The sequence below is a fragment of the Blautia sp. HCP3S3_H10_2 genome, from assembly GCF_052122375.1.
Lineage (GTDB): Bacteria > Bacillota > Clostridia > Lachnospirales > Lachnospiraceae > Blautia_A.
In genome coordinates this window covers 173014-230684 of the sequence record NZ_JBQKCL010000006.1, presented here as the reverse complement: position 1 = coordinate 230684, position 57671 = coordinate 173014, and the positions used below count along the sequence as shown (strand labels likewise).

Annotated in this window: 43 protein-coding genes and 2 pseudogenes (2 of these 45 only partly in view); 42 read left to right on the top strand and 3 right to left on the bottom strand. The window is 43.7% G+C overall.

Annotated features, from left to right (window positions below):
• The 9 genes from secD to aspS all read left to right on the top strand — a co-directional run.
• A protein-coding gene (gene secD, locus ACTQWB_RS08865; RefSeq protein WP_441501382.1) for a protein translocase subunit SecD crosses the window boundary here: on the top strand, positions 1 to 2013 show its 3' portion. The gene continues 408 nt to the left of window position 1, outside the view; 2013 of the gene's 2421 nt are visible here — the last part of the coding sequence; its start codon lies off the left edge, out of view; it ends in the stop codon at positions 2011 to 2013.
• Positions 2014 to 2278: 265 nt separating this feature from the next.
• Positions 2279 to 3994: a single-stranded-DNA-specific exonuclease RecJ gene (gene recJ / locus ACTQWB_RS08860; protein ID WP_441501383.1), complete on the top strand. Its 1716-nt coding sequence runs from the start codon at positions 2279 to 2281 to the stop codon at positions 3992 to 3994.
• A gap of 160 nt (positions 3995 to 4154) precedes the next feature.
• On the top strand, positions 4155 to 4679 hold the full coding sequence (locus tag ACTQWB_RS08855; protein ID WP_441501384.1) for an adenine phosphoribosyltransferase: 525 nt from the start codon (positions 4155 to 4157) through the stop codon (positions 4677 to 4679).
• Positions 4680 to 4763: 84 nt separating this feature from the next.
• Complete coding sequence (locus tag ACTQWB_RS08850; protein ID WP_441501385.1) at positions 4764 to 7094, top strand: RelA/SpoT family protein; 2331 nt, start codon at positions 4764 to 4766, stop codon at positions 7092 to 7094.
• Positions 7095 to 7175: 81 nt separating this feature from the next.
• Positions 7176 to 7805, top strand: coding sequence for an MBL fold metallo-hydrolase (locus ACTQWB_RS08845; RefSeq protein ID WP_441501386.1), 630 nt, complete (start codon positions 7176 to 7178; stop codon positions 7803 to 7805).
• Positions 7777 to 9366, top strand: coding sequence for a coproporphyrinogen dehydrogenase HemZ (gene hemZ, locus ACTQWB_RS08840; RefSeq protein WP_441501387.1), 1590 nt, complete (start codon positions 7777 to 7779; stop codon positions 9364 to 9366). Before ACTQWB_RS08845 ends, hemZ begins: the two co-directional genes overlap by 29 nt.
• A 16-nt stretch (positions 9367 to 9382) precedes the next feature.
• Positions 9383 to 9955, top strand: coding sequence for an HD-GYP domain-containing protein (locus tag ACTQWB_RS08835; RefSeq protein ID WP_441501388.1), 573 nt, complete (start codon positions 9383 to 9385; stop codon positions 9953 to 9955).
• 12 nt (positions 9956 to 9967) lie between these two features.
• Positions 9968 to 11218 (top strand): histidine--tRNA ligase, encoded by a 1251-nt coding sequence (hisS, locus tag ACTQWB_RS08830; RefSeq protein WP_441501389.1) that lies wholly within the window; start codon positions 9968 to 9970, stop codon positions 11216 to 11218.
• Positions 11219 to 11288: 70 nt separating this feature from the next.
• A complete protein-coding gene (aspS, locus tag ACTQWB_RS08825; protein WP_441501390.1) occupies positions 11289 to 13088 on the top strand; it encodes an aspartate--tRNA ligase in 1800 nt (599 codons plus the stop codon).
• Positions 13089 to 13231: 143 nt separating this feature from the next.
• On the opposite strand, the gene ACTQWB_RS08820 is transcribed toward aspS, so the two are convergent.
• Complete coding sequence (locus tag ACTQWB_RS08820; RefSeq protein WP_441501391.1) at positions 13232 to 14353, bottom strand: hypothetical protein; 1122 nt, start codon at positions 14351 to 14353, stop codon at positions 13232 to 13234.
• A 129-nt stretch (positions 14354 to 14482) separates the two neighbouring features.
• Between ACTQWB_RS08820 and ACTQWB_RS08815 the strand changes: the two genes are divergently transcribed.
• From ACTQWB_RS08815 to ACTQWB_RS08785, 7 genes are all read left to right on the top strand, one after another.
• Positions 14483 to 14638, top strand: a complete 156-nt coding sequence (locus ACTQWB_RS08815) for a hypothetical protein (RefSeq protein WP_441501392.1) — start codon at positions 14483 to 14485, stop codon at positions 14636 to 14638.
• Between the two features lie 38 nt (positions 14639 to 14676).
• Positions 14677 to 16197, top strand: coding sequence for an efflux RND transporter periplasmic adaptor subunit (locus ACTQWB_RS08810; protein ID WP_441501393.1), 1521 nt, complete (start codon positions 14677 to 14679; stop codon positions 16195 to 16197).
• Positions 16194 to 16865 (top strand): ABC transporter ATP-binding protein, encoded by a 672-nt coding sequence (locus ACTQWB_RS08805; RefSeq protein ID WP_441501394.1) that lies wholly within the window; start codon positions 16194 to 16196, stop codon positions 16863 to 16865. The genes ACTQWB_RS08810 and ACTQWB_RS08805 overlap by 4 nt, the downstream gene beginning before the upstream one ends.
• 4 nt (positions 16866 to 16869) lie before the next feature.
• Positions 16870 to 18981 carry a hypothetical protein gene (locus ACTQWB_RS08800; protein ID WP_441501395.1) on the top strand — a complete coding sequence of 704 codons (2112 nt, stop codon included), beginning with the start codon at positions 16870 to 16872 and terminating at the stop codon, positions 18979 to 18981.
• 11 nt (positions 18982 to 18992) lie between these two features.
• Positions 18993 to 20261, top strand: a complete 1269-nt coding sequence (locus tag ACTQWB_RS08795; protein ID WP_441501396.1) for an ABC transporter permease — start codon at positions 18993 to 18995, stop codon at positions 20259 to 20261.
• A 172-nt stretch (positions 20262 to 20433) separates the two neighbouring features.
• Positions 20434 to 22806: an extracellular solute-binding protein gene (locus ACTQWB_RS08790; protein ID WP_441501397.1), complete on the top strand. Its 2373-nt coding sequence runs from the start codon at positions 20434 to 20436 to the stop codon at positions 22804 to 22806.
• Between the two features lie 93 nt (positions 22807 to 22899).
• Complete coding sequence (locus ACTQWB_RS08785; protein WP_441501398.1) at positions 22900 to 24222, top strand: sensor histidine kinase; 1323 nt, start codon at positions 22900 to 22902, stop codon at positions 24220 to 24222.
• Between the two features lie 57 nt (positions 24223 to 24279).
• Here ACTQWB_RS08785 and ACTQWB_RS08780 read toward each other — a convergent pair whose 3' ends face one another.
• Positions 24280 to 24957 (bottom strand): response regulator transcription factor, encoded by a 678-nt coding sequence (locus ACTQWB_RS08780; protein WP_441501399.1) that lies wholly within the window; start codon positions 24955 to 24957, stop codon positions 24280 to 24282.
• 231 nt (positions 24958 to 25188) lie between these two features.
• On the opposite strand from ACTQWB_RS08780, the gene ACTQWB_RS08775 reads away from it, so the two are divergent.
• The 22 genes and pseudogenes from ACTQWB_RS08775 to ACTQWB_RS08670 all read left to right on the top strand — a co-directional run bounded on the left by ACTQWB_RS08775 (position 25189) and on the right by ACTQWB_RS08670 (position 52276).
• A complete protein-coding gene (locus ACTQWB_RS08775; protein WP_441501400.1) occupies positions 25189 to 26034 on the top strand; it encodes a carbohydrate ABC transporter permease in 846 nt (281 codons plus the stop codon).
• Between the two features lie 87 nt (positions 26035 to 26121).
• Complete coding sequence (locus ACTQWB_RS08770; RefSeq protein ID WP_441501401.1) at positions 26122 to 26877, top strand: carbohydrate ABC transporter permease; 756 nt, start codon at positions 26122 to 26124, stop codon at positions 26875 to 26877.
• Between the two features lie 49 nt (positions 26878 to 26926).
• Positions 26927 to 28342: a hypothetical protein gene (locus tag ACTQWB_RS08765; protein ID WP_441501402.1), complete on the top strand. Its 1416-nt coding sequence runs from the start codon at positions 26927 to 26929 to the stop codon at positions 28340 to 28342.
• 22 nt (positions 28343 to 28364) lie between these two features.
• Positions 28365 to 29180, top strand: coding sequence for a hypothetical protein (locus ACTQWB_RS08760; RefSeq protein WP_441501403.1), 816 nt, complete (start codon positions 28365 to 28367; stop codon positions 29178 to 29180).
• Positions 29181 to 29428: 248 nt separating this feature from the next.
• Positions 29429 to 30298: a DegV family protein gene (locus ACTQWB_RS08755; protein WP_441501404.1), complete on the top strand. Its 870-nt coding sequence runs from the start codon at positions 29429 to 29431 to the stop codon at positions 30296 to 30298.
• 25 nt (positions 30299 to 30323) lie between these two features.
• A complete protein-coding gene (gene argS, locus ACTQWB_RS08750) occupies positions 30324 to 32090 on the top strand; it encodes an arginine--tRNA ligase (RefSeq protein WP_441501405.1) in 1767 nt (588 codons plus the stop codon).
• Positions 32091 to 32529: 439 nt separating this feature from the next.
• Positions 32530 to 33765, top strand: coding sequence for a protein kinase domain-containing protein (locus ACTQWB_RS08745; RefSeq protein ID WP_441501406.1), 1236 nt, complete (start codon positions 32530 to 32532; stop codon positions 33763 to 33765).
• Complete coding sequence (locus ACTQWB_RS08740; protein ID WP_441501407.1) at positions 33749 to 34861, top strand: hypothetical protein; 1113 nt, start codon at positions 33749 to 33751, stop codon at positions 34859 to 34861. Before ACTQWB_RS08745 ends, ACTQWB_RS08740 begins: the two co-directional genes overlap by 17 nt.
• Before the next feature lie 125 nt (positions 34862 to 34986).
• On the top strand, positions 34987 to 35634 hold the full coding sequence (locus ACTQWB_RS08735; protein ID WP_441501408.1) for an HAD-IA family hydrolase: 648 nt from the start codon (positions 34987 to 34989) through the stop codon (positions 35632 to 35634).
• A 53-nt stretch (positions 35635 to 35687) separates the two neighbouring features.
• Positions 35688 to 36527 carry a CPBP family intramembrane glutamic endopeptidase gene (locus ACTQWB_RS08730; protein ID WP_441501409.1) on the top strand — a complete coding sequence of 280 codons (840 nt, stop codon included), beginning with the start codon at positions 35688 to 35690 and terminating at the stop codon, positions 36525 to 36527.
• 211 nt (positions 36528 to 36738) lie between these two features.
• Positions 36739 to 37110, top strand: a complete 372-nt coding sequence (locus tag ACTQWB_RS08725; protein WP_441501410.1) for a GntR family transcriptional regulator — start codon at positions 36739 to 36741, stop codon at positions 37108 to 37110.
• Positions 37107 to 38006 carry an ABC transporter ATP-binding protein gene (locus ACTQWB_RS08720; protein WP_441501411.1) on the top strand — a complete coding sequence of 300 codons (900 nt, stop codon included), beginning with the start codon at positions 37107 to 37109 and terminating at the stop codon, positions 38004 to 38006. The genes ACTQWB_RS08725 and ACTQWB_RS08720 overlap by 4 nt, the downstream gene beginning before the upstream one ends.
• Positions 37984 to 40128 carry a DUF6449 domain-containing protein gene (locus ACTQWB_RS08715; RefSeq protein WP_441501412.1) on the top strand — a complete coding sequence of 715 codons (2145 nt, stop codon included), beginning with the start codon at positions 37984 to 37986 and terminating at the stop codon, positions 40126 to 40128. The genes ACTQWB_RS08720 and ACTQWB_RS08715 overlap by 23 nt, the downstream gene beginning before the upstream one ends.
• Before the next feature lie 133 nt (positions 40129 to 40261).
• The gene (locus tag ACTQWB_RS08710) at positions 40262 to 41062 is read left to right on the top strand and encodes a pseudouridine synthase (RefSeq protein ID WP_441501413.1); all 801 of its coding nucleotides are present in this window, start codon (positions 40262 to 40264) and stop codon (positions 41060 to 41062) included.
• Between the two features lie 229 nt (positions 41063 to 41291).
• The gene (rpsB, locus tag ACTQWB_RS08705) at positions 41292 to 42032 is read left to right on the top strand and encodes a 30S ribosomal protein S2 (RefSeq protein WP_226822439.1); all 741 of its coding nucleotides are present in this window, start codon (positions 41292 to 41294) and stop codon (positions 42030 to 42032) included.
• Positions 42033 to 42143: 111 nt separating this feature from the next.
• Positions 42144 to 43082 carry a translation elongation factor Ts gene (gene tsf, locus ACTQWB_RS08700; protein WP_441501414.1) on the top strand — a complete coding sequence of 313 codons (939 nt, stop codon included), beginning with the start codon at positions 42144 to 42146 and terminating at the stop codon, positions 43080 to 43082.
• Between the two features lie 505 nt (positions 43083 to 43587).
• Complete coding sequence (locus ACTQWB_RS08695; RefSeq protein ID WP_441501415.1) at positions 43588 to 45864, top strand: glycoside hydrolase family 3 C-terminal domain-containing protein; 2277 nt, start codon at positions 43588 to 43590, stop codon at positions 45862 to 45864.
• 2 nt (positions 45865 to 45866) lie between these two features.
• Positions 45867 to 47212 (top strand): annotated as a pseudogene (locus ACTQWB_RS08690) (MFS transporter).
• A 33-nt stretch (positions 47213 to 47245) separates the two neighbouring features.
• The gene (locus ACTQWB_RS08685; RefSeq protein ID WP_441501416.1) at positions 47246 to 48064 is read left to right on the top strand and encodes a family 1 glycosylhydrolase; all 819 of its coding nucleotides are present in this window, start codon (positions 47246 to 47248) and stop codon (positions 48062 to 48064) included.
• Between the two features lie 72 nt (positions 48065 to 48136).
• Positions 48137 to 48520, top strand: coding sequence for a family 1 glycosylhydrolase (locus ACTQWB_RS08680; protein WP_441501417.1), 384 nt, complete (start codon positions 48137 to 48139; stop codon positions 48518 to 48520).
• A 19-nt stretch (positions 48521 to 48539) separates the two neighbouring features.
• Positions 48540 to 49925: a glycoside hydrolase family 3 protein gene (locus ACTQWB_RS08675; protein ID WP_441501418.1), complete on the top strand. Its 1386-nt coding sequence runs from the start codon at positions 48540 to 48542 to the stop codon at positions 49923 to 49925.
• Positions 49892 to 52276, top strand: a complete 2385-nt coding sequence (locus ACTQWB_RS08670; RefSeq protein WP_441501419.1) for a family 78 glycoside hydrolase catalytic domain — start codon at positions 49892 to 49894, stop codon at positions 52274 to 52276. The genes ACTQWB_RS08675 and ACTQWB_RS08670 overlap by 34 nt, the downstream gene beginning before the upstream one ends.
• 76 nt (positions 52277 to 52352) lie before the next feature.
• On the opposite strand, the gene ACTQWB_RS08665 is transcribed toward ACTQWB_RS08670, so the two are convergent.
• Positions 52353 to 52952: a helix-turn-helix transcriptional regulator gene (locus ACTQWB_RS08665; protein ID WP_441501420.1), complete on the bottom strand. Its 600-nt coding sequence runs from the start codon at positions 52950 to 52952 to the stop codon at positions 52353 to 52355.
• A 954-nt stretch (positions 52953 to 53906) separates the two neighbouring features.
• Here ACTQWB_RS08665 and ACTQWB_RS08660 point away from each other — a divergent pair.
• From ACTQWB_RS08660 to ACTQWB_RS08645, 4 genes and pseudogenes are all read left to right on the top strand, one after another.
• Positions 53907 to 54641: pseudogene (locus tag ACTQWB_RS08660) on the top strand (PD-(D/E)XK nuclease family transposase).
• Between the two features lie 236 nt (positions 54642 to 54877).
• Positions 54878 to 55831 carry an aldo/keto reductase gene (locus ACTQWB_RS08655; protein WP_441501421.1) on the top strand — a complete coding sequence of 318 codons (954 nt, stop codon included), beginning with the start codon at positions 54878 to 54880 and terminating at the stop codon, positions 55829 to 55831.
• Positions 55832 to 55879: 48 nt separating this feature from the next.
• On the top strand, positions 55880 to 56755 hold the full coding sequence (locus ACTQWB_RS08650) for a Gfo/Idh/MocA family protein (protein ID WP_441501422.1): 876 nt from the start codon (positions 55880 to 55882) through the stop codon (positions 56753 to 56755).
• A gap of 119 nt (positions 56756 to 56874) precedes the next feature.
• On the top strand, positions 56875 to 57671 hold the 5' portion of the coding sequence (locus ACTQWB_RS08645) for a LacI family DNA-binding transcriptional regulator (protein ID WP_441501423.1). The gene runs 229 nt beyond the window's last position; the window shows 797 of its 1026 coding nt (coding positions 1-797); the start codon lies at positions 56875 to 56877; its stop codon lies off the right edge, out of view.

Here is a 57671-nt window from a genome sequence, read left to right as displayed (position 1 = left end):
GAGACAGGATACTCCCTGGCAAGAAGCCTGGATGAGATCCGTGCAGCAGGTTCTGTAGTTCTGGAAGGTACAGATGTGGCAGATGCTACAGGTGGTGCGATTCAGCAGCAGAATTCCAGCAGCAGGGAATATGTAGTAGACCTGACGCTTACAGATGAAGGTAAGACCAAGTTTGCTGAGGCAACCCAGAATAATGTTGGAAAACAGATCGCCATCATTTACGATAACGGTGTATTAAGTGCTCCGAGAGTAAATGAAGCTATCACAGGTGGTAAGGCTCAGATCAGTGGTATGGAAAGTGTTGAAAGAGCACAGGAGCTTGCTTCTTATATCCGTATCGGTTCCCTTAGCCTTGAGCTTACAGAGCTCCGTTCCAGTGTTGTAGCTGCACAGCTTGGTGAGGAAGCTATCTCTACCAGCCTTGTAGCAGGTCTGATCGGTCTGATCATTGTTATTCTGTTCATGATCATTGCTTACCGTGTACCTGGTGTGGTTGCAGGCTTCTCCCTGATTTTCTACACAGCTACCATTCTGCTTACCTTAAATGCATTTGACATTACCCTTACGCTTCCGGGTATTGCAGGTATTATCCTTGGCATTGGTATGGCTGTGGATGCGAACGTTATTATTTATGCACGTATCCGTGAGGAGATTGGTGCCGGTTCTTCTGTGAGAAGTGCGATCAAAGCAGGTTTCTCCAAGGCCTTTTCTGCAATCTTTGATGGTAACATCACAACCCTGATCGCTGCATTCGTTCTGATGTGGCTTGGTACAGGTTCTGTTAAGGGATTTGCATATACACTGGCTCTTGGTATCGTGATCTCCATGTTCACAGCCCTGGTATTCTCCAGACTGGTGATCAACGCATTGTATGCAGTTGGAGTACGTGATGAGAAATTCTACGGTAAGACCGAAGAGAAAAAAGTTATCAATTTTGTTGGAAAGAGAAGATTCTGCTTTACCCTTTCCATTATCCTGATCCTTGCAGGACCGGTTACCATGCTGATCCACAGTGCAACAGGCGGAAAAGCCCTGAACTACAGTCTTGAGTTCTCAGGCGGTACCTCCACGAACGTTACCTTTAATGAAGATATGGATATCAAGACCATTGATTCTGAGGTTACACCTGTTGTAGAAGAGGTTACAGGAGATAAGAATGTACAGCCTACTAAGGTTGTTGGAACCAATCAGGTCATCATCAAAACACGTTCCCTGAATCTTGATGAGCGTGAAGCACTGAACCAGGCACTTGTTGATAAATTCGGTGTAGATGAATCCCTGATCCAGGCAGAGAGTATTTCCTCTACTGTCAGCAATGAGATGAGAAGAGATGCAGTAGTAGCCGTTATCGTTGCTACGATCTTCATGCTTCTGTACATCTGGTTCCGCTTTAAGGATATCCGTTTCGCGGGCAGTGCAGTACTTGCACTTCTTCATGACGTGCTGGTTGTCCTTACATTTTATGCGATTTCCAGAATTTCCGTAGGAAATACCTTTATCGCATGTATGCTTACCATTGTTGGTTATTCCATCAATGCTACGATCGTTATCTTCGACCGTATCCGTGAGAATCTCCACGGAAGCAAGCGCCTGGATGAGATCGAGGAAGTTGTTAACAGAAGTATTACACAGACACTTACAAGAAGTATTTATACTTCCCTTACCACATTTATTATGGTAGCAGTTCTGTACATCATGGGTGTATCTTCTATCCGTGAGTTTGCGGCACCTCTGATGGTTGGTATTATCTGTGGTGCTTATTCTTCTGTATGCATTACTGGTGCACTTTGGCTGGTAATGAAGAAAAAAATCGGTGGTGGACAGGCTGCAACAGCTAAGGCAACAGCAGCACCTGCACAGAAAACTACTTCCGTGGCAAAAACACAGACTGCATCATCTGCAGCAGATGGGCAGGCTCAGCCGAAGAAGAAAAACCGTAAGAGAGTCCAGGAGCGTCTGGCAGCCCAGGAAGCTGCAAAGAATGCCCAGGATGGTACTTCAGAAGAAAAATAAAATGAACCAAATATTTTAGAGGCTGGCTTTGAATAGTTACTCTGAAATATAAAAAAGCAGGCCGGGACAGGCGAAAATAACTGTCCCGGCTTGCTTTTTGCATGGATTCCTATTATTATGGTAACTGTTCAGAGCCAACCTCCAAAATGCTTCGCATTTCGTTGGTGTGGCGTATCCGCCAAATGGATTTGAACAGTTACTTATTATGAAAGAATATTTTGTTCCTGATATTATTACACGAGCAATTTACAGCAGGAGATAAAACATGGAAAAATGGGTAGTGACAGCGAAAAAAGCTGACTTTCAGGAAATCAGCCGGAAATACGGAATTGATCCGGTAATCGCAAGAATCATCCGGAACCGGGACGTTATAGGTGACGAAGCAATTGACCAGTATTTGAATGGAAAACTGGATGATATTCCATCCTGGAAATTACTGAAAGATATTGATAAAGCTATAAGCATCATTTCTGAAAAAATAGCGCAGGGATGCAGAATGAGAATCATAGGGGATTATGACATTGATGGTGTGACTGCAACATACATTCTGCTTAAAGGATTTAAACGTCTTGGTGCAAATGTGGATACCTATATTCCAGACCGTATTGCAGATGGCTATGGAATTCACGATCACTTGATCGAGAAAGCCAGGGAGGATGGAATTGATACGATCGTAACCTGCGATAATGGTATTTCAGCGGCAGACCAGATCGCATTTGCCAAGAGCCTTGGTATGACGGTAGTGGTGACGGATCATCATGAGATTCCTTTTGAGGATACAGATACAGGACGGATGTATAAGCTTCCGCCAGCGGATGCGATCGTAAATCCCAAACAGCCAGACTGTGCATATCCGAATAAAAATATATGTGGTGCAGTAGTGGCGATGAAACTTGTTTTTGCATTATATGAGAGATATGGAATACCGGAAAGTGAAAAAGAAGACTATCTGGAGCCGGCAGCCATTGCGACAGTTGGCGATATTATGGATCTTAAGGGGGAAAACCGCATTCTGGTAAAAGAAGGCCTTGTACGTCTTCCACATACGAAAAATAAGGGATTAAAAGCATTGATACGAGCAATCGGTCTGGAGGATCAGAAAATCACTTCTTACGATATTGGATTCCGCCTTGGTCCCTGTATAAATGCAAGCGGAAGACTGGATACTGCCATGCGTTCACTGGCTCTTTTACAGTGCACAGATGAAGAGAAGGCTGCGAAGCTTGCAGATGATCTGAAGGCTTTAAATGACAGCCGTAAAGCTTTGACAGAGCAGGGAACAGAGGCTGCTTATAAGCTGATCGAGGGCAGTGATCTGAAAAATGACAAAGTCATGGTGGTTTTTCTGCCAGATTGTCACGAGAGCCTGGCAGGAATTATTGCAGGAAGAATCCGGGAAAAATATCATAAACCTGCCTTTGTCCTTACAAGAGGAGAGAAATCCGTGAAAGGCAGCGGCAGATCCACAGAGAATTATTCCATGTACGAAGAACTGGTGAAATGTGATAAGCTGCTGATACAGTATGGAGGCCATCCTATGGCAGCTGGTTTGTCCATAGAGGAGAAAAATGTAGAAGATTTCCGTCATCAGTTGAATGAAAACTGTACTCTTACAGAAGAAGATATGATTCCGAAAATCGTGATCGACGTGCCAATGCCTGTTTCTTACATAAATGAAGCGTTGATCCGGCAGTTGGCGGTTCTGGAGCCCTTTGGAAAGGGAAACACAAAACCTCTTTTTGCACAGAAAAATCTCCGGATTTTAAAAGTGGGAATATATGGAAAGAATCAGAATACAGTGAAGCTTCAGCTGCAGGATCCGTCTGGTGTAGTGATGGATGGAATCTACTGGGGAGAAGCAAAAGAATTTGCGGAATTTGCAAGAACACATGAGACCATTTCCGTGACCTATTACCCTAAAATAAATACTTATATGGGAAGGGAATCTTTGCAAATTGTCATACAAAATTACTGCGCATAAGGGAATAATCATGTAAAACCACGAAAAATGCAGTATTTCCAGTGCTGCTGTCGGTTTTACGTTGATTCCAGGTACAAAAAGTGTTATACTAAAAAATAATTATGATGCCAGGGGTAGCTGCTGCTTCCCCCGTAACATCCATTAATCTGAGGAGGCTATTATGAAAAAAATAGAAGAATATGTAAGAAGCATACCGGATTTTCCAGAACCCGGAATTATTTTCAGAGATGTTACAAGTATTCTCCAGGACGCAGACGGACTGAAGCTTGCAATCGATTCCATGCAGGAGTGCCTGAAGGATGTAGATGTGGATGTTATTGCGGGGGCTGAATCCCGTGGATTTATTTTTGGTATGCCGATCGCTTATAATCTTCATAAGCCTTTTGTACCTATCCGTAAGAAAGGCAAGCTTCCATGTGAGACTGTTTCTGCAAGCTATGACCTGGAGTATGGTAAGGCTGAGATTGAGATTCATAAGGATGCGATCAAACCAGGACAGAAGGTTGTGATCATTGATGACCTGATCGCTACAGGTGGTACTGTTGAAGCGGCTGCGAAGCTGGTGGAACAGCTTGGCGGTGAAGTAGTAAAGATCGTGTTCCTTATGGAACTGGCAGGACTTGAAGGTCGTAAGAAGCTTGAGAAGTATGATGTTGCTTCCGTGATCCGTTACGATGGCAAATAAGGAATATGACTGTTTCGCCAGATACCCGTGGTCGAAAAGGGTAGATGCTGATTCAGATAGTACTAAAACAGGCAGGTGAAAATTATGGCTGATATCATCAACGAGCAGGGCAAGGAGCCTGAAGTGTCAAAAGAAGATCTGGAAAAGCTGGAGTCTGTGAAGAAGGCAGATGCAGCTGTTAAATCCATGCACGACTTCACAAGCCCTGAAGTATTATATAATGAGCTGATCGCCAGCATAAAGAAATATCACCCTTCTACGGATATTACCATGATTCAGAAGGCATATGAGACAGCAAGGGAAGCCCATAAGGATCAGAAGAGGAAGTCTGGAGAGCCTTATATCATCCATCCTTTATGCGTTGCCATTATCCTGGCAGACCTGGAGCTGGATAAAGAGACCATTGTTGCCGGACTTCTTCACGATGCAGTAGAAGATACCTGGATGACCTGCGATGAGATCACGAAGGAATTTGGTCCGGAGGTTGCCCTTCTGGTAGATGGCGTAACCAAGATCGGACAGCTGTCCTATTCAAAGGATAAAGTGGAAATGCAGGCAGAGAGTCTTCGTAAGATGTTTCTTGCTATGGCGAAGGATATCCGCGTTATCCTGATCAAGCTTGCGGACCGCCTTCATAATATGCGCACGCTTCAGTATATGACTCCTGCGAAACAGAAGGAAAAAGCAAGGGAGACCATGGACATCTATGCACCAATTGCACAGCGTCTTGGTATTTCCAAGATTAAGGTAGAGCTGGATGACCTATCCCTTAAGTATCTGAAGCCGGATGTATATTATGATCTGGTAGAGAAGGTGGCTCTTCGTAAGAGTGTCCGCGAAGAATTTGTTGGAAATATTGTAAAAACTGTAAAGCAGCATATGGTAGAGGCTGGGATCAAGGCACAGGTTGACGGCCGTGTGAAGCATTTCTTCAGTATTTATAAGAAGATGGTGAACCAGAATAAGACCATCGACCAGATCTATGACCTGTTTGCAGTCCGTATCCTGGTAGATACAGTGAAGGACTGTTATGCGGCCCTGGGTGTCATACATGAGATGTATAAGCCTATTCCAGGCCGTTTCAAGGACTATATTGCGATGCCGAAGCCGAATATGTACCAGTCTTTGCACACTACCCTGATCGGTCCAAATGGCCAGCCTTTTGAGATACAGATCAGAACCTTTGAGATGCATAAGACAGCAGAGTATGGTATTGCTGCACATTGGAAATATAAAGAAGCTTCCGACGGTAAAACTTCTACAGGTAACCGTGAAGAAGAGAAGCTGAACTGGCTGCGCCAGATCCTGGAATGGCAGAGGGATATGTCCGATAATAAGGAATTTATGAGCCTTCTGAAAAATGACCTTGATCTTTTTGCAGACAGTGTCTATTGTTTTACCCCACAGGGAGATGTAAAGACTCTTCCAAATGGCTCAACTCCTATTGATTTTGCCTACAGTGTACATAGTGCTGTGGGAAATAAGATGGTGGGAGCACGTGTAAATGGCAAGCTGGTGCCTATTGAGTACCGGATCCAGAATGGTGACCGTATCGAGATCATCACTTCTCAGAATTCCCAGGGACCAAGCCGTGACTGGCTGAAGGTAGTTAAGAGCACACAGGCCAAGAATAAGATCAACCAGTGGTTTAAGAAAGAACTGAAGGAAGACAATATTCTAAAAGGCAAGGAAATGCTTTCCCAGTATGCGAAGAGTAAAGGCTTTAAATTCGCTAACTACACCAAGCCCCAGTATCTGGAGGCGGTTCTCCGCAAATATGGTTTCCGGGACTGGGATTCTGTACTTGCTGCGATCGGACATGGCGGCCTTAAAGAAGGCCAGGTGTTCAATAAGCTGGTGGAAGCCTATGATAAAGAGAATAAGAAGAACCTGACAGACGAAGAGGTTCTGGAAGCAGCAGCTGAGAGCCAGGATAAAAAGCATCATATTAAGAGCAAGAGCGGCATTGTGGTGCGGGGAATTCATGATGTTGCAGTACGTTTTTCCAAGTGCTGTAATCCAATCCCAGGTGACGAGATCGTAGGATATGTCACAAGGGGACGTGGTGTTACGATTCACCGTACAGATTGTGTGAATGTGATGAATATGTCGGAGATGGACAGAAGCCGTCTTCTTGAAGCTGAATGGCAGCAACCGGAAGCCAAGCAGGATGAGCATTACATGGCAGAAATCAATGTATATGCAAATAATCGTACAGGTCTTCTTGTGGATATTTCCAAAATCTTTACAGAACGTAAGATTGATATCCGGAACATTAACTGCCGTACCAATAAGCAGGAGAAGGCAACGATCTCTGTAAGCTTCAATGTCAGCTGTAAGGAAGAGCTTAATTCTCTCATCGAGAAGATCCGCCAGCTGGAAAGCGTTATGGATGTGGAGAGAACTACCGGCTGATGCCGTTGCAGAAAATTAAACTGAAAGTAAAGCTTCAGCAGATACGTTGAAATCAGCCTATCTGCCATGAAAGGATAACATATGGGAAAACTTGAATTGCAGCAGCTGGTTCTTGGCCCTGTATATACCAATTGCTATTTTCTGAAAAATAAAGAGACAAGTGAATTGTTGATCGTTGACCCGGCAGACCAGCCAGGGAAAATTTTCCAAAAGGTAGAGGTCATGGGGGCAAAACCGATGGCAATTCTTCTTACCCATGGTCATTTTGATCATATTATGGCAGTGCAGGCCGTGAGGGATGAGTATAAGATTCCGGTTTACGCCTGTCGGCAGGAAGAAGAAATGTTACGGGAGCCTTCTGTGAATATGACCGATCGTATGAGAAAGCCATGTTCTGTCTGTCCGGATGTATTTCTGGATGATCTGCAGGTTTTCGAGATCGCAGGATTTTCCATTCAGATGCTTCATACTCCGGGACATACCAAAGGAAGCTGCTGTTATTATCTGAAAGACGAGGGTGTATTGTTCAGCGGAGATACCTTATTCTGTGGCTCTGTGGGAAGAACGGATTTTCCAGGCGGCAGTGCCGGTGAGATCCGGGAAAGTCTTCATAAGCTTCTGAATGCTCTTCCGGATGATACAGATGTCTATCCGGGACATGATACATCTACAACAATCGGCTATGAAAAGAGGTACAATCCATTTGTGTAAAATAGGAATCCTGCTGCTTGACAGGGATTTCGAGCATGATGTCTATGAATTGATAAAGGCATTTTATCCGGAAGGAGATATCCACAGCCTCTACGAGAAAGACGAAGAGGAATACGACATCTTCTTTACTGTGAAAAAAGAAAATGATAATTTTGTTATAAAATATGAGACTAAGGATCATAAAGGGATAGCCAGCGCTGAAGTGATACGAGGAGCAGATGGAGATCCAGGAGAAAATCAGGAAGCTATCAACCAGGAGAACAAGACAGAAGCTGGTGCTGTCAATCTCGTTTGCGGATCACAGAAGAAAGTCCTGGATGCCCACGAACTTAGAAAGGCAAATAAGGACAATTTAAAATATGCGTTGTACAATGTTCTTGTAAAGCTTACAGGAAGAAACCTTCCATGGGGAAATCTTACAGGCATCCGCCCGGCCAAGCTTGCCATGGGGATGATCGAGAGTGGTATGAAAAATACTGAGGTTGCACAGGAAATGCGTGACCGTTATCTGGTAAGTGCGAAGAAAACAGCTCTTGCCATCACCATAGCAAACAGGGAACGGGCCATTCTTCAGGATATTGATTATGAGCATGGTTACAGTCTATATGTAGGTATTCCTTTTTGCCCGAGTATCTGTCTGTACTGTTCTTTCAGCTCCTACCCCCTAAAAATCTGGCAGAAGCGGGTAGATGAGTATCTGGATGCACTTTGTCTTGAAATCCGTGAGACTGCTAAGATGATGAAGAACTATAAGCTTGATACCTTCTACATTGGAGGCGGTACGCCTACCACGTTAGAACCGGATCAGCTGCGGAGACTTCTGAACCAGTTGGGAGAGTCCTTTGGATTTGACGGACTTGTGGAATTTACCATAGAGGCAGGAAGACCGGATAGTATTACCAGACAGAAGCTGGAAGCAATCAGGGAATTTCCTGTGACCAGAATTTCTGTAAATCCACAGACCATGAATCAGGAGACACTGGAAATTATCGGCAGACGTCATACTGTGGCCCAGACCATAGAAGCATTTAAGCTTGCCAGAGAACTGGATTATAACAATATTAACATGGATCTTATTGTGGGACTGCCTGGAGAGGATATTTCCAAGGTGAAACACACATTGGAGAAGGTGAAAGAATTATCCCCTGACAGTCTTACCGTTCATTCCCTGGCTGTGAAGCGTGCAGCACGCCTGAATATGTTTAAGGACAGGTATCAGGAGATGACATTTGAGAATAACCAGGAGATCATGGATCTGACCCAGCAGACAGCCTATTCCATGGAAATGGGACCTTACTATCTGTATCGTCAGAAGAACATGAAGGGAAATTTTGAAAATGTAGGCTACGCAAAGGTTGACAAAGCCGGGATTTACAATATACTGATTATGGAAGAAAAACAGCCTATCATTGCTCTTGGGGCAGGCGGCTCTTCCAAACTGGTCTTTGACCATGGCAAACGGATCGAACGTGTGGAGAATGTAAAGGATGTTACCAGCTACATTGCCCGTATCGACGAGATGATCGAGAGAAAGCGCACCGGAATTGGAACCTGGTTATAGGAGGGAGGGGAGATTCTTGGAAAAGCTTTCGGAGAATCCGTCAGAAAAATCTGACAGGTTTCTGGAATTTGATCTTTCAGCAGAACTGAAGCACGGAATTGCAGTAAGCAATCTGGCATATGCTTTAAGTCAGGAGTTTGGCCTTCCCCATGAACAGTGCTATGATCTTGCGATTGCGGGAATGCTTCATGATATCGGAAAGCTGAAGCTGAGAAGCTATATTAATGGTCAGGAAAGTAATCCTCTTGTGATCGAGGAGCTGAAATATGTCCGCATGCATTCCACACTTGGTTACGAAGAGCTGAAAGACCAGGGCTATTCAGATTTTGTTCTTGAGAGTATTCTATATCATCATGAAAATTACGATGGAAGCGGTTACCCGTCTAATCTATCTGGCAAGGAGATTCCCATTGGAGCCAGAATCCTTCGGGTATGTGACGTGTTCTGTGCACTGAGCCAGGATCGTTCCTACCGTAAGGCTTTTGATAAGCACACTGTGATGGAATTGATGATAGATGAAATAAAAAACTTTGATCTGGAAGTATTTCTTGCATTTCAAAGAGTAGTACATACCAGAGAAACTGGTTGATAAGGAGGAAACATGGCATTAAAGAAAAAGCCGGTAACCGGCATGAAAGATATTTTACCGAAGGAGATGGAAATCCGTAACTATGTTACAGGACTGATCCGTGAGACATATGGTTCCTTTGGATTTACCTCAATTGAGACTCCAAGTGTGGAGCATATTGAGAACCTGTGCAGTAAACAGGGGGGAGATAACGAGAAGCTGATTTTTAAAATCCTGAAAAGAGGAGAGAAGCTGAAGCTTGACCAGGCGAAAGAAGAGGCTGATCTTGTGGATTCCGGTCTTCGTTATGACCTGACCGTTCCACTTTCCAGATATTATTCCAATAATTCCAATGAACTGCCAGGACCGTTTAAGGCACTTCAGATGGGATATGTATGGAGAGCAGACCGTCCTCAGAGAGGTCGTTTCCGTCAGTTTATGCAGTGCGACATTGACATTCTTGGCGAGCCTACTTATATGGCAGAGATTGAGCTGGTACTTGCTACCACCACGCTTCTTGGCAAGCTTGATTTCCATAATTTCATGATCCGTATTAATGACCGCCGTATCCTGAAGGCTATGGCAGAGTATAGCGGATTCCCGAAGGAGAGCTTTGACACTGTATTTATCATTCTTGATAAGATGGATAAGATTGGTCTTGAAGGCGTAGCGAAAGAGCTGGAAGAGGAAGGCTTTGCAAAGGAGAGCATTGACACTTACCTGGCTATGTTTAAGGAAATCAGCTCAGATATCCAGGGCGTAAGATACTGTAAAGAAAAGCTTGCAGGTGTTCTGGATGAGCAGATCGCAGCTGATCTTGAGACAATCATTTCCACAGTGGAAGCTGTAAAGACCGCAGACTTTAAGATGGCATTTGATCCCACTCTGGTACGTGGTATGTCTTATTATACAGGTCCGATCTTTGAGATTTCCATGGATGAGTTCGGCGGCAGCGTCGGCGGTGGCGGACGTTACGATGAGATGATCGGTAAATTTACCGGAAATAATACGAGCGCATGTGGATTCTCCATTGGATTTGAGCGTATTGTTATGCTTCTCCTTGAGAGAGGATATCAGATTCCTACTGCGAAAGCTAAGAAAGCTTATCTTGTAGAGAAAAACATGCCGTCAGATAAGCTGATCGAGATCTTCCGTCAGGCAGAAGAGGAGAGAAAGACCGGAGTCCAGGTTAATATCTCCATTATGAAGAAAAATAAAAAATTCCAGAAAGATCAGATGGCAGCAGAAGGTTATGCGGAATTTGTGGAATTTTTCAGACGATAAGAAACAGATTTCAGAAGTTGTATTTTGAGAAAGCTGGGGGAAACCCCATAGAATAAGGAGGCGCCTTAAAATGGCTGAGAGTATGCAGGGACTGCACAGAACCTGTCGATGTGCAGAAGTAACCACACAGATGGTAGGCAGCGAAGTAACCCTTATGGGATGGGTTCAGAAAGCAAGAGATAAAGGAGGAATCATTTTCGTTGATTTACGTGACCGCAGCGGAATCATGCAGCTGATCTTCGAGAATGGCTCTATTGATGAGGAAGGCTTTGCAAAGGCTGGTAAGCTTAGAAGCGAATTTGTAATAGCAGTTACTGGAACCGTTGAGAAACGTGGAGGTGCTGTAAATGAAAATCTTGCAACAGGCGAGATCGAAATAAGGGCAAAATCCCTTCGTGTTCTTTCTGAGGCAGAGGTTCCGCCATTCCCGGTTGAGGAAAACAGCAAGACAAAAGAGGATGTACGTCTGAAATACCGTTACCTTGACTTAAGACGTCCGGATCTTCAGAGAAACCTGATCCTGAAAAGCCGCGTAATGCAGCTGACAAGATCCTTCTTTACAAATGAAGGATTCCTGGAAATTGAGACTCCTATGCTTGGAAAGAGTACTCCGGAGGGCGCAAGAGACTATCTGGTACCTTCCCGTGTACATCCTGGCTGCTTCTATGGTCTGCCGCAGTCACCACAGCTGTACAAACAGCTTCTGATGTGTTCCGGATATGACAGATACATCCAGATCGCAAGATGTTTCCGTGATGAGGATCTTCGTGCCGACCGTCAGCCGGAGTTCACACAGATCGATATGGAGCTTTCTTTCGTTGATGTAGATGATGTAATTGATGTAAATGAGAGATATCTTGCATATCTGTTCAAAGAGGTTCTTGGCATTGATGTGAAACTTCCGATTCAGAGAATCACCTGGCAGGAAGCAATGGATCGTTTTGGCTCCGATAAACCGGATATGCGATTTGGCATGGAGCTTCACGATGTAAGCGATGTTGTGAAGAACTGCGGATTCTCCGTATTTACAAGTGCCCTTGAAAATGGTGGAAGCGTTCGTGGTATCAATGCAGAAGGCCAGGGCAGCATGCCTCGTAAGAAGATTGACAAGCTGGTAGAGTTTGCAAAAGGATATGGTGCTAAGGGACTTGCTTATATTGCAATCGCAGAAGATGGCACAAGAAAATCATCCTTTGCCAAATTCATGACAGAGGAAGAGATGGATGCTCTTGTGGCAGCTATGGATGGTAAAGCAGGAGATCTGCTTCTGTTTGCAGCTGACAAGAAGAAACTGGTTTATGATGTTTTAGGAGCACTTCGTCTGGAACTCGCAAAACAGATGGATCTTCTTGATAAAAATGAATACCGTTTCGTATGGGTAACAGAGTTCCCGCTTCTTGAGTGGAGTGAGGAAGAGAACCGTTTCACAGCTATGCATCATCCATTTACCATGCCTATGGATGAGGATATCCCGCTTCTCGATACAGATCCGGGTGCTGTCCGCGCGAAAGCTTATGATATTGTATTGAATGGTAATGAGATCGGTGGCGGTAGTGTCCGTATTCACCAGGATGATATTCAGGAAAGAATGTTCAAAGAACTTGGATTTACTCCGGAAGCTGCCCATGAGCAGTTCGGATTCCTTCTGGATGCGTTCAAATATGGTGTTCCGCCTCACGCAGGACTGGCTTACGGTCTTGACCGTCTGGTTATGCTTATTGCCAAGGTTGACAGTATCCGTGACGTTATCGCATTCCCGAAGGTAAAAGATGCTTCCTGTCTGATGACACAGGCACCACAGCGTGTAAGTTCAGCACAGCTTGATGAGCTGGGACTTGAGGTGGAGAAGGAAGATAGCATTACAGATTAAGTGATATCATACAGAATCGTTGAAAAAGGATTATCTGATAAAAAGATAAAATACCAAAAAGATAAAAAACAAAAATCCTGCCTTGAAATGGCAGGATTTTTGTGTATTACAAACTATTCTTTTTATAGGGAAAGCTGCAAGCGTCAACTTTGGGTGTCTGCATCTTCTACCGGGCTGGAGCTTAAATTACCAAATAATGCCTGACCAAATACAGTCCCGGCATCTTCCAGCTTCCAGGAAGCTCCGTCGTTGATCAGGGTAAACGTGGTTTCCACAGTTTTGGTAGCAGTGCTTTTATCGATGACATCCAGAAGCATGCTGTAGGATTTTTCATAACGCTTCTGGGAGCCGTCTATTACAGCATCTACAGAAGAAAGATAAGTATCAAGCTCTTTTTGATAGTTTTTCAGAATCGCATCACTGTCAAAAGTGGTGATTGTCGCATCAACAGTGGCGTAGTAACCGGAAACAGAAGCTTCGCCTACAGAGTAATCAAAAGAATCATGAACGTGTTCTACCAGTGCATCTGCGAGCTGGATCTTTTCAGAATCACCAGAGCTGGCGATGGAATCAGCATTCAGATAATTGCCAAGTTCGTCTGTGGACATATTTTTCAGGGTATCAAGATATACGGTGAGCGTATCTTCCGGAGAGAGAATATCCGGATCAGTAAGATAATTCATAAGACCGCCGACAAGGTCATTTTCCAATGAATTGTTGCGCCGGATCTCCCAATTTTTTTCCTCATCCTGGGAAGCAGAGAGGGAAATGGTGCAGTTACGCTCTACTGTCTGATAATCATTTGTGCTTAACAATTCCCGGAGCAGGCGGTAACGGTCTTCCAGGGAAAAGGTCTGATCATCTGTCTGGTCAGATGCTGCCAGGGAAATTTCCTGCTTCAGCTGTGCTTTCAGAAAATCTTCAGCAAGTGCGTGGGCGTCCAGTGTAACCAGACGAAGGTCTGCCTGGGCATTTTTTTTGTCCTTGTCAACGTTAACATTCAGAATCTTGTAATCAAAATCCTGGAAAAAGAGAGAGGAGACTTCTTCTATATCAGAGGTATCAGAGGCAGCTTCCGTTTCTTCAGGAAAAAGCTCCTGGTAAGAGATGTATTTCTGTGTGGTGTCGGAATCCAGGTTCTTAAGAAGATCCAGTTCCCGTTTTACTACTTCTTCTATCTTCTTTTCTTCTTTGCCGGTACAGCCGCAGAATAGGAATACACAAAGAAGTAAAAGAAGAAAAAGCAGATATTTTACTGATTTCATACAGTTTCTTTCCTTTCAGGTTATTGGGTAAAAAAGTTTATAAATTTTTTTTATTATACCATTTTTCGGTATAAAAGTCAAAAATCCCTAAAATCTATACGATTTTTCTAAAAAAACAGTGAAAAAATTGTGAAAAATGTATTAGAAACAGAGATTGCGGGCTTTGAATACTTTTCTTTTGAGGCGGAATCTGTTATTATTAACAGGGTAAATGCAGATGACAGAAGAGAGAGGCCATCTGCTATAATTGCAGAAGGTGTTGTAACTGGCTCTGAACAGTTATGAGATGAAAAAAGGATTGCGTTATCGTACAGGAGGTAACCATGAAGAAAAAAGTTTTTGTCGTCGGAGGACTGATCCTTCTTGCAGGAGCTGCAGGCGCCGGTGGCTGGTATTATTATAAACAGAATTACGGTGATTCAGCTTCCGCTTCCGGCGAAGTGGCCTATGTGACGAAGATCAGTACACTTCTTGGTGAGGATTCCGGAGTCATGAACCGGTTCGCAGGAGTTGTGGAACCTCAGGAGACTGTTAAGGTAAATATTGAGAGTGGCAGAACCGTTACGGAGGTTAAGGTAAAGACCGGAGATGAGGTTAAGAAAGGACAGCTGTTATTTGAATACGATCTTAGCAGCATCCAGGACAGTCTGAAGGAAGCGCAGCTGGCACTTGACCGGTTGAAAAATGAGGCCCTCAGCCTTAATGAACAGATCACCACTCTTGAAAAAGAGAAAAAGAAAGCGAATAAGAGCAGCCAGCTTTCTTATACGATCGAAATTGAAACCAATAAGATGAATCTTAAGAAGAATGAATACGATCAGGTAAGCAAGCAGGCGGAGATTGACAAGCTGCAGGCTGCTACCACCAATACGGAAGTGCGCAGCGAGATCGACGGTGTTATCCAGAAAATTGATACCAGCAAGCTGGGAAGTGATGACGGGGATACACTGGATGACAGCATGAGCGCTGATTATGGAAGCTCTGATTCATCGGATAATGCTTTTATTACAATCCTCAGTACCGGCGCATACCGTATTAAGGGTCAGGTGAATGAGCAGAACAGAAATACAGTAGTTCCGGGTTCAGCGGTGATTGTACGTTCCAGGGTAGATGAGAATCAGATCTGGCATGGCACTATGGGAGCTGTGGATGAGCAGAATTCTTCCAACAGCAGCAGTAGTAATTCATACTTGGGAATGTCCAGTGGGGATGATACGACCAGCTCCAGTACCTATCCGTTCTATGTGACATTGGATTCCTCTGAAGGACTGATGCTTGGCCAGCATGTGTACATAGAGATGGATGAAGGCCAGGAGGAACAGAAGACTGGCATCTGGATCGGGGATTATTATATCGTGGACGCGGATACAGACAGCCCTTATGTGTGGGCAGTGGATTCCAAAGGCCGGCTGGAGAAGCGTTCTGTCATCCTTGGACAGCATGACGATAATCTTTCGGAATATGAGATCGCAGATGGCCTTACGGAAGATGACAGTATTGCATTCCCGTCAGACAGTCTTGTGGAAGGTATGAGTACCAAAGATGTGTCTGAGATGACAGATGAAGAACTGGAAAGCGTTGATATGGAAAGTAATATGGATGCCGGGGAATACTCTGATGGAGATATTATGGAACCATTGGATGAGGATTATTCCAGTGCGGATTTTGAATCCGGAGTGGTAGATGAAAATATGGATGCCACTATAGATGGTAAGGATTCATATGATGCATCTGAGGATATTACAGAAGATGATTCATTTGATGACAGTACAGAGGATTTTACGGAGGATACCATTGAAGATCCGGTTATGTACGGTTCCGACGATACGGAGGCAGCGGGATGATACTTGAACTGAAAGGAATTTATAAGGATTACCTGCAGGGGAAAATGACGGTTCCAGTTCTTAAGAATGTGAATTTTTCCATGGAAGAGGGCGAATATGTAGCCATTATGGGACCTTCCGGTTCTGGTAAGTCCACACTTATGAATATAATCGGCTGCCTGGACCAGGCAACCAAGGGAAGCTTTTATCTGGATGGGCAGGACATCAGCAAATGTTCCGAGAATGAGATGTCAGATATCCGTCTGAATAAGATCGGATTTGTATTCCAGAGCTTTCATCTTCTGCCCAGACAGTCCGCTATTTCCAATGTGGAAATGCCTCTGAATTATGCCCGTGTGCCTAAGAAGGAGCGAAGAGAAAGGGCTTTTGCAGCGCTTGACAGAGTCGGGCTTGCAGACCGTGTGGATTTCAGACCGAACCAGCTGTCTGGAGGACAGATGCAAAGGGTTGCCATTGCCAGGGCGATTGTAAATAATCCCAAACTTCTTCTGGCAGACGAACCTACCGGTGCATTGGATAGTAAGTCAGGCAGACAGGTTATGGAGCTTTTCCAGAAGCTGAATGACGAAGGGGTTTCCGTTCTTATGATCACCCATGATGCGGACATTGCAGCGCATGCCAAACGGGTGGTTATGATCCGCGACGGTGAACTGCAGGAAAAGAGGTGATCCTATGGGTAAAGCGAAAAAAGTTATCATAGGAGTTGTGATTACGGCTCTTGTAGGAACTGGCATAGGCGGTGGCCTTATGTATGTGCGTAAGGGAAGCCAGAAAGAGGTTCTGGTAGCAAGTGTCAGTGATCTGGCTGGGGAACGATACGATTCTGATACCACCTTAAGCGGTAATGTTTACGCCAATGCCACCCAAAGAATTTCTGTGGATAAGGATATGATCATTCAGGAAATCTATGTGAGCAAGGGTGACGAAGTGAAACCTGGGGATAAGCTGATCTCCTTTGATATGACACTTGTGGATATGGAACTGAATATAGCCAAACTGAAGCTTCAGAAGCAGCAGCAGGATCTTGCCGCAGCAAAGAAAAGGCTTACAAGTCTTCAAAATGGAGGACCGATCCTGGATACTGATGCATCTTCCGCTGATAATCTGATTGATACCGATACAGATTCGGGGACAGATTCTGGGACAGATTCTGGTTTGGATTCCGGAGATGATTCCTTAGGAGATAATGAGATGTCCTCATTAGATGTGACCGCATCCGATCATTATCTTGCTGCAATCCTGCAGCCTGTGCTTCTGGCAGCAGTTACGGATATCACGGATGGATTTGCAGATAGTCAGGAAGCAGGCAGTCAGGATATGACAGGTCCTGATGACATGACAAGTGTTGTTACTGAAGATGAAAACATGTCAGATAATATGGATGCCGCTGATGGAAGTATGGAAGGAACAGAGGTGGCAGATCCGGGTACGGCTCCAGGGGCTTATGAGGAACCTTCTAATGATGGATTTAGCAGTGGAGATTCTTCTTCCGGGCAGGATGGATTTATTTCCGATGGAAGTGAGAATGGAACAGACGCTTCTCAGGGAACGGATACAAGCCTTGGAAAAAATGAAGGGTTTATAGATGGAGAGGAACCATTTTACCTTACTCTTGATTACGATACAGAGCCTTATCAGGGAACTGGAACAAAAGAGGATCCATATCTGTATCTTTGCTCCAGTGCGAAAGGTAAGGTAAATGTGACCGGAGCTTTCCTGAATAAAATGGCAGGTTATAATGCAGACGGAACGATTCTTCTGCATCCGGGAGGATACTGGTATCTGCTGGAATTTCACCAGAATGATACCATTGCAGACTATACCAACAGAAAGCAGTCCTGTACGGGCTATTATCTGATTGACGGGAATATGCTGTCCAACCCGGTTGACCGTTTCGCAGAGATGGATTTTACACTGGCGGGCGCCCTGCAGTATGAGGATGGTAATGACCAGCCGGATAATCCGGATAACGGTGGCGGAGGAGACGGTGGTGGAGGCAGCGCTTCCTTGTCGCGTTCAGAAGCCATAAAGATCCAGAAGAATCGGATCGCCAGTCTGGAGCTGGATATTCAGGAGAGTGAGATCAATATCAGTAAACTTCAGAAGAAAGCTGACAGACAGCTGATCACAAGTAAGCTGGATGGTATTGTTACGACTGTTGGGGATGCAGCTACAGGAACCAATTCGGAATCCGATGCTTTTATGCTGATAAAGAGTAAAGACGGTTATTATGTACAGGGAACTGTCAGCGAGCTTATGCTTGACCAGGTGCAGGAAGGCACAATGCTGACCTGTAATTCCTATGGTGAAAGCGGATATATGGTTTTCGAGGCAGAAGTAGTGCAGGTGTCTGATTATGCAGTAGATGGAGACAATTCCTATTATTACGGGGATAGCAATCCAAATGTATCCTCTTATACGTTTACGGCTAAGATCACAGATGATTCTGCCCAGGTAAGCGTAGGAGACTGGGTGGATATCCAGCTGGAACAGCAAGCACAGAGCACAGATGGTATTGTACTCTCCAAGGCCTTTGTCCGTACCGAAGACGGTGTAAGCTATGTTTATAAAGATGATAACGGTGTGCTGAAAAAACAGATTGTGAAGGTAAAAGAGAATGTAAATGGCGGTACCTATGTCCTGGTAAGCGGTGGATTGTCTTTTGACGATAAGATTGCATTCCCTTATTCAAAATCAATCAAAGAAGGCATGAAGACGAAAGAAGGATCTCTGGATGAGTTTATGGGATATGATTCCACAGATTATTCCGGTGGTCTTGGTTAAGGAGGGATTTCATGTTTGAAAATATACGTCTGGCATTCCAGGGAATCTGGTCACACAAGATGAGATCTTTCCTGACGATGCTGGGTATTATCATCGGTATTGCTTCTATTATTGCCATTGTTTCCACTATCAAGGGAACCAGTGAACAGATCAAGGAGAATCTGATCGGTTCCGGAAATAATACGGTAAATATCACTTTATCACAAGGTGACAGTGCATACAGTGTGGATTCTTACAGCGATGGTTCGTCAGTCTCCACACCGCTTCTCAGTCAGAGCCTGAAGGATGAAGTGAAAAAAGCAGATCATGTAGAAAATGCCACATTTTTTTATAGCAGAACAGATTACAACAGCAGTGTTTATTATGAGAACAGCAGTTTTTCCGGTGGCAAGGTTTATGGAATTGATATGAACTATCTGGATACCTGCGGATATCAGGTGCGCTCCGGAAGAGGTTTCGTTCAGGCTGATTACGACGGTTTCCGTAAGGTGGCAATGATCGACAGCTATGCAGCAGATACTATGTTTCCAGGAGTGAATCCAATAGGTAAGATTATAGAGATTGGTTCAGAACCGTACACCGTTATAGGCGTTGTACGCCAGTCTACGGACAGTCTTCCAAATATGGAAACACCAAGTGATTTTGACAACTATTATGAAAGTGTGATCGGAACTGTTTTGATTCCCAATAAATGCTGGCCGATCTCCTATAAGTTTGATGAGCCTGAAAATGCCATTATTAAGGTTGACAGTACAGATAATATGAGTGAAGCAGGCTCTGCAGTAGCGAAGATTCTGAATAAATCCATTGATAATACCAATGGAAAGAGCAGCTTCAAATATAAGGCAGATGACGTTATGGAACGTGTCAAGAATCTTCAGAACTTAAGTGAAAGCACCAATTCCCAGCTGATCTGGATCGCAAGTATTTCCCTTCTGGTTGGAGGAATCGGTGTTATGAATATTATGCTGGTATCTGTCACAGAGCGTACCAAAGAGATCGGTCTGAAGAAGGCTATCGGTGCAAGAAAAAAGGTCATCCTGGGACAGTTTCTTACAGAGGCAGCAGTACTTACCAGTGTGGGCGGTATTATTGGAGTTGTACTTGGAATCGGACTTTCCAAGATTGTATCCAAGGTGGCAGGTTCGCCTACTGCGATCAGTGTTCCTGCGATTGTGGGATCCGTTGTATTCTCCATGCTGATCGGAATTATTTTTGGTCTGCTTCCTTCTGTGAAAGCTGCCAACCTGAATCCGATTGATGCACTTAGAAGTGAATAATTGTTAATATTGTTATGAAAATGAACAACCAGAAGTGCAGATTTGATTATTTGTGCGGATGGTTGTTCTTTTTTGCTGTGAAACAGTTCCTATGCTATAATGCTTAGAGAAAATATAGAGATTCCTTTGATAGGGTTGTATAGAACCTTAACAATGGAAGGAGAACTTTTACATGCAGAAATATAAAAAATTTAAGAAAGTAATGTGGGTTTCAACAATGGTATGTCTGGTTTTTACCGGAGCAGGGAGTTTCGCAGGCTGTGGCGGCGATAGTGGAGATATAGTGAAAGAACCTGAAAATGGTGGAAATGCTGCTGATGGTATGACTGGTTCCGATAAGGACAGGGCAATGGGACGCTATCTGGAAGAGAAACTGACAGTACCAAAAGATTGCGAAGGGATTTCCAGCCTGCAGGTTATGGAAGATGGCAGCCTGGAAATGTTAGTACGGAACAGCGACTATCAGCTGGTTCTTTATAAATCCACGGATCAAGGTAAGACCTGGCAGGAAGAGGAAAAACTGGAAAGTCTTTTCGGTCTGGAAGAAGACTCTTTTTATAATGTGGCGCTTGGAAAAGATGGAAGCATTCTGGGCGGCGTGTTCATTGAAAATGAGAGCGACACAGTTGGCATGGATTACTATTATTGTCCTACTGGCGGGGAGGGAAGAAAGCTTGAGCTTGGAAATGCAGTGGATGGAACTTTTGCCTGGAGTATGGCAATCGGCACAAATGGCAATCTGTTCTTGCAGCTTACAGGAAAAGGCATTCTGGAGATTGATCCTGCAGATGGCAGTGTAGTTCATGAGTATGAAAAAGGAAAGCATACAGATTATATGGGTGTGACATCTGAGGATTTGACCGTAATTGCGGATGGAGATGTCCGTTATTATGATATCGCTTCCGGTAAGCCGGCGGATGGAGGAGAAGCGTTGACTGAGCAATTGAAAAAGACACCTTCTAATCTGGAATTTGGAAATTCCTTCGGTACGTCTTTAATGTTCATGGATGGAGATGAGGAAGGAACTTTGTTTTATGTGGATAGTACGGGACTGTACCGCTACGCATTTGGCGGTAATGTGATCGAGCAGGTGATCGACGGAAGCCTGAATTCCTTAAGTTTCCCCAACAAGGCTTTTAACTGTATTACCCAGGACAAAGATGGAAAAATCTATCTGGGAGTGTCCGATTACGATTCCGGTACAATGGGAGGTGAACTGCTTTCCTATACATATTCAGCAGATACTCCCACAGTGCCGGATACTGAGCTTACCATTTATTCCCTGGAGGACAATTCCAGTATCCGTCAGGCAGTGGCCTTGTTTCAGAAAAAATATCCGGATATATATCTGACTGTGGAAACAGGAATGACAGGAGATGACGGAGTAACCCGTACGGATGCCCTGAAAACCTTGAATACAGAGATTATGGCAGGAAAAGGACCGGATATTCTGATCATGGACGGGATTTCTTCAGATGCTTATGTAGAGCAGGGAATGCTGGAGGATTTAAGCGGTGTTTTGAAAGATGCAGGAATCCTTTTTAACATTCAGGACACATATACAGAGGCGGATGGAAGTATCTATGAAATGCCGGTAAAATTTGGAATCCCTATGATGGAAGGACAAAAAGAAGATGTAGATGGGGTAACTGACCTGACCTCTCTGGCAGATGTGGCTGAAAAACATAAGGACGAGTATGGCCTGTCTGATGGGAATTTGTATAGGTTCCCATTTGCCTATTCTTTATATTCGAAAGCATTGTTAGAACAGTTTACAGATAATAATTCTGCTGCATGGATGAAATCAGATGGGACATTGGATGAAGAAAAAGTGAAGGAATTCCTGGAGCAGATGGGAAGAATTTATCAGGCAGGAAAGGATGGAGCAGAAGAAGTTAAGGCAACATATCCTCAGGCATTTGATGAAAGTGAACAGCCTGACTATGTCCGGAGTTACGGAATTGCCGGGGAAAATGTTGCGTTGTTTTCCGGAAACTGCCTGTTTGCAGTTGGCGGTGTTTTTTCACCCTATGATTTTGCATCTGTAGTTTCTTTTTCAGAGTTGACAGAAAATCAGGAATATAAGCTTTGGAACGGTCAGGCTTCTGATTATTATATTCCGGTAAATAAAATAAGCGTTAGCTCCAAATCAGCGCAGAAGGAAAAAGCACTGGAATTTGTTAAGTATCTTTTTTCAGAAGAAGGACAACAGATCTCAAAGAACGATGGCTTTCCGGTTGTGGAAAAGGTATACGATGGAGATGACTATTGGAATCTGGGAGAAGAAGGAACTGTGTTGGCTTCTGGTGGAGGTACAAACAATCTCACTGGTCAGGAGACTAATTATGAGATTAAAGTTCCATCTGCTGATCAGATAAATGAATTTAAGAAACTGGGAAAAACACTTACAACCCCGATTCTGGACAATGGGATCATTACCAGTGCGGTCTGCGAGAACGGAGTGCGGTACCTGAATGGCGAAATTGGTCTTGAAGAGGCAGTAAATGCAGTGATACAGCAGGTGAATCTGTATCTGGCAGAGTGAATTGTAACGTGTACCAGACAGAAATAAGATTGGATGATAAGAAGGGCATAGCCTGTAAATATACAGGCTATGCCCTAGTATGGAGAGTGTGAAATGTTTAAAAAATTACACAGGCAAATGACCGTATTTTCAGCGTTGATCACAAGTGGAATTCTGATCCTGATGGCAGTTTCCTGCCTTGTGATCTCAGAGCGTGGGCTTACCCGCAATAGTTATGAAAGATTTTTGAATAATGGAAATTCCTGTGTAGCTTACCTGGAAAACCAGACTATTCTTTCACATAAATGGATTCTGGAAGCAAAGCAGGAATATGGGGTAGAGCTTCGGATTCTGAATAATGGAAAAAAACTGTATTTTGATAAAATGAATGAAAAAAGTGAAAATGCAGAAGAAACTCCCAGTGAGGATTTCTCTGATAGGGACGGAAAACTTTCCACGGAAAAAATGTTGGAGGAGGCTGCCAGAATTTCCAGGGAGGAACAGGGGCTGGATGTGGAATATACAGGAAGCATTTCCATTCCAAAAGAGGTTTATTTTCAGACCACAGATTTTTATGCATGTACCGCCCTGATTCCAAAGGGAAATGGGGTGCTGAGCCTGGTTCTGGTATATCCTCTTGACGGGTTAGAGGCACAGATTTTTCATCAGAGGATTTTATTTGCAGGGCTGGTGCTGATCGCTATTCTGATTTTAATAGCGTTTTCCTGGTTTTTTACGGGAAAAATGCTGCGGTCATTGGAGGAGAACCGAAAGAAACAGACTCAGTTCATTGCTTCCGCATCTCATGAACTTCGATCACCTCTGGCTGTGATCTTATCCTGCGTGCAGGTGATGGAAAAAGATTCCGGAGATAGCGGAAAACTTTTGCAGACTATAAAAAGCGAAGGAAACCGAATGTCTATGCTGGTTGGTGATATGCTTTCCCTTGCAAATGCGGATAATAAATCCTGGAGCATTACGAAATCAGATTGCGAGCTTGATACACTGGTTCTGGATACTTATGAAAAATATGAACCACTTTTGCATGAGAAGAAGATTTCCCTGAAAGTGATTTTGCCAGAGGAACCTCTTTCCGTCTGCAAATGTGACAGCGCAAGAATAAGCCAGGTGCTTGGGATTCTTCTGGATAACGGAGCAAGCTATGTGCCCGCAGAGGGAAAGATGAAAATGGGCGTAGAAGAGAAGGAAAAGTATTTTAAGATTTACGTGCAGGATAACGGCCCCGGAATTTCTAATGAAAATAAGGAAGCGGTGTTCCAGAGATTTTACAGGGCCGATCCGGCAAGAAAGGATAAGCAGCATTTTGGACTTGGACTTTGCATAGCCAAGGAGATCGTGATGCTGCATAAAGGAAGTATCCGTATCGAGGATACACCAGGTGGCGGAAGCACCTTTGTGATAAAGCTGCCGAAGTAGCAAAATTTTCCATAAATCATGACGTACATTCTGCAGAAAGCCTTTTTAGGATGAGCTCTAGTGATATACCTGGAGTTGATATCCTACACCTCGTACAGTTTTCAGAACCAGAGTGCTGCCTACGGATTTCAGACGGCGTCGGAGAAAATGGATGTAGTTATCCAGATTGCCATCCTCTACGTCAGAATCCAGTCCCCATACACGGGAGAGCAGAAGGGTGCGGGGCAGAACTTGCCCGGGATTTCTAAGAAATACTTCCAGGAGTGCACTTTCACGGCCGGAGAGAGTGCACTCTTTTGTGTCCCTGGTGAGATGTCCGCATTCAGGATCAAAAGCAATATCGCCCAGTTTCAGAAGATTGGGCTCTCCCCATTTTCCTGGGCGACGCATAATACTGTGAATTCTTGCAAGAAGCTCTTCAAAGGCAAAAGGCTTGACCATGTAGTCGTCAGCCCCGCAGTTCAGGCCTGTAACCTTGTCTTCCAGCTCCCCAAGCGCCGTAAGAAAAATGACAGGGGTAAAAATGTGTGCTGCTCTGGCTGCCTTTAAAACATGGGCGCCATCCATGGAAGGAAGCATACGGTCCAGAAGTACCAGGTCGTACATGTTTTCCTGCATATAATATAGTCCTTCAGCACCATCTAAACACACGTCTACTGTGAAATTTTCTTTTTCTAGTGCAAGCTTCGTAAGCTGTGCCAGATCTTTGTCATCTTCTATTATTAAAATTCGCATAAAAAACTCCATATATAAATATTCGTACCAGTACAGTGTTCTATTCATTCAGTAATTATACGCGTTAATCTCTAAAATGTCTCTAACAGAATGTGTGCACAGCAAGATAAAAATGAAAACGATTGCTTTAAAAGTTAGAGAAAAAATAGAGATTCCCCTGCTATTCTCATTTTATCAGATAAATCATAAGAATGGCTACCTGCAAATAGTTGCCTGAAAAGAGGAATCGTTGTGAAAAGAAAATATGCCATCAAAGGATTTTTATTTATTCTTCCAAGCTTTACCGGAATCTGTCTGTTCTGGTTAATCCCTTATGGGGATGTGATACGCCGTTCTTTTTGCGAATCAGTAAATGGGACATTTATTGGACTTAGAAATTACCAGATGATATTTTCCAATAAGGCATTTCTTCTTGCCGGGAAAAACACGCTCCGTTTTTTGGCAACCAGTATTCCGCTGCTGGTAATTCTGTCACTGATACTTGCAGTCCTGCTAAATGGACTGAGAAAAAATGCGAAGCAGTTGCTGAAAACAGCATTTCTGTTGCCTATGGCTATACCGGTTGCGTCTGTAGCTATTTTATGGAAAATCCTGTTTAATGGACAGGGAATTTTGAATCATATTCTGGAATTATTATCATTGAAAACCGTTGACTGGCTGAATACAAAGGCTTCTTTTGGAGTGCTGGTGATCAGCTATATATGGAGAAATCTGGGATATGATATTGTGTTGTGGCTGGCTGGTCTTTCCACAATTCCGGAAACTTTTTATGAAGCTGCGAAAGTTGACGGAGCAGATGCATGGAAATGTTTTTCACAGATCACGGTTCCAAATCTTTTGCCTTCTTTTTTTACGATTGCGGTTTTGTCACTGTTAAATGGTTTCAAGGTGTTCCGGGAAGCTTATCTGGTTGCCGGAGATTACCCTCAGGAAAATATGTATCTTCTTCAGCATCTGTTCAATAACTGGTACAGAGATCTTGCTATGGACAAAATGGCAGCTGCTGCTGTAGTCACCGGAATATCAATTATGATTCTTGTTCTCTTACTGCAAAAAGCATGGGAAAGAGAGGATTAGAAAGTGAAAAAAATAACCTGTTTTTTTCTTGCAATTTTAGCTTTTATTTTTGTATTTCCCATTTTGTTTCTGGCAGCAGGCTCCATTATGGGAAATAATGAACTGACAGATATGCTGCTTCCGGTAATGATGGAAGGTGTGAAGGGGTATGATTCCTGGAAACTGTTTCCGGAATATCCTACATTAAAACATTATGTGGAAGTGCTTATGGATTCACCGGAATTTTTTGTTATGTTCTGGAACTCTGTGAAAATTACGACAGGTGCACTGATAGGAGAGCTTCTGGTCGGAATGCCTGCTGCATGGGGCTTTTCTAAATTTGATTTTCCAGGGAAAAATATACTATTTACTTTATATATAGCACTGATGATGATGCCTTTTCAGGTTATGCTTCTGGGTAATTATCTGGTGCTGGACAAAATCGGGCTTCTTGATTCGCTTTGGGGGATTATTCTTCCGGCGTTTTTTTCTACATTTCCCATATTTATCATGTACCGCTTTTTTAAAGGGATTCCCCTGGCGCTTCTGGAAGCTGCAAGACTTGACGGTGCAGGTGAGCTCAGACTGTTTTTTATGATTGCCATCCCCTTGGGCTCACCTGGCGTCATTTCTGTCATTGTACTGGGATTTCTGGAATATTGGAATCTGATCGAACAGCCTATGGCATTTTTGAAAACAAAAGAATTGTGGCCGCTGTCTTTGTATCTGCCGAATATTGATCTGAAACAGGCGGGCGTTGCATTTGCTGCATCCATAGTGGCTCTTGTTCCAGCTGTTTTAGTGTTTCTGGCAGGACAGGATTATCTGGAGCAGGGGATTATTTCTACGGCCGTGAAAGGATAGGAAAAGGGCTGTTATTGAGATTGGAAAAAGGAATAGGATGGAGATTGTCATGAGAAAAAAATTAATTCATGCGGCGGGCATTTTCTTTGCGGTTATGCTGCTTTTCACTGTTTTATCAAGAGTTTCAGACTCTGTAAATGTAATACAGATCCAGATAAAGAATCCGGCAAATCAGATGATCACCCATGAGGTAAGCGGTACAGGAAAAGTGGAAAGCAGTCAGGAGATGGCCGTGTTTGTTCTGGAAAATATACAGGTGGAACAGGTGATGGTGCACCCGGGACAGGCGGTGAAAAAAGGGAACACCTTAATGACACTGTCAGAGGAAAGTATTCAGGAAGCAGCAAAAAAACTGGATGATAAAATAAAAACGTTGGAGGGACAGGCGAAAGACATTGAAAGCCAGAAAAAGGTAAACGCTCAGAAGCGGGCGGTTCAGCAGGCCTGGGCTGGTAATTCTTATGATCTTGCAGTACAAAGCGGAAATGTTTCCGTAGACAATGCAAGGGAAGAACTGCAAGTTGCCCAGCAGCGCCTGGATGAATTTTATCAGGAAAAGGAAGCAAAAACCTGGGGGGATGATTTAAGTGGATTTACAGATGGCACTGACACAGATACAAGTGGTTGGATGGAATCCGATAATTCCGCCAAGGAGAGTGATACCGCTACGGAAACCGCTCTTTTGGATGACCTGCGTTCAAAGCAGGAGACACTGAACCAGGCGATTGCAGGAAGAAACCAGGCACTGGCAAGTGCAGGACGGGAAGTATCCGATGCCAATGAACCTGAAGCTTCGGACAGTACCTTGGAAAATACCCAAAGAGAACTGGAAAGTGCCAGAGAAGACAGAGAAAAAGTGACAGTGCTTCAGAATACAGAAGGTGTTATTTCCTCCCCGGTTACTGGTGTATTAAAAAATCTGTCTGTGCAAACAGGAGATATTACAGGACAGACAGCAGCTGCAGTTCTATATTTCTCAAACGGAGAGCTTAGAATGACCGGTACTATTTTAAAAGAAGATAGGAAATATGTGTCGGCAGGTGCTGACGTGAAAATAACAGATTATAACAATAATGATATTTCTGGTGCAACTGTAGAAAATGTGGTTGAAAATGAGGCGGATAGTGACAGCTGTGATTTGTCAATTGTTGTACCTGATGACAGCATGTCTATTGGACAGAGCGGAGATTTTTCCATATCAAAGGATTATGGCCCTTATTCCTGCTGTGTCCCTCTTTCAGCCTTGTACTCAGAAAATGGGAAAGACTATGTGTATGTTACAGATACAGAAAATACGGTACTTGGAACGGTTATGACCGCAAGAAAAGTAGAAGTTACAGTGAAAGATAAAAATCAGATTACTGCAGCACTGGAAGAAGGAACTCTTTCCACAGACCAGGCAGTGATCGTACAGGCGGACAGGACGCTGGCAGATGGCAGCAGAGTGAGAATCGCTGAGAATTAAATAGAAAGCAGTACGGCAAAAAATGAAAAATTATATTTCTAAATATGTGAAAGTGACTGTGACAGTATTGCTGTCAGCAGCCTTCTTTTATTTCGGAATGAAGGATTATGTGAATGTGGGAAAAAATAATATTGCTGTGGCTGAGTTATACGGAACTTATCCTGCGGTAAGCCAGGCAGAGGAACTTTTTGAAGAATATCAGAATGGTGATGAAATTACAGATATCTGCTTTGTATGGAATGGAGGCGTTCAGGAGATAAAAAATCTCCGGTATTCCAGACCGACAAATGCGAATGTGACAGGCGTTGTGGGACTGGCAGCACTATATGACCGGCAGGCTGCTGTACTTGACGGAAATGATGAGAAGGGATGTGTGATTGACCGGACTACAGCCCTGGAGCTATTTGGCAGTGAAGATTGTGTGGGAAACCAGGTGGCTGTGGGGGAAAATATTTATGAAGTGAGAGGCGTGGCATCCTGGAATCAGCAAATACTTCTTATTCGTCCTTCGCAGAAAAATCGAATCTGTACACAGGTCCTGATTCGCAGCAAAAAGGGACAAAGTCTGGAGAGTGCTGCTTCTTCTTTTCTCATGGGAAACGGACTGTCTGGAACGTTGGTGGATGACAGCTGGCTGGACATGATTTTGCCCTGGTTTCCAGTGGCTTTTCTTGTCATGCTCACAATTACAGTTTCGAAATGGGAGCATATGTTTATAATTTCTGCTCTTAAATTGGAGTATCGTTTAAGTGGTTTTATTTTGAGAATTTTGCCGTGGGGAATCTGTTTTTTTCTTTCAATCTTCCAAAAAGCATGGCACAGGTGGAAAGGCTGGTAAGCGGAACCGGCTGTATGGCAAAATGTGGCGCGGCTGCATTGCTTGCCATACTTGCGGCGGTTATGGATGTTTAGAGCCTGCGTTTTGGGGTGTTTTGCCAAAAGAATTTTACAGAAAAAGAAATATTTTGTTACATTTTTTTTGAGACTTTTCTCTAAAGTGTTTGCCAGACGAGAGTCCAGGTATTATAATAGACTGTAAGACCTTAAATTAGGATTAAGGATTTATACGAGATAAGGAGAGATTGAATGAGCAAAATTGCCATTGTAACGGACAGTAACAGCGGCATTACACAGGAGGAAGGACGCAGACTGGGAGTGTCTGTTATTCCTATGCCTTTTTTTATTAATGAAAAGATGTATCTGGAGGGAATCACTCTGAGACAGGAGGAGTTTTACCAGTGGCTGAAGTCTGACGCATCCATTTCCACATCACAGCCAAGTCCTGGAGAGACTATGGGATTGTGGGATAATCTTCTGAAAGAATACGATGAGATCGTACAGATCCCTATGTCAAGCGGTCTTAGTGCTACCTGTGCCACGGCTCTGGGGCTTGCCCAGGAATATGAGGGCAGAGTACATGTGGTAGACAATCAGCGTATTTCCGTAACCCAGCGACAGTCTGTGGAGGACGCGATTGCTCTTCGGGATGCAGGGAAGAGCGGCGTCCAGATCAAGCAGATCCTGGAAGAAGAGAAGTTTAATTCCAGTATCTATATTACTCTGGAGACTTTGAAATATCTGAAAAAGGGCGGAAGGATCACACCGGCTGCAGCAGCTATTGGTACGGTACTGAACCTGAAACCGGTATTACAGATTCAGGGAGAGAAGCTGGATGCATTTGCCAAGGTAAGAGGCAAGAAGCAGGCCAGACGTACGATGATCAAGGCGATGAAGGCAGATTTTGAGGATCGTTTTGCACAGTTTGTAAAGAATGGGGAAATGTGTCTGGAGGCTGCATATACAGGTAATCCAGAAGAGGCGGCAGAGTGGAAGCAGGAGATGCAGGAAGCATTTCCTGGGATGGAGATTCATATGGATCCATTGTCACTTAGTGTAGCATGTCATATCGGATATGGCTCTCTGGCAATTGCGTGTTCCCGGAAGGTGACCGTGTAAAGATTAAGAAGTTTTAGGAGGATTTATGAAAAAACTTACAGACTATATGGCAGAAGAGCTTTCTGCCGCATTTGAAAAAGCAGGATATGATCCGTCCTACGGTAAAGTAGGTGTTTCCAACCGTCCTGACCTTTGTGAATATCAGTGCAATGGTGCCATGGCAGGTGCCAAGGCATATAAGAAAGCTCCGTTTATGATCGCAGATGACGTAGTTGGAAATCTGGCAGACTCCCAGGTATTTTCCATGAAAGAAATGGTAAAGCCAGGATTTATCAACCTGAAGGTCAGTGAGGATTTTCTTGCAGAATATCTGAAAGAGATGGAAAAAGATGAGAAGCTTGGCGCGGATACTGCGGCTGAGCCGAAGACGATCGTAATTGACTACGGCGGACCAAATGTTGCCAAACCTCTTCATGTAGGACATCTCCGTTCAGCAATCATCGGAGAGAGCATTAAGAGAATCGGCCGCTTCGTAGGTCACAAGGTGATCGGTGATGTTCATCTTGGAGACTGGGGACTTCAGATGGGACTGATCATCACAGAGCTGAAGCACAGACAGCCGGATCTTGTATATTTTGATGACAGCTATACAGGTGAATATCCGGCTGAGGCACCGTTTACCATCAGTGAGCTTGAGGAGATTTATCCATGCGCCAGCGGCAAATCCAAAGAGGACGAGGCATATCGTCAGGAAGCTCTGGAGGCGACCCATCTTCTTCAGCAGGGTAAGCCTGGATACATGGCTCTGTGGAATCATATTATGAATGTTTCCGTGACAGACCTTAAGAGAAACTATGCCAACTTAAATGTAACCTTTGACCTCTGGAAGAAAGAGTCTGACGCTCAGCCATATATCCCGGATATGGTAGAGAAGATGAAAGAGCAGGGCTTTGCATATGAAGATCAGGGAGCTCTTGTAGTAGAGGTAAAAGAGGAGACAGACACCAAGGAGATTCCTCCTTGCATGCTGCTGAAATCTGACGGGGCTTCTCTTTATACCACCACAGACCTTGCGACTATCGTAGAGCGTATGAAGCTGTTCCATCCGGATGAGATCCTTTATGTTGTTGACAAGCGTCAGGAGCTTCACTTCATTCAGGTATTCCGTTGTGCGAGAAAGACAGGTCTGGTAGAAGATGACACCAAACTTTCCTTCCTTGGCTTTGGTACCATGAATGGAAAAGATGGCAAGCCTTTCAAAACAAGAGAAGGCGGCGTTATGCGTCTGGAGAACCTGATCGCAGATATTGACGAGGAAATGTTCCACAAGATCGTGGAGAACAGAAGTGTGAAGGATAAGGATGCCAGAGATACAGCCAAGATCGTAGGTCTTGCAGCAATCAAGTACGGCGATCTTTCCAACCAGGCGACCAAGGATTATATTTTCGATGTAGACCGCTTTACCTCCTTCGAGGGAAATACAGGTCCATATATTCTTTACACCATCGTCCGTATCAAGTCTATTCTGAACCGTTACATGGAAGAGGGCGGAAAGCTTGATGCAGGGCAGCTTCTTCCGGCTTCCAACAGCAGTGAGAAGAACCTTATGCTTCAGCTGAGTGGATTTGGAAGCATGATCGAGAGCGCATTTGAGGAGAAAGCACCGCATAAGATCTGCGCGTATATTTATGATGTTTCCAATGCGTTTAACAGCTTTTACCATGAGACCAAGATCCTCAGCGAGGAGAATCAGGCGCAGAAGGAATCCTATATCCGCCTTCTTGTGCTGACCAAGAGAGTGCTTGAAACAAGCATTGATCTGCTTGGATTTGAGGCTCCGGATAAGATGTAATATAATTTTTTTGAGGGCTGTACCTGCCGGAGCGTGTTTGGAAAATTTTTTCAAACACGCTCTGATAACTGGCGGGATGCGGCTCTCTTTCTTTATCTGGACAACTGGATAAAGTCCTTGTAAGGCGTTTTTTGAAACGCTGACTTTCTGATGTTTAATAGATTTTCTAAAATTTTTATAAAGTACTTTTCGTAGACTTCCATTGATGTTATAATTCAGATTACATTCTTTCGTGACTTCTTTATGGAAGGCACACATTTCATAAATTTTATTTCAAGTGTTTATCACAAGCCAGAAGTCACTGGCGGGATTCAAGACTTATGCTTTATAAACTTATTATATGGTGTCAGGGGCAAAAGCTTTATGGTGTGGCAGAAACAGCTTTTAGAACTTTTGGTCGCTGAAATCATTGGATTCATGTTGTTTTGAGAAAAAAGAGGTGGTTAAGATTAATCTTACAGGTATGATATTGAAAAGGCGTTACTGCATCCTGGAGGAAGCTGGCTCTGGCGGCGAGGGGCATTTGTATCTTGCCAGGGATATGGAGCTTGGAAATTACTGGGCAGTGAAAGAGCTGCCTATTGGGAAAAAAAGAGAAGCAAGGCTGCTGCGGCTTCTGGAGCATCCATCGATTCCAAGAATGGTGGATTACGTGGAAAATGGAGACTACTGCTATCTGGTGATGGAATATATCCGGGGAAAATCCCTGGGAAAAATGCTGGAAGAAGGGCATGTGTTTTTGGCAGAAGAGCTGTTGTCCTATGGGGATACTGTACTTCAGGTTCTGGAATATCTTCACAGGCAGAAGCCGCCAATTTATTATGGGGATCTGAAACCGGATAATCTGATGCTTTCAGATTCCGGAAAGCTGTATGTGGTAGATTTCGGAAGTGCGGTGTTTGGGTTCGGAGAAAGCCAGCGGATCTGTGCAGGAACAGAAGGCTTCGCGGCGCCTGAGCAGTATGAAGGTAAGATAAACGAAACAAGTGATCTGTATGCCCTGGGAAAAACATTTCAAAAGCTGATCGGGAAACACTGGCTCCCGGTTTTCTGGAAGATGCCAGGGGTATTCCTGTTTATTTACCGCTGTGTACAGCCACAGGAAACCAGAAGGTTCAAAAGTGCTATACAGGCCCGGAAAATGCTTTGCCACATAGAAAAGAGAAAAGGGCTTGCCCGGAAAAATATAGCGATGGTGCTTGGAACAACAGGTGTATTGCTGATGGCAGGATTATTGTTAGGAGGGCAGGAAAAAAAGCCTGATTTTGAAACCGCATTGGCAGTGGTGACAGAAGAGTATTATGGGTTGGAACAAAGCGAAGATAAATCTGCCAGGTGTGCACAAATAGAAGAGGGATTGCAGAAACTGCAAAAAGAATTTACGAAAGATGAGGAACAGCAAAAATTGCTGCTTTTACTGGCGGCAAATGCGGAGCTTCAAAGAGAGTGGGAAAAGGCAGCCGTGTATTATGAGCAGTTACTTTTGTATGCACCGGAATTTGCAGAGGGGTATGGGAAATATGGGTTGTTCCTTTTGCGAAGAGGACAGGAGAGTTCCAGCAGAAGGCTTCTGGCAGCTTATAAACAACGGAAAATTGCTGAAGAAAATTGCAAAAGTATTGAAATATGGGAGTGGCGGCTAAGTGGGGAGGGAAAAAATGAAGGCGGGAGATGAAAAGAAAACAAAGCAAAGCCTGGAAAAAGGAGTAATTGCGGCAGTATGCGTGATGATATTGAGCAATTCGGTCTGTGATCAGATATATGCAGGAGAATTTGGCGGTTTTGATATTGATATCGGGGGAGAACAGGATATCCTGGAGAACTGGGAGGACGAAACCGGAGTGAATCCAGAACCTGACGGAGCAGAAGAAAGCAAAGAGAATAATAAAGAAAATAATAGCGAAAAAAATAGTAATGGAGAAAACAGTAACAAAGAAAATAACAGCAAAGAAAATAACAGCAAAGAAAATAGCAACAAAGAAATGGGAAGTGGAGAAGGTAATACAGGTGGTGAAAGTACTGCAAAGGGAGAAGACGCTGGAACTGCAGGAAACGTAGAAAATAGCCGGAATAGCGGAATGGCAGGAACAATAGAAAGTACGGAAAAAAACGATGGTATAGAAAAAAGCAATAGCAAAGAAAAAAGCAATAGCAAAGAAAAAAGTAATAACAAAGAAAAAAACAATAATGCAGAAAACAAAAGGGTAGAAACCAGGGAAATCACAGCAAATGAAGACAAGGAACAGGATAGTAGCGGGAAAATTAAACTGGAAAAGTCCAGTGAGAAAAAAGACACAGGAAAAACAAACACAGGCAAAATAAACATAGCCAGTTATATGAAAACTACAGCACTTGGAGCAGCTGCTTCAGGCATTGGCATGACCAGAATCTCTCCGAAATTAAAATTTTATAACAATATTAATGAAATGAATAAAGATAAAGAAAAAACAGATGAAAACAATAACAAAATCAATATGCATAATGAAGACGAAAATATTGCCGGAAAAGAAGAACATAATAGAACTCTGTTTTTTAAACATGAAAAACAACCACTTGCAAATGAATTTCCAGAGATCCGGATCTTGAGAGAAGCAGAATACGAGGATATTTCGATTCTATCCTTACGCCTGAATGGAAAAGAAGCCTGTTGGCATCAGAAAGGCGATACGATCATTTTGAATCAGCCGGTTACCGAAAAGAAAAATGTGATAAAGCTTGTAGCCCTGGTAAATGGAGCCTGGCTGGTGGAAATGCCAGTGTGGGAATTTTAACGATCAGAGCCAACCTGGATCTAGCTTTGCTGTCTGGACGATATAGAAAAATAATGTTATAATAAACAACCACAAAAAGGAAAAGATTTATAAAAACACATAACAGGACAGGAGGCAAAGCACAGATGTATAAAGCGATTTTATTTGACCTGGATGGAACCCTCACAGACTCCGGAGAAGGCATTACCAAATCTGTACAGTATGCTTTGGAAAGAATCGGAAAACCAGAACCGGATCTACAGAAATTGCGTGTGTTCGTAGGACCGCCGCTTATAGAACAGTTTGAAGAATATGCAGGGATTGATGAGAAGACTGCCAGAAGGGCAGTAGAAATCTACAGAGAAAGATATGCGCCAATCGGCATTTACGAAAATGAACTGTATCCTGGAATTGAAGACATGTTAGCAGGGTTGAAAAATAGAGGATACAAAATAGGAATTGCTTCCTCTAAACCGGAGAATTTCGTAAAAATCGTTGCGGAATATTTTCATATAGAATCTTATTTTGATGAGATCGTGGGAAGCGAGCCGGAAGGTGGACGGACCAACAAGACAGAGGTGATTGAGGAAGCTCTCAGAAGAATGGGACTTACGGATCACAGGGATCAGGTGATCATGGTCGGAGACAAAGAACACGATGTCTTTGGGGCACGGCGTGCAGGACTTGAATGCATTGCTGTTTCCTATGGCTATGGAACAAAGGAAGAACTGGAAAATGCCAGGCCGCTAAAAATTGTCAATTCGGCTGAAGAAATTCTGGATTTTTTCGCATAAGCCCCAGAAGAAAGCAGAGAAAACCGTTATTAGCATGGAAGTGCTTGTATCCGGTGGGAATTCACTTTGCGATTTCCCAGATCTTATCCTATCTGGGAATGTATCTTCTGGTATGGCGGACTGGTGGGGATATAAATGCGTATTATCAGCAGGCACTTCTGCTTACCGGGCTGACTGGGATTCTGGCTGCAATTCCCTGTATGCTGCTTTATAAAAAGGATCACAGCAGAAGAGAAGAAACAGGAATCCTGAGCCTGGCATATCGGCCGGCTGAAGGAGAAATGGGCGATAGACAGGAAAATGGGAAACCGTCTGCGGCTGGCCGGCGGCTTCGCTTTCTGGAAATACTCAGCTTTCTTGTTGCCGGGGCTTTTCTTGGCCAGTATGGAAACATTCTGGTGGGGCTTTTCCAGCAATATCTGGATCCTGAAGTTTACCAGGAAACCCAGCCCCTGATCTCGGATGGGAAAAGTATCTGGAGCCTGATCTTCTGGATGGGGATTGTGGCGCCATTTGCAGAAGAAGTCATTTTCCGCTGGATGGTATTTCTCCGTATGAGGGATAATATGCGTGTGATTACAGCTGCATTGTTGTCCGGACTGGCATTTGGAATTTACCATATGAATCTGCTGCAAGGAGTATATGCTACCGTTCTTGGTGCGATTTTCGCCCTGATACTGGAGTGGAGTGGGAATCTATTCACAAGTGTGCTTCTTCACATGGGAGCGAACATCTGGAGTCTGATCGTCAGCGATGTGATGGTGTATATGCTGGATCATATGGGAGCGTCCTCTGTGATCACATTAAATCTGCTTCTTGTATTTGCGGGGGCTTATGGAATCTGGAATTGTTATAAAAAGTATCAGAAACGTGGTTGTACGCGGATGATATAGGTGTATGGATGAAATTTGGATATTCGTAACGTATATATAAAATCAATAGAAGACTTTTTTACGGTGTTTTCGCTCATGGTGAAGTGGAATGCAGTAAGAAAGTCTTTTTTTAGAAACATTTAAGAATTGCATGTATTGAATTCCTGATATCCATGTGCTATTCTAAGTGTATTAAACGTATTAATACACTTAGAAAGGAGGAGGCCTGTCTATGATCGTTTTAGATTATCAGGACCGGAGGCCACTGTACGAACAGGTGGAGGAGAAATTCCGGCATCTGATCTTAAACGGAGTCTTGGAACCGGGTTCCCGGATGCCATCTGTAAGGCAGCTTGCAATGGATCTGTCGATTAATCCGAATACCATTCAGCGTGCCTATATGCAGTTGGAGCAGGAAGGGCTGATCTATCCGGTGAAGGGAAAGGGGAATTTCATAGCGGATAGTGAAGAAGTACGAAGAATCAGCATAGATTCCTATACAAAAGAGCTGAAAACCCTAATACAGAAAGGAAAGGCAATGGGAATGGACGAGGAAGAACTGATCTATATTATCAGGGAGTGTTACAAGGAGGAGAAGCCATGATAGAAGTCAGAGAATGCAGCAAGTCATTTGGCAATGTGAAAGCTGTGAATAAAGCGACTCTGGATATTGGTGACCGGGAAGTATTCGGACTTGTGGGAAGTAACGGGGCAGGGAAGAGTACTTTGCTTCGGATGATGGCAGGAATCATCCGGCCAGATGAAGGAGAAATTCAGATTGATGGTTTGCCTTTATATGAAAATGAAGAAGCCAAGAAACTGTTTTTTTATATTTCAGATGACAGTTATTTTCCATCAAATTATACAGCCGTGGATATGGTGAGATTTTACCGTAATTTTTATCCGCAGTTTCGGGTAAAGCTTTTTCATCAATTGATGGAGCAATTCCATCTGGAAGAGAAAAGAAAAATCTCCACTTTTTCCAAAGGAATGAAAAAACAGCTTCTGGTGATCATCGGTGTGTGTGCGGCGACGAAGTATCTGTTTTGTGATGAAACCTTTGACGGGCTTGATCCGGTAATGCGCCAGGCGGTAAAAAGCCTTTTTGCGGCAGAAATCATGAACCGGGATTTTACACCTGTGATCGCTTCCCACAATCTGAGAGAGCTGGAAGATATCTGCGACCATGTAGGCTTGCTTCATCAGGGCGGAATCCTTCTGTCGAAGGACCTGGAGGATATGAAATTCCATATCCACAAGATCCAGTGTGTCCTGGGAGGAAGACAGCAGGAAAAAGAACTGGAAAAGGAGCTGAATGTACTGAAGGTGCAGCATCAGGGATCCCTTCTTATGATAACGGCCCGTGGAACCAGATCAGAGATCATGGAAAAAATCCAGTCGAAAAATCCTCTTTTCATGGAGGTGATTCCTCTCACATTGGAGGAAATTTTTATTAGTGAAACGGAGGTGGCAGGATATGAAATCAAAAATTTATTCTAGCCGGTATATGAAAGTTTCATCCAAAGGCCTAATCTGGATCCCGGCGTTTGTGACCATCGGTTTTTTGCTGGCGTTTCCGGTAACGGAACTGATCATGCTGGGAAACTGGTTTGGAATTGGTTACAGCACGGATCAGATCGGACTGCTGTACGAGAATCTGTGGCGGGATGGTTTTATGATTACCGGCCTGTTGGTTGCAGGACTGGCAGCGTTATTTAACGGAATCAGCCAGTTCTGGTATCTGTATTCTCCAAGAAAGATTGATTTTTATCACAGCCTTCCGGTGAAACGGAACAGATGGTTCTGGTATAAAACGTTGCAGTCTCTTCTATATTATATATTGCCTTACCTGGTTATGGAATTTTTTGCAATATGCATCGGGGCAATGAGAGGATTTTTCAGTCTGCATCTTATGAAGCTGGCTTTTTTACTGCTGATATTTCATTTGCTGTTATATCTGTTGTTTTATTTTACGGTAGTGCTGGTGATAGCTCTTACCGGGCATTACCTTATGGGGGCTTTGCTTCTGACAGCTGTTGCAGCATATGGACCGGTACTTGCTGTTTTGATTCATTTATATGAAAGTGTGTTTTACCGGACTTATTCCGGTGGAGCTGCAGGAACTTTGGAGCTCACATCACCGGTAACGCTTGCAATTGCATTTCAGGGGAGCTATAAAGCCGGGAATTATGGCAAGCTGTTGGTCCTGGTGATCCTTCTTACAATTGTCCTGGGAACAGCAGGATACTACGCGTATGTCCATAGAAGCTCTGAGCGGACCGGACAGGCGTTTGTTTACAGGTGGCCTGGTATAGTAGTGAGATTTCTGATTGTTGTTCCTACCGGACTTGGAATCGGGCTTATTTTCTATCTTCTGCCAACTGACGATTCCAGAATAATCTGGTGGGTTTTCGGAATGATCCTTGGAACTTTGCTTTCTGGCGGAATTATGGGAGTTATTTATCACATGGATTTCCGTAAATTCTTTTCTGGTAAGTTTCAGTTTGTAATAAGCGGGGCCGCAGTGGCGCTTCTGGCATGCGTATTCTATTTTGATATGACGGGATATGACCGCTATCTGCCGGCCTATGACCAGATTCAAAATATCAAGGCTGGGTTTGAAGCTGCCGGTATGGAGACGTCCAATAATATTATAATAAACCAGGATGGTACAGTAAGCTGGAAGACAGTGGACAGCAATTCTGCATTGACAAATGGAAATAATCTGGGAATCAGTGAGGAGATATATAATTGCATAGAAAATATTGAAAAAGAGAGCAGCAAGAGTACAGGTTCCTGGCTTGGTGTAAAAAGTGTTCTGAACAGGTGGGATGAAACTGGAGAATTTGTGGCGCTTCCGGTTGGCTATGAATTAAAATCAGGAAGAACTGTGCATCGTTCCTATTGGGTGAACAGGGAATATGTTAAGGAGCTTTTGAAGGCGGGATATGCCAAGGGGACTTTGAAAGAGGAACGTTATTCCGTACTTGGACTGGATGATAAATATGCGGATGAGGTCTCCTGTACCTTTATTGACGGACAGAATATTTCCCTTTTCCAGGATAACAGAGCGAAGAAAGAACAATTGATCGATGCATTGCGTCAGGATGTTTTTGAAGCATCTCCGGAAATCCTGACTGGTGAGCCTTGCGCTGTCCTTAGCATTGAATACCCCAATGTTCCGGCCCAGAGCCAGGTTGATAACATGGTTCCGGGAAAGAAGGAAAGTACCTCGTATTTGTCAGGATATTTTTATGTTTATCCAGAGTTTAAACGTACAGTTGAAATTTTAAAAGAAACAGGTTATCCTGTATCAATGGAGGATGTAAATATAACCTCTGTGACCATACAGTATTATATGAATGAAGATCATAATGAATATTCTTCTCCGGTCGTTTATGAGGAAGCGGGGCAGCTGGAAGAACTGAAAAAAGTGTTGAAATGTTATCAGCTGGTTCAGGTATGGGAAAACAAATATACGGATCAATGGGGGGATCTGACGGTAAAGATCAATGGGGAGGAGTCTATGAATATCTGGGTAATCCCGGAGAATGCCGTTCCGGAATTTGTCCAGGAAGATGCCAAGAGAGCTTTGGCGTTCGAAGTGATTGATGAAAAATAAGAAGATAGTAACGGCTCAGGGCAAAGTATTTTTGAGGTTTGCGCGGAACCGTTGAAGAAGTGGACGTGCAGAGGAAAGTAATGGCACTGGCACAGAATCTGGCCAGTGCCAGGAGATAAGGAGCAGGCGGAAAATGGGAAAAGCAGTAAGATTGGATAAATTCCTGGCTGATTCAGGAGCGGGAACAAGGACAGAAGTGAAGAAGCTGATTCAGAAAGGAATGGTCCTGATAAATGGGGAAAAGGCGAAAAAGCCGGAACTGAAGGTTGAACCAGAAAAGGATGTAGTAGAATATGGTGGGCAGCGCCTTGGTGTAAGAGCTGAATTCGTTTATTATTTACTGCACAAACCGGCTGGCTATGTAAGTGCCACAGAAGATACCAGGGAAAAAACTGTTCTGGAGCTGGTTCCGAAGGACAGCCGCCGGAATCTTTTCCCGGTGGGGCGTCTGGACAAAGATACAGAAGGACTTCTGCTGATTACGGATGACGGCCAGCTGGCCCACCAGCTGCTTTCCCCGAAGAAGCACGTGGATAAGACTTATTTCGCAGTAACAGAAGGCAAGGTGGTACAAGAAGATATCGGGAAGATACAGGAAGGTGTGGATATCGGAGATGAGGAGCCGACACTGCCTGGGAAGCTGGAGATTCTGAGAACATGGAATGAGGATGGCGAATCTGCTGTTACCCAGGAAAATGAAGAAACAAAGAAATGGGAGTGTGAGAACAGTCCCTGGCGTTCCGAAATTCTCCTGACTATCCATGAAGGACGTTTTCACCAGGTAAAGAGAATGATGGAAGCAGTTGGAAAGAAAGTAATCTATCTGAAGCGGATCTCCATGGGACCACTTACATTGCCGGATGATCTGCCAAAGGGCGAAGCCAGGGAGCTGACAGCAGAAGAAGTAAAGGCATTAAAAAATAACAGAATGTAATGTTGGAGAATTATGAAAGACATTGCATAAACCTAATAAAAGCTGTGAAAATAGCGGAAAAATTTACAAAAACCCTCTTTACACAGAGGGTTTTGTCATGTTATAATGCAAAAGTTGTAAACCATCAAACACGCATGGAGATTCCCAGGGATGGTGCCTGACGGTGTGAGGTTGGGTCCGAGAGGAAGAGGATCTGTGCGGAAGAATTTAACCAAAAGGAGAAAAAAACATGAGCGTTATTTCAATGAAACAGCTTTTAGAGGCAGGTGTTCATTTCGGACATCAGACAAGAAGATGGAACCCTAAAATGGCTCCATACATCTACACAGAGAGAAATGGTATCTACATCATCGACTTACAGCAGTCTGTAGGAATGGTTGACGATGCTTACAATGCAATCGCTGATATCGTAGCTAACGGCGGAAACATCCTTTTCGTTGGAACTAAGAAACAGGCTCAGGATGCTATCAAGACAGAAGCAGAGCGTTGCGGACAGTTCTATGTAAACGAGAGATGGTTAGGTGGTATGCTTACCAACTTCAAGACTATCCAGAGCCGTATTGCGAAACTGAAAGAGATCGAGACCATGGAAGCTGATGGAACATTCGATGTTCTGCCTAAGAAAGAAGTTATCGCTTTAAGAAAAGAGTTAGACAAACTTCAGAAGAACCTTGGCGGTATCAAAGAGATGAAGAGACTTCCAGATGCTATCTTCGTAGTAGATCCTAAGAAAGAAAAGATCTGCGTACAGGAAGCTCATACACTGGGAATCCCGCTTATCGGAATCTGCGATACTAACTGTGACCCAGAAGAACTGGATTACGTAATCCCGGGTAACGATGACGCTATCCGTGCTGTAAAACTTATCGTTTCCAAGATGGCTGACGCAGTTATCGAAGCAAACCAGGGACAGACAGATGCTGAGGGAGAAATCCAGGCTGAGTCTGAAGAGTTCGCTACAGAGGAATAATTTAAGAAATTCTGGCCGGCAGATGTGAAGCTGCGGTACCTGTATGTGTATGCAGATTCATAGCTGTCGGACAGACCTTTACAACACACTATTGATCAGGAGGAAATGAAAATGGCTATTACAGCAGCACAGGTAAAAGAGTTAAGAGAAATGACCGGCGCTGGTATGATGGACTGTAAGAAAGCTCTTACAGCTACAGAAGGCGATATGGATAAAGCAGTAGAGTTCCTTCGTGAGAAAGGTCTTGCTACCGCTCAGAAGAAAGCTAACCGTGTTGCAGCAGAGGGTCTTTGCAAGACACTTGTTGCTGACGACGCTAAGAGCGCAGTTGTAGTTGAGGTTAACTCCGAGACAGACTTCGTTGCTAAGAACGAGAAATTCCAGCAGTATGTTGCAGATGTTGCAGCTCAGGCTCTGACAACTACAGCAACTGATATCGATGCATTCCTTGCAGAGGCATGGACACTTGATACCACTAAGACTGTTAAAGAGGCTCTTGCAGCTCAGATCGCAGTTATCGGTGAGAACATGAACATCCGTAGATTCGCTCAGATGAAAGAGGAGAATGGTTTCGTTGCTTCCTACACACATATGGGTGGAAAGATCGGTGTTCTTGTAGACGTTGAGACAGATGTTGTAAACGATGCTGTTAAAGAGATGGCTAAGAACGTTGCAATGCAGGTTGCAGCTCTGAAACCTCTTTACACAAGCGACAGCGAAGTAAGTGCTGAGTATATCGAGCATGAGAAAGAAATCCTTATGGCTCAGATCCAGAACGATCCTAAGGAATCCCAGAAACCTGAGAAAGTTATCCAGGGAATGATCCAGGGACGTATCAAGAAAGAGCTCAAAGAGATCTGCCTTCTTGACCAGGTTTACGTTAAAGCAGAAGACGGAAAACAGTCCGTTGGAAACTATGTAGCACAGGTTGCTAAAGAGAATGGTGCTAAGATTACAATCAAAGGATTCGTTCGTTACGAGACCGGAGATGGAATCGAGAAGAAAGAAGAGAACTTTGCTGAGGAAGTTGCAAAACAGATGGGAATGTAATCTGGTTTTTGCAGAACTTTAAAAAGAGTCTTAAAACCCTTGAAAATCCAGTGTTTTCAAGGGTTTTTCTTATATACAACACTTCATATATTGCATTATAAATTCATGTAACTTTTGGGGCGGATTTTCGTAAAATGTTCGTCATGGTTTTCGTAAAACCTGCGTACGAACTTCTTAACGCAAACTTCGCATGATTTTTAAGAAAAATGTGGCGATTTCGGTAGCTAACTATAAAGCGATTTATAATGCAACTTTTCATTTTCGTAAAAATTATCATACAAATCTTCGTAAGAAATCATGACAAATGTTTTACACAGCCGATTGGTTCGAACAAGAATCAGTCGGCCGTTTTCATGCATGGACGGATCCTGATTATCAAGTCGGAACCCGGACAGAAAATGTATTTTGGTGTGTTTTGATAACAATATATATATTTTCAGAACAAAATAAAAACCAGAAAACACTAGAATATAATCAGCAAGTAAATACATAGGAGTGCAATAAAATGGAGAAGAAAGAAATTAAAAAACTGGTTTCCGAGATGACACTGGAAGAGAAAGCAGGCATGTGTTCCGGCGTGGATTTCTGGCACACAAAGGCTGTAGAGCGGCTTGGAATTCCGGCAGTCATGATGTCGGACGGACCTTACGGGCTCCGAAAACAGGAAGGGGAAGCAGACCATCTGGGACTCAATGAGAGTATCAAAACAGTATGCTTCCCAGCAGGAGTTTCCACTGCGTCATCGTTTAACCGTAAACTGGTCAGGAAACTGGGAGAAACTCTGGGAGAAGAATGTCAGGCGGAAAATATCGGAGTGCTTCTCGGACCGGCGATGAACATTAAGCGGTCTCCGCTCTGTGGACGTAACTTTGAATACTATTCGGAAGATCCATATGTGAGTTCCCAGATGGCGTCAGCTTATATCAAAGGGCTTCAGAGCAAACATGTAGGGGCCTGCCCGAAACATTTTTATGCAAACAACATGGAAGAAAAACGTCAGACAGCCTCTTCAGAGCTTGATGAGAGGACTGCAAGAGAAATCTATCTGGCATCCTTTGAAGAAACAGTAAAAGAGGCGAAGCCATGGTCTATTATGTGTTCTTACAACCGGATCAATGGAACCTATGCTGCAGAGAACAGAGAAGCGCTGACAGAGATCCTTCGCACTGAATGGGGATTTGATGGATTTGTTGTGAGCGACTGGGGAGCGACGAACAACCGGGTTTCAGATCTGAAGGCAGGGCTGGATCTGGAAATGCCGTCGACCGGGGGAATTACAGACAGTTATATTATAGAAGCTGTTCAGAACGGGACACTGGACGAGGCAGATGTGAATCATACATGTGAAAGGATTCTGGATATTGTATTCCGCTGGCAGGAGAACAGAGATGCAAGTGCCGTTATGGATCGTGACAGAGAGCATGAAATCGCACGGAAAATCGCAGAAGAATGTATGGTTCTGCTGAAAAATGACGGAGTGCTCCCACTCAGTGAAACACAGAAAATCGCTTTCATCGGAAAGTATGCTGAGAGACCGAGATATCAAGGAGGAGGAAGTTCCCACATCAACAGTTACAAAGTAAGCTCTGTACTTGATACTGTGAAAGAATATAAGAATATTACATATGTGCAGGGATTTGACGATGCTTTGGATGAAACAGACGAGACACTTCTCACAGAAGCGCGAAAAGCGGCAGAGGCAGCGGATGTGGCGGTTATCTTCGCTGGCCTGCCGGATGCTTATGAATCAGAGGGGTATGACAGGAAGCACATGAAGATGCCCCCGAACCAGGATTATCTGATCGAAGAGGTCTGTAAGGTACAGAAGAATGTGGTTGTGGTGCTCCACAATGGTTCCCCGGTTGAAATGCCCTGGATCAGTAAGGTGAGTGCAGTGCTGGAGTCCTATCTTGGCGGAGAGGCTGTGGGGGAAGTCCAGAGAGATATTCTATTCGGGAAAGTGAATCCAAGCGGCAAGCTAGCGGAATCCTTCCCGATTAGATTGCAGGACAATCCGTCCTATCTCAGTTACCATGTTAAGAAAGGGAAAGTACATTATCAGGAAGAGGTTTTTGTCGGATACCGGTACTATGACAGCAAGGAAATGGAAGTCCTGTTCCCATTTGGACATGGATTGTCTTACACTGCATTTAAATACAGCAATCTGAAGCTTGACAGGGAACGGATGACGGACGAGGAGACGCTGAATGTCGCTGTAGATATTAAAAATACTGGAAAGACAGCAGGAAAAGAAATCGTTCAGCTCTATGTGTCTCCTGCAGACTGCGATGTGATCCGACCGGCAAAAGAACTGAAAGGATTCGAGAAAGTAAGCCTAGAACCGGGAGAGCAGAAGACCGTACGGTTCGCTCTGGATAAAAGAGCATTTGCTTACTGGGCTGCAGATAAATCAGACTGGCGTGTATCAGAGGGCATTTATGGTATTCTGATCGGAGCGTCAAGCAGAGATATCCGGGAGACAGCGGGAATCTATGTTGAACCTGCAGTGAAAGAGAAAGTGATCTATACGCCGGAGTCCACCTTCGGAGAGGTCGTGAGCAATCCGAAAAAAGCGAAGATCCTTATGGAGATGTTCGGTGGAATGGCGGAAGAGATGAAGAAAATAACGCCGGAAGATGGAGGAAATGTGGCAATCGGCCAGGAACTGATCCGGTCTATGGTCATGGATATGCCGATGAGGTCACTGTTTGTTGCGGCGGAACAGGGAGCAGAGCAGCTTCAGCAGTTTTTGAATGTTTTGAATCAGGATGAGGAGGAATAAAAATGAGGACAAAGGATGGAAAATGCAGCGCACTGTTTTATTTGGTATATTCATTACCTACGATAGGTGGTCTGATGGTTATAGCATTATTGGGATATGTTAGTTATTTTGCGATAAATGTTTTGGGGATGTCATCACTGCTGGTCGGAAATATTCTTTTGACATCTAAGATATTTGATGGTGTCACAGACATTCTCGGCGGTTTTCTGATCGATCATACACATACAAGATGGGGAAAGGCAAGGCCATATGACTGGGCATATGTGGGATTCTGCCTGGCAGCGGTACTTCTGTTTTGTATCCCCAAAATGGGCACAGTGGCCATGGCAGCCTGCCTGTTTGTAATGTATTCGCTGATTTACTCTGTTTTTCAGACTCTTTACTCATGCGCCGGTGCGGTATATCTTTTCCGTACGGTAGAAGATCCGAAACAGCAGGTTTCTGTAAATATATTTGCCATGTTTTTGGGAATCATCGGTGCTGTCATAGCCGGAGTATTTATTCCCGTTTATCTGGAGCGTATCGGCACAGACGCAGAAGCATGGAGAACTTTTGCTATTGCGATAGGAGTGCCATCCGCCATCATCAGCTCGATCCGCTTCTTTATTATTAAAGAAAATGACACTTTGGAGGAAGCGGGCGTACAGACAAAGATCAATTTCAAAGAAGGAGTCCATCTTCTGGCGCAGAATAAATATATACTGATTTTAGCTCTGGCTCTGTTGGCAGTAAATATTACATCAAATATGGTATCAATTAATCCGTTCTATTTTGAAGAGGTTGTAGGCAGCCTTTCCCAGCAGTCCGTTGTAAATGCAATCAGCGCAATCGCTCCTTTGACGGTAGTGATTTATCCCGCACTGGCGAATAAGGTAGGAAAAAAAGGTTATGCATGGCTGCTCTTATTCTGGGTGTGCTCGGAAAGCTTCTTCCCCTCATCTCCTTGGACAATATTCCGCTTCTGGCATTCGGAAACATTTTGGGAACCATCGGTTATATGCCCATCTTTGTCCTTGCGGTTAATATGATCATAGAATGCATGGACTACGGCGAATGGAAATCCCATAAAAGGGGAGAAGGAATTTACAGCTGTATTTCAGGTTTCTGCAGCAAGGTAGGCACAGGGATCGGAGTATGGATCGTGGGATTTGAAATGTCCATGGGCGGCTATGTAAGTGAAGCGGCAGCCCAGAGTACAATGGCAGTAAATTCTATCATAGGACTTTATACGATCGTGCCCGCTGTGTTCTATCTGATCGCGATCATAGCGCTGCATTTCTATAAACTTGATAATGAACTTCCGAAGATCCGTGAGGAACTGGAAGCGAGAAGAGCAGCGAAAAACTGACGGGAAATACAGAAAGGAATAAAGGAGAATTTAATGAGTGCTTTAGATAACATTATGATCGGGGCGTCCACAGCGGCCCACCAGGTGGAAGGAAACAACAGGAACAGTGACTTTTGGGCGCTGGAACAGATGGAACATTCCATATTCGCAGAGCCATCAAAAGATGCGGTGGACCACTATCACCGATATGAAGAGGATATCCGTATGATGGCGGAGAACGGACTGGATGCCTACCGTTTCAGCATAGAGTGGGCGAGGATCCAGCCCGGACGGGATCTCTGGGACGAGCGGGAGATCGAACATTACAGAAATGTGCTCAAGTGCTGCCATGAAAACGGCATCACGCCTGTAGTGACCATGCATCATTTTTCCAGCCCGAAATGGCTGATCTCCATGGGCGGATGGGAGAATCCCGAAACGGCTGATCTTTTTGCAGAATACTGCAAGCGTATGGCACAGGAACTGGGAGATCTGATGGGATATGTGTGTACGATCAATGAGGCAAACATGGGGATCCAGATCGCCCATATGATGCAGGAAAATGCAGAGACCCCGGACTGCGTCTCAGAAGAAAAAGTCCAGGTCGGGCTTTCTGACCAGGGGGATGGCTTTGATTTTATGGCGGCAATGATGGAGGCTGCCCGCAAATTTGGCTGTGAGCCCGGACAGCTGAATATCTTTCTTTTCCCCAGAACTCCTCAGGGAGACGCTATTATTATCAATGCGCATAAGAAAGCCCGCGATGCCATGAAAGCAGTAAAACCGGAGCTTAAGATCGGTCTTTCTCTGTCACTGTTTGATCTTCAGACCGCAGATGGCGGAGAAGAGAAAGCGGCGGAGATATGGGAGTAGGATTTTGGTCACTATCTTCCGGCGATTGAGAACGATGATTTCATCGGAGTTCAGAACTATACAAGAAAGATCATGGGACCGTCCGGCGCTCTCCCGGCTCCGGAGGGAGCCGAACTCACACAGATGGGATACGAATATTACCCTCAGGCAATCGCAAATGTCGTGAGAAGAGTGGCAGGGGAATTCAGGGGAGAAATTATTGTTACGGAGAATGGCATCGCAACAGATAATGATGAGCGCAGGATTGATTTTATACAAGAGGCGCTCAACGGACTTGGGAGATGCGTGGAGGAAGGTATCCCTCTGAAAGGATATTTCCACTGGAGCTTTATGGACAATTTTGAATGGATGGCAGGTTTCAAGCCTGCATTCGGACTGGTGGAAGTGGACAGAAAAACGCAGAAGCGCAAGCCCAAACCCAGCCTTAAATTTCTCGGAAGTGTAAAAGGAAAATAAAAGCAGAGGTGGAACAGTTATGGAAAGAAATATCACGGAACTGATCAGCCAGATGACACTGGAGGAAAAGGCAGGACTGGTATCCGGAAAAGACTACTGGTATACAAAAGAGGTGGAACGTCTTGGAATCCCGTCTGTAAGAGTAAGCGACGGATCCAATGGTCTGCGGATTCCGACAACAGACAGCGGGCAGTTGGGATTTAACAGTATGGAAGCAGTAAGTTTTCCGGCAGCGTGCCTGACTGCGTGTTCCTTTGACCCGGAACTGGTGAAGAAAATGGGAAGCAGCATCGGAACGGAATGCCGCAGCCAGAATGTCGCTGCAATCCTCGGGCCTTCGGCAAATATCAAGCGATCGCCGTTGTGTGGAAGAAATTTTGAATATTTTTCCGAGGATCCCTATCTTGCGGCGCGTATGGCATCCGGATATGTACAGGGGGTTCAGTCGGAAGACGTAAGCGCTGTAGTGAAGCATTTTGCGGCGAATAATCAGGAGTATCGCCGTCAGACCTGTTCTTCCGAGGTGGATGAGCGTACGCTTCGGGAAATATATCTGAACGTATTTGAGGGAATTGTAAAAGAGGCTCATCCGGACTGTATGATGGCTTCCTACAATAAGGTAAACGGTACATATATGACTGAAAACAAGCAGATTCTGACGGATATTCTCCGGAATGAATGGGGATATGAAGGATATGTAATGTCTGACTGGTCCGCAGTTGGCAACCGCGTGAAAGCTCTTGATGCAGGACTGGATCTGGCGATGCCGGGAGAGGGTCCGTGGATGGATCAGGAAGTGATCGATGCGGTCAAAAACGGAACACTGAAAGAAGAGAAGCTTGACAGAGCGGTTGAGAGAATTCTGCGGATCATATTTAAGTTCCTGGATTCTGAAAGGGAAGGAAGCTTTGACAAAGAGACGGATCATAAGGTTTCTGAAAAAGTGGCGATGGAATCTATGGTGCTGTTAAAAAATGACGGAGTTCTTCCATTGCCAGTGGAAGGAAAAAAGATCGCGTTTATTGGCGAGTTTGCCGAGAACCCGAGATACCAGGGTGGCGGAAGCGCGGAAGTGAATGCTTATAAACTGACCAGCGCACTGGAGACTGTCAAATCTTTCGTGGAAGTTTCCTATGCACAGGGATACCGTTTGTCAGAAGACAGAACGGATGAGGAATTGTCTTCGCAGGCTGTAAAATGCGCAGAGGAAGCGGATATCGCCGTGATTTTTGCCGGTTTGCCTGACAGTTTTGAGTCAGAGGGATATGACAGGACGCATATGGGGATGCCGGAATGCCAGAATGAACTGATCCGGAAGATTACAAAGGTACAGAAAAATGTAGTGGTCGTTCTGCATAACGGTTCTCCGGTATGTTCTGTGAGTTTCCATGCAAAAAAGAGATAAAAGAAGCATATCTCCATATATCCGGGCTGGGACTGTATGAAGCTTATCTTAATGGACAGAAAATCGGGGATGAATATCTGTCCCCGCTTCTGAGTGACTATCAGGAGGAAATACAGGTACAGACATATGTTGTGACTGATTTTCTGAAAACATCTAACCGCATTGAGGTTCTGCTCGGAGAAGGGTGGTACATGGGACGTTTTGTCTGTGATAAAGAAAAAATCTGGGGAGACCAGATGGCGCTGATTGCCGAGCTTCATATTAAATATGCCGATGGAAGCAGCGAACTAATCAAAACAGATGAACACTGGAAATACCGTGGCAGTGATATCACCATGTGCAATATCTATGATGGGGAGGATATTGACCGTACACTGTGGGAGAACACAGAAAATAATGTATCTCCGGTGCAGGTCATTGGACTGGATAAGAGAAAACTGAAAGACCGGTTCAGTCTTCCGGTGCGGATCAAAGAAATGCTTTCAGTAAAAAAAGTGATCCATACTCTGGCAGACGAAATCATACTTGATTTTGGACAGAATCATGCCGGGTGGGTCCAGTTTAATAATACACAGCCCAAAGGATCAAAGATTCGTCTTGATTACGGGGAAATCCTGCAGGAAGGGAACTTCTACAATGAGAATTACCGTACCGCGCGGGCCGCATATACTTACGTGTCCAATGGAGAAAAGGAACTAGTCCGCCCTCATTTTACATTTTACGGATACCGCTATGTCAGAGTGACCGGTTGGGAGGGAGAACTGAACCCGGAAGACTTTACCGCATGTGTACTTTATTCAGATATTGACCGAACCGGCTGGTTTGAAACAGACAATGAAAAGATCAACCGTTTGTATGAAAATACTGTCTGGGGGTTAAAGTCAAATTTCCTGGATATGCCAACAGATTGTCCCCAGCGTGATGAGCGTCTCGGGTGGACCGGGGATGCTCAGGTATTTGCGCCGACCGCATGCTTCCATATGAATGTAAAACGGTTCTATGACAAGTTTCTCCGAGATCTGCGCCACAGCCAGAAGAGACTTGGCGGGATAGTTCCGGTATCGATACCGGAATTCCAGTCAGGCATGAATGTGAGCGCAGTTTGGGGTGATGCGGCGACGATTATACCGATGACACTGTATCGTACATATGGGGACCGGGATATGCTCTCCCGCCACTATAATATGATGAAAGACTGGGTGGGCTTTGTCACGAAAGAGGATGATAAGCGGAATCCTCCTCATCATCTGTGGGACTTCGGTATGCAACTCGGAGACTGGCTCGCGCTTGACGGAAAAGATGAGCAGTCCTTAAAAGGGGGAACAGAGGAAAACTTTATTGCAAGCGTTTATTATTACAACAGTTTGAACCTGACTGCCGAAGCTGCAGAAATCCTGGAGAAGCATGAGGAAAGCAAAAAATACCTGGAGAAAGCCGTACAGGTAAGGAAAGCCATTCTGTATGAATACTTCTCACCCTCCGGACGGCTGTGTCTGGATACACAGACAGCATATATTATTGCCCTGCACTTTGGAATATACCGGGATAAAGGAAAGATTATTGAATTTCTGGGGAAAAGACTGCAGAAAGACGACTATAAGATCAGAAGCGGTTTTGTTGGCGCTCCTTTTTTCTGCCAGACACTTTGTGAGAACGGATTGGAGGAAATGGCATATGAAATCCTGTTTAATGAGGAATTTCCAGGCTGGCTCTATGCGGTGAACCTTGGCGCAACAACAGTCTGGGAACGGTGGAACTCCGTTCTTCCGGACGGAACTGTCAGTGGAACGGGAATGAATAGCCTCAACCATTACAGTTATGGGAGTGTGGCTCAGTTCCTCTATGAAGATGCTGGCGGAATTCAAAACGGAGGTGATGCATGGCATAAAGCCCACTTTGCACCATGCATCACAGGAAAATTCCGCTATGTAAAAGCAGTTTATGACTCGTGCCGCGGCAGGTATGCCTGCTCCTGGGAATGGATCGGTCAGGACAAGGTCAGGGTAAAAATACAGATTCCTTTTGACTGTACCGCAACGGTTTCCCTTCCGGAGATGGAAAAAAAAGCGGAAGAGTATCCTGCAGGAAATTATGAGTTTATCTGCGAACCGCGCCGGCGGAGCAGAGAGCAGTTGCTGGCAGCTCCTTTTGACAGTCTTCTGGATAATATTGTGATACGCAAACATATAGGTGAGCGGACACCGGGAATTATAATGGCGACAGAGTATCTGGGGGACGAATACCTGGCAATGCCGTTTGAGAATATTTTGACCATGCTGGAACAGTCAAACGTAGTAGATGAAAAAAATAAAAAAGCTCTCCTTTCTGATCTGGAAAAACTTTACTGTTGATTCATGTAAAGGACATGTATACAGATCAGGATAAATATGATCTTTATATGTGGGATGAACAAGTCTGTTAGGTTATTTAAAATCCAACAGGCTTGTATTTTTTACGGTATGCGGCAGGTGACATACCGATGTATTTCTTGAATACAACGCCAAAATGGCTCTGTGACTGGAACTGAAAGTAGGAGGCAATCCTCATGATTTCAAAATCGGAATATTTCAGCATGTTTGCTGCTGCATGGACGCGCTCTCGCAATATATATTGCATGAGAGTGATGTTTTCATATTCTGGAAAGAGGCGCAGAAGATAATTTTTACTAATTCCCAGATGAGCTGCCAGAATTTCCGGTGTCAGCTCATTATTGAGATGATGCGAAATGTATGCTTTGCAGTTGCGGATGTGGAGTGACTGGTCCTGCCTGTCATTATTCTTCTTTGCCAGAGCAAAGAAACTCTCAAGAGCCTCCTGAAATATTTGCAGATATTCCTGTTCATTTCTGCATAAAGAAACTTTATATATCAAAATATCACTCAGAGAGTAAGCGTCATTTTGAGGAACGCCTCCTGCGATTGCTGCTCGGGTGAGAATCGTGATAAGAGAAACAGCAGCATATTCTTTATATTTTGAAGAAGTATTGGCAAACTTACCGCCGGAATAATTTTCAGATTTTTTCCACAAAGAATAAAATTTTTCTTCATCCGATGTTTGTAAGGCAGATATGATTTCCATTTCAAGTTCGTAAGGAGTGTGAGGAATATCCTTTTCGGAAGCAGAAAATGTATAGGACTGAAATGCAAACTCTTTTTGACCTTTGAAATTGTCGCTGTTTTTTTCGGAATGATCGGATGTGAAATAAAATACGGGGGGCGTCTCGGAAGAAAATTCGGGCACAGGAACGCCCAGCAGGAAGAATATGAGTGTCAGAGCATCGAAAGCCTGTTGAATAGAACCATGCTGGATCTTAAAGTCGATCTTCCGTTTAATCCTATGACTTCGTGCGTATTGAAACATCTGGTCAGAGAATAGTGTCTGGAGACAAAGAGGTCCTATCACACATACATATTCATCTCTTCGACCGACTGTATAAAAAATATTTGAAATGTCTGGTTCATGCAGATAACCTGTATTTTGTGACATCCTGAGGTAAAGATCCGGGTCCGTGTAAAAGGGATCCTGATCTTGTATATTGGCGTTGGAGCTATCCGGATAATCAGGATAGATAAGCTGGTTATTCTTATAAATATGGATTGGATAAAAGGTAACATTTTGAAATTTGTGGAGTATATTAAGTATTTCGTCTGATAAGGGTGGGAACATATGGAATCAATCCTTTTTGGTTATTTAGAGATAAAAATAATTATTATAGAGACAAAAGTATTTTAATAAAATTTTAAAATAAAGTCAATTAGATTATAAAAGAAGAACAGGAGAAATCAATAAAGTAGTAGATGCAATCAACTATGAGGAGTCAGTCACCGCTGTGCTTGAAAATAGAACACCGGTTGAATTTGAAAAAGTTCATCCACATGCGTTACGACATACCTTCTGCAGCCGCTGTTTTGAAAAAGGCCGTCCTTGGGCGTTGAGGAAGAGTAGAAGAATAAAATTCAAAAATCCTGGAGCGATGTGTTCATGCGAAATGTATTTAAAAAGCGGGAATGCACAGAATATGTTTTGCAGGTGATTATGTGAAAAAAGGATCTGCGAATTATTGATCAGGTTCTTCAGAAAGATTATAAGAATTTACAGGGACGTTCTGCAGTGCTGGATTGCGTAGCAAGAGATTCTGACGGAAAGTAGATGGACGTAGAAATTCAGCAGGACAATGAAGGGGCATCTCCAAAACGGGCAAGATATCACAGTGGACTGATGGATATGAATACATTAAATCCGGGACAGGATTTTGATGAGCTTCCGGAAGGTTATGTGATTTTTATTACCAGGGACGATGCACTGGGATATGGACTTCCAATTTATCATATAAACAGAAAAATCGAAGAGGTCAGTGAGAATTTCAAGGATGAGGCTCATATCATCTATGTAAATTCTAAGAAACAGGATGATACGGAACTTGGACGTCTGATGCATGATCTGCATTGTAAGAATGCAGGAGATATGCACAGCAAGATCCTGGCTGATCGAGTACACGAGTTAAAGGAAACACAGAAAGGGGTGGAATTCATGTGCCGTGAAATGGAACAGATTTACAGTGAAGGTATTGAAAGCGGTGAAATGCAAAAAGCAAAAGAAACAACAATTGCCCTTGCGGAGATGGGTTTACCTGCTGACAAGATTGCTAAAGCAGTTAAAATTGGTGTTGATATCGTGCAGAAATGGATTGATGAAAGCATGAGTGTTGCCCAATAAGAGATGAAAAGGTTTAATAACAGCTGTGGAATTTTTCTGCAGCTGTTTCTTTTTTTTTGCTTATTTTTATGGAAACGACTGTGAAAGCATCTTTTATCAATGGTAAAAACATGTAATTCCTTGACAAACTTTATTTTTCGAGCGTATACTAAGTTTACAATTAAAACGTTTTAATTTTGAGCTGCCATATGTTTATCAAATTATACAATTTTCAAAATGTGAGGAGGAGTCAGATAATGAAAAGCTTTCAATTTATTAACCTACCAGTTCCGGTATCACAAATGATTTACGGTACCGCGATTCGCCCTTTAATGGAGGGCGGAGATGCGGATGAAATTTTAGATCTGGTGTTAGAAAAGGGAATCACTACATTTGATACGGCAAGAAGCTACGGGTGCAGCGAGGAAGGACTTGGCAGATGGATCGAAAAACGTGGAATTCGCAATAAGGTAAATATTCTGACGAAAGGCTGCAATCCGGATCAGACAGGAATCAGATTTTCAAAAGAATCTTTGACGGAAGAACTGAATCAGTCACTACATTTCCTGAAAACAGATTATGTGGATATGTATTGCCTTCACAGAGATGATCCGACAGTGGATGTACAAGTTTTTATTGAAGTATTAAATGAGTTTCAGGCAGCAGGAAAAATACGAATTTTTGGAGCTTCCAACTGGAATTACAGAAGAATGGACGCAGCAAATGAATTTGCCTATGCACATAATCTAAGCGGTTTTTCATTTGGCAGTCCTGCTTTTTCGCTTGCGGAGGTTGTTCGTGATCCATGGGGCGGCAGCGTCCATTTATCAGGAAAAGATAATGCAGAAGCAAGGGAATGGTTTAGAAAAAATAAGATTCCGGTATTTGCATACTCGTCTTTCGCAAGAGGATTTTTTTCAGGAAAATACAGAACAGATATGGGTGAAAAAATCACGGAAGTATTACCATCATGGACCTGTGAGGAATATGTATGCGAGGAAAATATAGAACGGCTGCACAGAGCAGAAATACTTGCAAAAGAAAAAAATTCCAGCGTTAGTCAGATTAATCTTGCATGGATCCTGGCACAGCCTTTCTTGTGTTTTCCAATATTCAGTCCTTCCAGTCCGACGCATCTTCTGGAAAATCTGGAGGGTATGAATCTGAGGCTTTCAGAAAAAGAAATGCTCTGGCTGAATCTTGAAGATTGACGGGAAATTGGAGTTTATAAAAAATCAGAGTTTTATATGGAGAAAATCATGGACAGAGAATTTAAATGGGGAATCATGGGCAGCGGACGTATGGCAGGAGTCTTTTCCACAGCATTGTCAATACTGCCGGAAGCAAGGCTTTTTGCGGTTGCATCTCGAAATGCGCAAAAAGCACAGGTATTTGCCGAGAAATATGGATTTGAGAAAGCGTATGGCTCTTATGAAGAATTTCTTGCGGATCCCGAAATTGATGTAGTCTATATTGCAACACCAATCAGCCAGCATTATGACAATATTATGCAGTGCCTGAATGCCGGAAAACATGTGATTTGCGAAAAATGTCTGACTGTCAATGCCATACAGGCAGAAATGGTAATTTCCCTTGCAAGACAAAAAAAGTTATTTCTTATGGAAGCTATGTGGACAAAATGCCAGCCGGTATTTCGCGAGATAAAAAAATGGGTTGATCAGGGAAATTTGGGAAAGGTTCAAGCTGTAGATATTCGTTTTTATACGGCTGCCGGTGAAGGTCACCGCCTTTACAAAAAAGAAATTGCAGGAGGTGCATTTTTGGATCTTGGATTTTATCCGGTTAGTTATGCCTGTGCAATGTTGGGGGATGAACCTTCACGCGTGATTGATCATACGGTTATTGGTGAAAGCGGTGTGGATTATCTGGATTCTATTGTATTGGAATATCCGGATGGTGGATTTGCCCATCTTTCCTGCGGTCTTGGTTCTGAAAAGATGGTTTCCCTCTATCTGCTGGGGACGAAAGGAAGGATTACTATGCAGGAGGAATACTTTTTTCAGCACAGAAAGCAGAACTTCTTGATTTTGATAATCATGTTTTGGAATCAATTGAAGAACCATTTATTAAAAATGGATATGAATTTGAAGCACAGGAAGTTATGGATTGCTTGAAAAAAGGTCTTACTGAGAGTAAAATGGTTCCATTAGACAGTTCTCTGGCAGTTATACGGATATTGGATCAGTGCCGGGAAACTGCCGGATACCATTTTGATTTTGAGTAGGTGAGCACATTGGCAGATAAGAAGAAAGTTACAATGAAAGAAGTTGCGGCGGCAGCAGGCGTAACGATCGGTACAGTTTCTCATGTGATTAATGGAACTGCTTCGATTTCTGAAAAGACCAAAGAAGAAGTTTGGCGTGTGATCAAAGAGATGGGATATTCACCAAATCCTATGGCACAATATATGCGTTCCAAAAGAAGTCGGATTATTGGCCTTTTTGTCCCGGATCTGACAAACCATTTTTTTGCAAAAACGGCAAGTGTATTTACGCAGCTTGCGTACAAGAACGGATATACGGTTCTGATATTAGAAAATTCATATTCTCCCGAAAAAGAAAAACAGAATGTACAAATCCTGATTCGTAATTATGCGGAAGCCGCTGTGGTTCTTTGTGGCTTTTTAGACGATTCTCAGGCAGATAAGCTTCTGGAAAAAAATATTCGCATTGTTTATGCAGATTGTATGAGTAATCACAAAAATATTTCATATATCTGTTTTGATAATCATGTAGTTATGTCTCAGATTATTGCTTATGCCAGAAAGAAAGGATATTCATCTATTGGGTACTTCAGTGAACCGTTGATATTAAATAATCTGATTACCCGTTTTGACAGTTTTCAGGAAGCTTTGAAAGAGAATGGAATTCCTTACAGAGAAGATCATATCTTTTTATCTGAAAGACTGACCAAAGATCATCTGCGCAATGGTTACGCTTACATGAAAGAAATCCTTCAAACAAGTGATATTGCCCAGCTTCCTAAACTGTGGATTACATCTTCCGATCTATCTGCCATCGGTGCAATACG

Bases quoted from the DNA above. Each gene is read 5' to 3' on its own strand.
- recJ (WP_441501383.1), top strand. From the start codon at position 2,279: ATGGAAAAATGGGTAGTGACAGCGAAAAAAGCTGACTTTCAGGAAATC.
- ACTQWB_RS08855 (WP_441501384.1), top strand. From the start codon at position 4,155: ATGAAAAAAATAGAAGAATATGTAAGAAGCATACCGGATTTTCCAGAA.
- ACTQWB_RS08850 (WP_441501385.1), top strand. From the start codon at position 4,764: ATGGCTGATATCATCAACGAGCAGGGCAAGGAGCCTGAAGTGTCAAAA.
- ACTQWB_RS08845 (WP_441501386.1), top strand. From the start codon at position 7,176: ATGGGAAAACTTGAATTGCAGCAGCTGGTTCTTGGCCCTGTATATACC.
- hemZ (WP_441501387.1), top strand. From the start codon at position 7,777: ATGAAAAGAGGTACAATCCATTTGTGTAAAATAGGAATCCTGCTGCTT.
- hisS (WP_441501389.1), top strand. From the start codon at position 9,968: ATGGCATTAAAGAAAAAGCCGGTAACCGGCATGAAAGATATTTTACCG.
- aspS (WP_441501390.1), top strand. From the start codon at position 11,289: ATGGCTGAGAGTATGCAGGGACTGCACAGAACCTGTCGATGTGCAGAA.
- ACTQWB_RS08820 (WP_441501391.1), bottom strand. From the start codon at position 14,353: ATGAAATCAGTAAAATATCTGCTTTTTCTTCTTTTACTTCTTTGTGTA.
- ACTQWB_RS08810 (WP_441501393.1), top strand. From the start codon at position 14,677: ATGAAGAAAAAAGTTTTTGTCGTCGGAGGACTGATCCTTCTTGCAGGA.
- ACTQWB_RS08805 (WP_441501394.1), top strand. From the start codon at position 16,194: ATGATACTTGAACTGAAAGGAATTTATAAGGATTACCTGCAGGGGAAA.
- ACTQWB_RS08800 (WP_441501395.1), top strand. From the start codon at position 16,870: ATGGGTAAAGCGAAAAAAGTTATCATAGGAGTTGTGATTACGGCTCTT.
- ACTQWB_RS08795 (WP_441501396.1), top strand. From the start codon at position 18,993: ATGTTTGAAAATATACGTCTGGCATTCCAGGGAATCTGGTCACACAAG.
- ACTQWB_RS08790 (WP_441501397.1), top strand. From the start codon at position 20,434: ATGCAGAAATATAAAAAATTTAAGAAAGTAATGTGGGTTTCAACAATG.
- ACTQWB_RS08785 (WP_441501398.1), top strand. From the start codon at position 22,900: ATGTTTAAAAAATTACACAGGCAAATGACCGTATTTTCAGCGTTGATC.
- ACTQWB_RS08780 (WP_441501399.1), bottom strand. From the start codon at position 24,957: ATGCGAATTTTAATAATAGAAGATGACAAAGATCTGGCACAGCTTACG.
- ACTQWB_RS08770 (WP_441501401.1), top strand. From the start codon at position 26,122: ATGGGAAATAATGAACTGACAGATATGCTGCTTCCGGTAATGATGGAA.
- ACTQWB_RS08765 (WP_441501402.1), top strand. From the start codon at position 26,927: ATGAGAAAAAAATTAATTCATGCGGCGGGCATTTTCTTTGCGGTTATG.
- ACTQWB_RS08760 (WP_441501403.1), top strand. From the start codon at position 28,365: ATGAAAAATTATATTTCTAAATATGTGAAAGTGACTGTGACAGTATTG.
- ACTQWB_RS08755 (WP_441501404.1), top strand. From the start codon at position 29,429: ATGAGCAAAATTGCCATTGTAACGGACAGTAACAGCGGCATTACACAG.
- argS (WP_441501405.1), top strand. From the start codon at position 30,324: ATGAAAAAACTTACAGACTATATGGCAGAAGAGCTTTCTGCCGCATTT.
- ACTQWB_RS08740 (WP_441501407.1), top strand. From the start codon at position 33,749: ATGAAGGCGGGAGATGAAAAGAAAACAAAGCAAAGCCTGGAAAAAGGA.
- ACTQWB_RS08735 (WP_441501408.1), top strand. From the start codon at position 34,987: ATGTATAAAGCGATTTTATTTGACCTGGATGGAACCCTCACAGACTCC.
- ACTQWB_RS08725 (WP_441501410.1), top strand. From the start codon at position 36,739: ATGATCGTTTTAGATTATCAGGACCGGAGGCCACTGTACGAACAGGTG.
- ACTQWB_RS08720 (WP_441501411.1), top strand. From the start codon at position 37,107: ATGATAGAAGTCAGAGAATGCAGCAAGTCATTTGGCAATGTGAAAGCT.
- ACTQWB_RS08715 (WP_441501412.1), top strand. From the start codon at position 37,984: ATGAAATCAAAAATTTATTCTAGCCGGTATATGAAAGTTTCATCCAAA.
- ACTQWB_RS08710 (WP_441501413.1), top strand. From the start codon at position 40,262: ATGGGAAAAGCAGTAAGATTGGATAAATTCCTGGCTGATTCAGGAGCG.
- rpsB (WP_226822439.1), top strand. From the start codon at position 41,292: ATGAGCGTTATTTCAATGAAACAGCTTTTAGAGGCAGGTGTTCATTTC.
- tsf (WP_441501414.1), top strand. From the start codon at position 42,144: ATGGCTATTACAGCAGCACAGGTAAAAGAGTTAAGAGAAATGACCGGC.
- ACTQWB_RS08695 (WP_441501415.1), top strand. From the start codon at position 43,588: ATGGAGAAGAAAGAAATTAAAAAACTGGTTTCCGAGATGACACTGGAA.
- ACTQWB_RS08685 (WP_441501416.1), top strand. From the start codon at position 47,246: ATGAGTGCTTTAGATAACATTATGATCGGGGCGTCCACAGCGGCCCAC.
- ACTQWB_RS08680 (WP_441501417.1), top strand. From the start codon at position 48,137: ATGGGACCGTCCGGCGCTCTCCCGGCTCCGGAGGGAGCCGAACTCACA.
- ACTQWB_RS08675 (WP_441501418.1), top strand. From the start codon at position 48,540: ATGGAAAGAAATATCACGGAACTGATCAGCCAGATGACACTGGAGGAA.
- ACTQWB_RS08670 (WP_441501419.1), top strand. From the start codon at position 49,892: ATGTTCTGTGAGTTTCCATGCAAAAAAGAGATAAAAGAAGCATATCTC.
- ACTQWB_RS08655 (WP_441501421.1), top strand. From the start codon at position 54,878: ATGAAAAGCTTTCAATTTATTAACCTACCAGTTCCGGTATCACAAATG.
- ACTQWB_RS08650 (WP_441501422.1), top strand. From the start codon at position 55,880: ATGGACAGAGAATTTAAATGGGGAATCATGGGCAGCGGACGTATGGCA.